Origin of the sequence: Mesorhizobium sp. J8, from assembly GCF_016591715.1 — a bacterium.
Taxonomy (GTDB): Bacteria; Pseudomonadota; Alphaproteobacteria; order Rhizobiales; family Rhizobiaceae; genus Mesorhizobium.
In genome coordinates this window covers 1-54,213 of record NZ_AP024109.1, presented here as the reverse complement: position 1 = coordinate 54,213, position 54,213 = coordinate 1, and the positions used below count along the sequence as shown (strand labels likewise).

Genomic DNA, 54,213 nt, shown 5'->3' with positions numbered 1-54,213 from the left:
TCCTCGCCGCCATGGCCTCGCGGATGACCGTGAAGGCTTCTTCCGAGACCTTGTCGGCCGGCGAGACGTAGTAAGGCGTGTCGAGATATATCTGTTCGATCGAAGATTTCTCGACGAAGCCGTCGAGACTCATCGTGTGCGAAGATTCAATCTGCACCGCCTCGATCTCGTCTTCCTCGATATGGACGAAATCGCCGTCGCTCACCTCATAACCCTTGATCTCGTCACCTTCTTCCAGCGGCTTGCCGGTCCCGGCATCGACATAGATGCGTTTGACGGTGTTGCCGGTCTTACGGTTGAGGATGCGGAACGAGACCTTTTCCGCATGGGTGACGACATTGGTGAGCTCGATGGCGCAGGTGACCAGCGACAGTTTGAGATAGCCCTTCCAGGCCGGGCGAGGTGCCATGGCGAACTCCTGGCCAAATTCCGTGCGGCGCGATCCTACCGCAACGGCCAGGGGTTCGCTTGGGTTCCGGGGAGGGACGGCACGTGGCCTGTTATTCGGCGGCCTGCAGGTTCACCTTGCTTTCGGCGATCTCGGTGAGCTTGCGATCGGTCGCCTCTTCTTCCTTGAGGTTCTTGGCCAGCACGTTGGCGCAGTCGCTGCGGCCGAGCTGCTTGGCCCAGGCGATCAGCGTGCCGTAGCGCGTTATCTCATAATGCTCGACCGCCTGCGCGGAAGCGATCAGCGCCGCGTCCAGGACCTCCTTGTCGTCGACATCCCCGCTCACCTCGTCGGCTTCCGCGAGGATGCCGTCGATGGCCGGGCAGTCGACGGTCTTGGCCTTGACGCCATGCAGTTCGAACACCTGCTCGACCCGCTCGATATGACCCTTGGTCTGGGTGAGATGCTTCTCGAAGCCGGCTTTCAATTGCGGATCGGTCGCCTTGTCGATCATCTTCGGCAGCGATTTCTCGATCTGCTTCTCGGCATAATAGATGTCGCGCAGCGTGTGGATGAAGAGATCGTCCAGTGTCTTGATGTCCTTCGAAAAGAAGCCCATGGCGGTTGCCTTTCCATGTTTCGCATTGTCGGGAAGTTGCGCGGCGGGACAGCCGTCAACACCGGCCGGGTTCGCCCCGGCCTTGCGGGTCAACGTCGGCTTCCGTGACAGGTTCCTGTCCGGCCGGGCGGCGAAAGGAAATTTCCTGTTGCCGGATAAAGGTGAAACAGAAGCGCGGCCAAGCGACATCGGAACGAAACATATGTGATGCAAAAGTCACATAGCGCGGAAACGCGACGAAAGGCACCGAAAGACCGCGAATCAGCCGCAATCCGGCCACGATGCAACGACTTTCGGACCAGAAATTAACATCACGTTCACCGACTATTCACGCCTCGACGCTATGCTCTCGAACAATTCGGACGGGACATCCGAAAGCGGGACAGGGACTAAGTAAGATGAACTTCTGGAACCACATCGCCGGCTACGCCGCCGCCATTCGCGAATTCGTCGCGCCGACCTATCGGCCGGAGCGTTATTACATGCGCGGCCCGGGTCCGGCCTGCGCGCGCCGCGGCAACTCGCTGGGCGTCAGCGCCAACTGATCATGACCCGTCTACGCGCCCACCACAGCCGCATCTGCCGGCCGGCCGCCGACCAGCGCGCCACTACCTATCGCGCCGAGCGCCTGGTGCTCGCCGCCAACTGGCGTGCGACAACGCCGCGACTTTGACGCCGCCGCCGGCTGGCTTAGTGTGTCTCCTAGCTTAGTGTTTGGGGTCACAAGCAGCCGGGCCGCCATGACCGACCTGCCCGAACCGAACCGTCCCGCCTCTCCAAGCCAGGCCTATGACGCAAGCCAGCCGCTGATCGTCTTCGACGGCGTCTGCGTGTTCTGCTCGGGCTTCGTCCAGCTCATCCTCAGGCTGGACCGGGAAAAACGCTTCCGCTTCGCCACCGCGCAATCGCCACTCGGCGAGGCGCTGTTTCGCGAGCATGGCCTGCCGACCGACGATTACGACAGCAACCTCGCCATCATTGACGGCGCGGCCTTCACCAAGCTCGACAGTTTCGTCGCCGTCATGGGCGCGCTCGGCTGGCCATGGCGCGCGACGAGGGCGCTGCTCATCCTGCCAAGGCCGCTACGCGACTGGCTCTACGACCGCGTCGCCAGGAACCGCTACGCGCTGTTCGGCCGCAAGGAAAGTTGCGAGATACCTTCGGCCGAGTTGCGGGCGCGGCTGATCGGCTGACGGTGGTGCCGGCAACACTGGGGGCAGAGCATGAAGCTTCTCATCGTCGGCGGCTACGGCACCTTCGGCGGACGCATCGTCCAATTGCTGGAGAATGAGCCTCGGCTCGAGCTCATTATCGCCGGCCGGTCGCTGGCAAGGGCCGAGGCCTGCCGTAAGGAGCGAGGCACGACCAAGGCCCGGCTCGTGCCGGCGACGTTCGACCGCGACGGCGACCTCGGCGCACAACTCAGTGTCCTGCGGCCCGATATCGTCGTCGACGCCAGCGGGCCGTTCCAAGCCTATGGGGAGGGGCGCTACCGGCTGGTCGAAGCTTGTGTCGCCCAACGCATCCATTATCTCGACCTTGCCGACGGCTCGGACTTCGTCGCCGGGATTTCCGCCTTCGATGCGGCGGCCAGGGCGGCCGGCGTCGTCGTGCTCTCCGGCGTGTCGAGCTTCCCGGTGCTGACGGCGGCGGTGGTTCGGCGCCTCTCGGCCGGCATGGCGCGTGTGGAGAGCATTCGCGGCGGCATCGCGCCATCGCCCTTCGCCGGCGTCGGCGAGAACGTCATCCGCGCCATTGCGAGCTATGCCGGCCGGCCGGTGCGGCTGGTGCGGGACGGCAAGCCTGCCGAGGGTTACCCGCTCACCGAGCAGATGCGCTACACGATCGCGCCGCCGGGGCGCGTGCCGGTGAGGAACACGCTGTTCTCGCTGGTCGACGTGCCGGATCTGCGCGCCCTGCAGGCGCTGTGGCCGGAAGCGAGCACGATCTGGATGGGCGCCGGCCCGGTGCCCGAGCTGCTGCACCGGGCGCTGATCGGCCTGGCCTGGCTGGTCCGCGCCGGCCTCGCGCGGTCGCTGGCGCCGCTGGCGCCGCTGATGCATTGGGCGACCAACCGGCTGTCATGGGGCGAGCATCGCGGCGGCATGTTCGTCGCGGTCGACGGCGCGGATGCGGAGGGCAGGCCGATCAGGCGGTCCTGGCACCTGTTGGCCGAGGGCGACGACGGACCGCTGATCCCATCCATGGCGGTCGAGGCGATCGTCCGCAAGGCGCTCGACGGCCGCATGCCCTCACCCGGCGCGCGGGCGGCGACGCGCGATGTCGAGCTGGAGGACTATGAGGCGCTGTTCGCCGGCAAGACGATCCACACCGGCTTCAGGGACGACACCGGCAAGGCGAAGTCGCTCTATCCGGATCTACTTGGCGACGCCTGGAAGAGCCTTCCGGGCGAAATCAGCGTCATGCATGAGGGAACGACGATGGCGGACGGACGCGCCAGCGTCGAACGCGGCAGCGGCATGATTAGCCGGCTTGCCGCGCGCATGGCCGGCTTCCCGCCCGGCGCGCCCGATATCCCCGTCAAGGTACGTTTCGTTGCCGACGGGCAAGGCGAGAGCTGGATCCGCACATTCGGCGCGCATGGGTTTTCGAGCCGGCAGTTCGCCGGACGCGGCCGATCGGAGCGGCTGCTTTGCGAGCGCTTCGGCCCGCTCACCTTCGCCATGGCGCTGGTCGTCGACGGCAACCGGCTTCGGCTTGTGCTGCGCCGCTGGAGCTTTCTCGGCCTGCCGCTGCCGATGTGGCTTTGCCCGCGCTCGAACGCCTATGAAACCGTCGAGGACGGCCGCTTCCGCTTTCATGTCGAGATATCGCACCCGGCAGCCGGGCTGATCGTTCGCTATCGCGGCTGGCTCGTGCCGGCACGTGCTCCAACGGCGGCGGCGCCCGAGGCGGTTACCGCGGGTTGAGGCGTCCTTGCGCTCGTCGCGGCAAAGGGCGAAAATTTTTCCGAAGCCTGTCGAAATCGGCCGTGCCCGCGCGACATAGGTCGGCACGCGACGATGCGGCCTTCAGAAAACGGGAGAAGACCATGCGATACATGCTTTTGATCTATAATGACGAAGCCGCGATGGCGAACGCTCCGAAAGAGCAGACCCAGCAAGTGCTCGCGGCCTACGGCGCCTATACCGAGGCGCTCAAGAAATCCGGCGCTTATATCGCCGGCGAGCGGCTGCGCCCGACCCAGGCGGCCACATCGGTGCGGCTGGCCAGCGGCAAGACCAATGTGCTCGACGGCCCCTATGCCGACACCAAGGAGCAATTGGCGGGCTTCTACATGATCGAGGCGGCCGACATCGACACGGCCATCGAATGGGGTGCGCGCTGCCCCGCGTCCTCTACAGGCACGGTCGAGGTGCGCCCGATCTGGGAAATGGCCGAGTACGTCGCCGCCGCGGAGTGATCCGCTATGGATGATCGCTCGGGGATCGCGCGGGCGGCGGCGGAAGCGGCCGCCCGGCGCAGCTACGGCAAGCTGGTCGCATGGCTCTCGGCGCGTACGCGCGACGTCGCCGGCGCCGAGGACGCGCTGGCCGACGCCTTCGCGGCCGCGCTCGAACGCTGGCCCAGAACCGGCGTGCCGGAGCAACCGGAAGCCTGGCTGCTGTCGGTGGCGCGCCGGCGCGACGTGGACGCGGTGCGGCGGCGGCTGACCGGCGAGGCGGCGCGCGATCACCTGAGGCTGATCGCCGAAGAGATGGAGGCGCGCATGAACGGCGAGGAGCTGCCGGACGACAGGTTGCGGCTGATGTTCGCCTGCGCCCATCCGGCGATCGAGGCCAGCGTGCGCGCGCCATTGATCCTGCAGACGATCCTCGGCTTCGATGCCGCGACCATCGCCTCGGCCTTCCTGGTCTCACCGGCGACGATGGGCCAGCGGCTGGTGCGGGCCAAGGCGCGCATCCGCGAGACCGGGATTCCGTTCCGCGTACCGGAGCCGGCGGAGCTCGGCGAACGGCTGGGCGCGGTGCTGGAGGCGATCTACGCCACCTTCGCCGAAGGCTGGTCCGACCCGACCGGCACCGACAGCCGGCGGCGCAACCTCGCCGGCGAAGGCATCTGGCTTGGACGGCTCGTCGCCTCGCTTATGCCGGAGGAGCCGGAAGTGCTGGGACTCCTGGCGCTGATGCTGTTCGCCGAGGCGCGACGCTCGGCGCGGCGCGGCCCAAAAGGCGATTTCGTGCCCTTGGCGGAGCAGGATATCGCGCTCTGGGACGGCAGCCTGATCGACGAGGCGGAAACCTTGCTGGTGCGCGCCGCGCAAAGAGGGATCATCGGCCGCTACCAGCTGGAGGCCGCCGTGCAGTCCGCGCATACGGCGCGCCGGCGCGGCGGCGGCACGAATTGGACGGCGATCCGCCAGCTTTACGACGCCCTGCAAGCCGTGGCCGGATCGCCGGTGGTGGCGATCAACCGCGCGGTGGCGATCGCCGAAACCGAGGGCGCACCAGCCGGACTGGCGGCGCTTTATGTGCTGGGCGAAGACAGAAGGCTGCAGGACTACCAGCCCTATTGGGCCGCCCGCGCCGGCCTGCTCGCTAGGCTCGGCAATATCAAGCAGGCGGCGGAGTCCTACGACCGGGCGATCGGCCTCGAGCGCGACCCGGCGCTGCGCCGCTTCCTGCAGGGCGAGAAGGCGAAGATGGTTAGGGGTTAGGGCAGGAAGCCCCCTCCCGAAGAATGCAAACGGCGCAGAATTCTGCACCGTTGCGGCGCGTAACGTCACGGAATGGTCCTCGGGGTCAAGCCTGAGGACGACGAAAGGTTGCCTACGCCCCCAGCCCATCGAACAGGATGGTCGAGAGATAGCGCTCGGCGAAGGAGGGGATGACGACGACGAGGTTCTTGCCCTTGTTCTCCGGCCGCGAGCCGACGACGATTGCCGCCTGGAGCGCCGCGCCCGACGAGATGCCGACCGGCACGCCTTCGAGGCGGGCGACCAGGCGCGCATTGGCGACCGAATCCTCGTTCGACACCCTGACGATCTCGTCATAGATGGACGTGTCGAGAATTTTCGGCGCGAAGCCCGCGCCAATGCCCTGGATCTTGTGCGGGCCGGGCTGGCCGCCCGACAGAACCGGCGATGCCTCCGGCTCGACCGCCACGACCTGCAGCGAAGGCTTGCGCTTCTTCAGCACCTGGCCGACGCCGGTGATGGTGCCGCCGGTGCCGATGCCGGCGACGAAGATGTCGACCTCGCCATTGGTGTCGTTCCAGATTTCCTCGGCCGTGGTGCGGCGGTGGATCTCGGGATTGGCCGGATTCTCGAACTGCTGCGGGATGATGGCGTTGGGCAGCGTGGCGGCAAGCTCGTCGGCCTTGGCGATGGCGCCCTTCATGCCTTTCGGGCCTTCGGTCAGCACCAGCTCGGCGCCGAGCAGCGCCAGCATCTTGCGGCGCTCGACCGACATGGTCTCCGGCATGGTGAGGATCAGCTTGTAGCCCTTGGCGGCAGCGGCGAAGGCGAGCGCGATGCCGGTGTTTCCGGAGGTCGGCTCGATCAGGGTGGTCTTGCCGGGGGCGATCTTGCCCGCCTCCTCCAGCGCCTCGATCATGGCGACGCCGATACGGTCCTTGACCGAGGCGATGGGGTTGAAGAATTCGAGCTTGGCCAGAAGGTTGGCGACGATGCCCTTCTCCCTGGCGAACTTGTCCAGCCTGACCAGCGGCGTGTCGCCAATCGTCTCCGTGATCGAATTGAAGACGCGGCCGCGGCCGGGCACGCGCGCGGAGGTGACGGGCTTGTTCATTGGTTTCGCTCCCAGGGCAGTGGTACGGCTGACAGAATAAGGCTTTCAGCCGCGCAAGATAGGCCGAGGCTGGAAAATATCCGAGTGGGGCGGTTGCTCAAAAGCGCCCGCGACCGGAAATGCATTTCCCGCCGCCGCCGATTTCAGGAATGGTTTGGCTGAAATCGGGACAGTCACGCACCAAGCCGTGTTGATATTGACGTCAGGCCGGCCTCACCTGAATATCAATACACCTCGTTGACACACCTTATTGACGTGCAGCGATGGCGGCCGCCGCTCCCATCATGAAGCCGGCGGCGGTGCGGTTCAGGGCCTTCAGCGCGCGCGGCGATTTAAGGAACCACCGCGCCTTGGCCGCCAGCGCCAGGTAGGGCACCAGCACCACAAACAGAACCACCACGGTGAGCACCGCAAGGATGGCGTAGTCGGCGAACGTGATCGTCTTGAGATCAACGATGGTCGGCGTGATAGCGAGATAGAAGATCATCGTCTTCGGATTGCCGAGCGTCACCGTCAGCCCGGCGATGAAGCTCGACACCAGCCCGCCCTTGGCCTTCCGCGCCTCGACGGTTTCGGGCGTGATGCCGCCGGTCCAGAAGCGCCAGGCAAGGAAGGCAAGATAGGCGACGCCGGCCCATTTGATGGCGAGGAAGACCATGCCGAAGGTCTGGGCGACGAAGGCGAGCCCGAGCACCACGGCGGTGAGATAGGTGAGGTCGCCGAGCATCAGGCCGAACGACATGGCAAGCGAGGAACGGAAGCCGGAGCCGAGCGCGCGGGCGACCAGCGCCGTGACGCCGGGGCCTGGAATGGCGGCGGCGACGCCGAGGGCTGCGCTGTAAGCGAGGAATCCGGTGAGTGTCATGGTTTTGGCCTGGGATCGCGACGCGTCTATTGCACGAAACGGAACGGGAATGAATTCGCTTAGATCCGGATTCGTTTGCGCCAGCTCCCTCATCCGGCCGCTGCGCGGCCACCTTCTTCCCGAGGGGAAAAGAGTTGGCGCCGGCGCTTGTCTGCTCCTCACCCCTTGGGGAGAGGTCGGATTGCCCCGAATTGCTGTTCGTAATTCGGATGGCAATCCGGGTGACGGTGAGCCCGCTGCAGCGACCGGGCGCTACCCGCCATAGGTAATCCGCCAGATCGTGCCGTTGCCGTCCTCAGTGAGGATCAGCGCGCCATCCTTCGCCACGGCCACGCCGACCGGCCGGCCCCAGACCTCGTCGTCCGAGATGACGAAGCCGGTGGCGAAATCCTCATATTCGCCGGTCGGCTTGCCATCCTTGAACCTCAGCCGCACTACCTTGTAGCCGGTGCGGACATTGCGGTTCCACGAGCCGTGCAGCGTGACGAAGGCGTCGCCTTTGTAGTCGGCCGGGAAATTGCCGCCGTCGTAGAAGGCGATGTTGAGCGGCGCCGAATGCGCCTGGATCAGCACGTCCGGAACCGTGACCTTGCCGGTGAGATCGGGGCGCGCGCCCTCGTGACGTGGGTCCTCATTGTCGCCGATATAGTACCAGGGCCAGCCATAGAAGGCGCCTTCCTTCACCGCGGTCGCGTATTCGAAAGGGGTGTTGTCGCCAAGCTCGTCGCGCTCGTTGACGACGCACCAGAGCGCGCCGGTCGCCGGCTGTACGGTCATGCCTGAGCAATTGCGCAAGCCGGTGGCGACCGTCCTGCGGTTGTTGCCGTCGGGATCGAAGGCGAGCACATCGGCGCGGCCCTGTTCCGCACCCCAGGCCTCGCCCAGCGGCTGCGTTTTCGCCCATTCCTCGACACCGCCCTTCGGCTTCGCCCCCATATCCTCGGCGATGTTGGAGCCGGAGCCGACCGACAGGTAGAGCGTCTTGCCGTCGGGTGAGAAGGCGATATCGCGCGTCCAATGGTGGCTGGCGGGCACCTTGGCGACGATGGTTTCCGGCTTGCCCGACGCTTCCAGGTCGCCGTCGCGGTAGGGGAAGCGGACCACGCTGTTGCTGTTGGCGATATAGACCCATTGCGGCTTGTCGCCCGGCGGATAGAAGGCGATGCCGTAGGGCCGGGTCAGGCCCTTGGCGAAGATCGACTTCTGCGCGGGCTTGCCGCTGCCTTCCGCCAGCCGGTAGACGCGGACCTGGTTCGCCCGGCTATCGGCGACGAAGAGATCGCCATTCGGGGCCACGCGCACGACGCGCGGGCTGTCGATGCCGGAAGCGACCAGCTCGGCGGAAAAGCCGGGCGGGAGCTTCGGCTTGGCATCCTCCGGGCGATCGGTGACGCCGCCGCCATTGGAGGCGGACTCCGCCATATCGGGTTTCGGCAAATCCTCCGGCTTCAGCAGCCGGCGCACGCCCGGGCGGTCGGCCTTCCAGTCGCCGAAGGCTTTTTCGCCGCGAAGCAGGGGCTGATCGGCCTGCTGCGCGAAGGCCCCGGTGGCAAAGATCAGCGCGAAGCCCGCAAGCCCGGCGATCCGCATCATGCTGTCCTCCGTCGTCTGCTGACGCGCCTCACTCGATCAGGCGCCAGAGACAGGAAATATTGGGCAAGCGCTCGAAAAGAGAAGCCTGCGCACGCGGTTTTGACGGAGCAGAGGTTCAAGCCTCTTCGGCATCCAGGTCGTCGTCGAGGCGCTTTTCCAGCTCGACGAGGTCCGTCGGCAGAGGCAGGCCCATGGCGCGGAGTTCCCGCAATTTCTCGCGCAGCTGCTCCTGGATCTCGTGCTCGTCCTCGGGCTGGTTGATCATTTCCTGAAGCAGGAGGTCGATCTGGGCCTTGATTGCTTCCAGCGCCATTTTTCCGGCCCCCTTGACGTGTTTTAACGAAGCATGCGCGAAATCAGTTGCGCAGTATAGTCGACCATCGGCACGATGCGGGCGTAATTCAGGCGCGTCGGCCCGATGACGCCAAGCGCGCCGACGACGCGGGCGTCCTTGTCGCGATAGGGGGCGACGACCAGGGACGAGCCGGACAGCGAAAACAGCTTGTTCTCCGAGCCGATGAAGATGCGCACGCCCGGCCCTTCCTCGGCGAGGTCGAGCAGCTGCAGCAACCCGTCCTGCGTCTCGAGGTCCTCGAACAGATGGCGCAGCAATTCGAGGTCGGCCTGGGCGGTGACGTTTTCGAGCAGGTTGGCGCGGCCGCGCACGATGAGGCGCGCCGGCAGGCCGCTTTCGGCGCCGGCCCAGACCGCCAGCCCCTTCTCGACCAGATCCTGCGAGAGCGTATCGAGGGCGGCACGGGTTTCGTCCTTGATGCGGGCGATCTCGGCGCGCGCCTCGGCCAAGGTGCGGCCGCGGATATGGGCGTTGAGGAAGTTGGACGCCTCGTGCAGCTGCGAGACTGTGATGCCGGCCGGCAGGTCGATGACGCGGTTCTCGACGTCGCCGCTCTGCGACACCAGCACGGCAAGCGCCTTGGTCGGCTCCAGCTGGATGAACTCTATGTGCTTCAGCGCCACCTCGTTCTTGGAGGCAAGCACGAGGCCGGCGCCGCGCGACATGCCGGAGAGCATCTGGCTGGCTTCGGTCAGCATATGCTCCAGCGTCGCGCCCGAGCCGGAGGCGCGCACCTGCGCCTCGATGGCGCGGCGCTCGTCGTCGGATAGATCGCCGAGCTCCATGAAGGCGTCGACGAAGAAGCGCAGGCCGGTTTGGGTCGGCAGCCGCCCGGCGGAAACATGCGGCGCGTAGATCAGACCCAGATGCTCGAGATCGCTCATCACGTTGCGGATGGTGGCCGGCGACAGCGAGGACGGCAGGATGCGCGACAGGCTGCGCGAGCCGACCGGCTCGCCGTCGCGCAGGTAGGAATCGACGATCCGCCGGAAAATATCGCGCGAGCGCATGTCGAGTGACTGAAGTACGGGCGACTGAAGCCCGGGACCTTGGGACGTCGGATCGACTGGTTTGTTCATTCCGGCGAGAAACCTCCTGCCGAAAAGATATAGACTTAAGCCACAGCGGCGCAACCCAGGTGCCGCGTTTGCGATCGTCCGGCCGTTTTCCTTTGCGCCATGCCGCGCATGCGTCTACAAGCCGCCGACGAATCCGGGAAAGAACAGAAAGAGCCTCGATGCGCCCCTCCAAACGCCAAGCCGACGAAATGCGCGCCATCTCCTTCGAGCGTGGCGTGTCCAAGCACGCCGAAGGCTCGTGCCTGGTGAAGTTTGGCGACACGCATGTCTTGTGCACGGCGAGCCTTGAGGAAAAAGTGCCGGCCTGGATGCGCAATTCCGGCAAGGGCTGGGTTACGGCCGAGTACGGCATGCTGCCGCGCTCGACCGGCGAGCGCATGCGGCGCGAGGCTTCGGCCGGCAAGCAGGGCGGCCGCACGCTGGAGATCCAGCGGCTGATCGGCCGTTCGCTGCGCGCCGTGGTCGACCTGCAGGCGCTGGGCGAACAGCAGATCACCGTCGACTGCGACGTCATCCAGGCCGATGGCGGCACCCGCACCGCCTCGATCACCGGCGGCTGGGTGGCGCTCTATGATTGCCTGCGCTGGATGGAAGCGCGCCAGATGGTGAGCGTTTCCAAGGTGCTGAAGGACCATGTCGCGGCGATTTCCTGCGGGATCCATGACGGCCAGCCGGTCATCGACCTCGACTATCTGGAGGATTCCTCGGCCGGCACCGACGCCAATTTCGTCATGACCGGCAAGGGCGGCATCGTCGAGATCCAGGGCACGGCCGAAGGCGAGCCTTTCTCCGAGGAGCAGTTTTCCGCGCTGATGGGACTGGCGAAGAAGGGCATCCAGCGGCTGGTGAGCCTCCAGCAGATGGCGGTGGCGTAGGTACTTATGAGACCTTCCGCCATCCTCGAATCGGCTCTTTACGTCACCGATCTGGAAGCGGCGGAGGCATTTTATCGCGACATCATCGGCCTCGAGGCGCTGGGCAAGGTCGAAGGCCGCCACGTCTTCTTCCGCTGCGGCGACGGCGTATTGCTTCTCTTCAACGCCCAGGCGACCAAGATCCCGCCGCCGCCGGACGCTCGCCTGAAGGTGCCGCCGCACGGCACGGCCGGCGAGGGGCATCTCTGCTTTGCGGCAACCGCCGATGAGATCGCCACGTGGCGCGAGCATCTCGCCGCGAACGACATCGCCATCGAAAGCGATTTCGAGTGGCCGCAGGGCGGGCACTCGATCTATATCCGCGACCCGTCGGGCAATTCGATCGAGTTCGCCGAGCCGAGGATCTGGAGTTTCTGATGCATTCTTTGAACGGAAAGAAGATCGTCGTCGCCAGCCACAACGCCGGCAAGCTGCGCGAATTCGCCGACCTGATGGCACCGTTCGGCTTCGAGGCGAAATCGGCCAAGGAGTACGGCCTGCCCGAGCCGGACGAGACCGGCACCACCTTCGAGGAGAACGCCTATATCAAGGCATACGCCGCGGCCAAGGCAACCGGCCTGCCGGCGCTGTCGGACGATTCCGGGCTCTGCGTCGACGCGCTTGGCGGCGCGCCCGGCGTCTACACCGCCAATTGGGCCGAGAAGCCCGACGGCAGCCGGGATTTCGGCATGGCCATGCAAAAGACGGAGACTGCGCTGCAGGACGCCGGCGCGGCGGAGCCTTCGCAGCGCACCGGCCGCTTCGTCGCCGTCATTTGTCTCGCCTTCCCGGACGGCGAGGCCGAATATTACCGCGGCGAGGCCGAGGGCACATTGGTGTGGCCGCCGCGCGGCACACTCGGCTTCGGCTACGACCCGGTGTTTTTGCCCAACGGCTTCGACAAGACCTTCGGCGAAATGAGCGCGGAAGAAAAGCATGGCTGGAAGCCCGGCCAAGCGACGGCACTGTCGCACCGCGCCCGCGCTTTCCAGAAGTTTGCACAGGCCAGGCTGGATCTAGCCCGGCTCGGCTCGGAATGATTGGAACCGGCTATACCATGGCGCTCGACCGCAGCCCCGGCTTCGGCGTCTATATCCACTGGCCGTTCTGCGCGGCCAAGTGCCCTTACTGCGACTTCAACAGCCATGTCCGCCACCAACCGGTCGACCAGGAGCGTTTTGCCCGCGCCTTCGAAACCGAACTGGCAACCATGCGCGACCGCACCGGGCCGCGCGAGGTGACCAGCATCTTCCTCGGCGGCGGCACGCCGTCGCTGATGAAGCCGGAAACCGTCGGCGCCGTGCTGGAAGCGGTGGCGAGGAACTGGACGGCGCCGGCCGGCATCGAGGTGACGCTGGAGGCGAACCCTTCCTCGGTCGAGGCCGAGCGTTTCCGCGGCTATCGCGCCGCCGGGGTGAACCGCGTCTCGCTCGGCGTGCAGGCCCTGAACGACAAGGACCTGCGCTTCCTCGGCCGGCTGCACAATGTCGAGGAGGCGCTGCATGCCATCGGGCTCGCGCGGGACATCTTTCCTCGCCTCTCCTTCGACCTGATCTATGCGCGGCCCGGCCAGACGCCGGAGGCATGGGGCGCGGAGCTGGAGCAGGCGATCGGCTATGCGGTCGACCATCTTTCGCTCTACCAGCTCACCATCGAGGAGGGCACGCCCTTCCACGCGCTCTACGCGGCGAAGAAATTCACGTTGCCCGACAACGACCATGCCGCCGACCTCTATGCGCTGACGCAGGAGGTGACGGCGGCGCATGGACTGCCGGCCTATGAGATTTCCAACCACGCGCGGCCGGGCGCCGAGAGCCGGCACAACCTCACCTATTGGCGCTACGGCGAATATGTCGGCGTCGGCCCGGGCGCGCATGGCCGTTTCGTCGAGAATGGCCGCCGCACGGTGACGATCGCCGAGAAGATGCCGGAGACCTGGGTCAATCTGGTCGAGGCCAAGGGGAATGGCGTCACCGGCGGCGAGATCCTGACCCGCGCGGAAGAGGCGGACGAGTTCCTGCTGATGGGGCTCAGGCTCGCCGAAGGCATCGACCTGCAGCGCTACGAGGCGCTCTCGGGGCGCGGCCTCTCGAGCGCGCGGCTTTCGGTGCTGCAGGAAGAAGGCCTAGTGGCGCCGGTCGGCAATGCAAGGCTGCGCGCCACGACCGCCGGCATGATCGTGCTGGATGCCGTGGTGGCGGATCTGGCGCGGTAACTCGCGCGCTCGTCATTCTCGGGCTTGACCCGAGAATCCATGGCGTGACCTATGCGAAGGATGCGGCGGTCCAGAATTCTGCGCCGTTGATAGCGCTTCGATGTAACGGCATGGATTCCAGGGTCTGCGCGCGTCGCTTCGCTCCTTGCTCCGCCCTGGAATGGCGAAGGGAAGCTGCCTGCGCTCACATGCGACGCTTCACGCGTCGTGCTTCTGGCGGTGCTTGCCGCGGTGCTTCTCGCCATGCGCCTCGTCGTGGCGGACAGGCTTCGCATCGGCCTTGTCGCGGCGTGCGCCGTCCTGGGCGGCGATGGGGTGTGGAGGGATGCCCTCGCGGGCGGTCTTGCTTTCAAGTCGGCCGATGAAAATATCGAAGCGATTGGGCATCGTTCGGTCCTGCCTCCTCCCGGGAATCAGGGGTTAAATTCGCCGTTGCCGGTTTCGTTCCGCACTGTGGCAAAGGCAAGGCGATTTCCTCAGGCCGGCCTCACGTTTTGCAACGAGGCGTCAGCCATGCGAAACAGGGTGACCATGAGGGGCAACCGGTGACCGGCGACAAACGCAGCTATCTGATCGGGCAAAGCGAGATCGCGGCGCGGCCGCTCGCGCCGGCGCTCTATCTGGTGGCGACGCCGATCGGCAATCTGGCCGACATCACGCTGCGCGCGCTGGAGACGCTGGCCGCCGCCGACATCGTCGCCTGCGAGGACACCCGCGTCTCGCGCGTGCTGCTCGAACGCTATGGCATCCGCCGGCGCACAACGGCCTATCACGAGCACAATGCGCAAGAGGCCGGGCCGAAGCTGATCGAGGCGCTTGCGGCCGGACAGAGCGTGGCGCTGATCTCCGACGCCGGCACGCCGCTGGTTTCCGACCCCGGCTACCGGCTGGTCGGCGAGGCGCTGGAGCAAGGCATTCGCGTGGTCCCGATCCCGGGGCCTTCGGCCGCGCTTGCCGCGCTGACCGCGTCCGGCCTGCCCTCCGACGCCTTCCTGTTCGCCGGCTTCCTGCCGGTAAAGGCCGGGCAGCGGCTGGCCAAGCTGGAAACATTCAAGGCGGTGCCGGCGACGCTGATCTTCTTCGAATCGCCCAGACGGCTGGCCGAGACGCTTGGCGCCATGGTCGAGGCGCTGGGCGGCGGCCGGAAAGCTGCGATCGGTCGCGAGCTGACCAAGGCCTTCGAGGAGATGCGCACCGGAACGCTTGCCGAGCTTGCCGACCATTATGCGGCGGCCGACACACCGAAGGGCGAGATCGTCATCTGCGTCGGCCCGCCGGAAGCGGCGGAGGAGCAGCCGGCCGACATCGATCGGCTGCTCTTGTCGCTCGCGGCCGAAATGCCGGCGTCGAAGGCCGCGGCCGAAGCGGCGAAAATGACCGGCGGCCAGAAGCAGGCGCTCTACCGGCGGCTGCTGGAGCTCAAGGACGGACCATGATCCCGAAAAGTGGGCACGGGTTTGGATAAGATCATGGTCAAGCAAAAAGATGGCTGAGCGCACTGTCGGCCACCGGCGAAAAGCCTATCGGCGCGGCCATCGCGGCGAGTGGCTGGCGGCTCTGGCGCTGATGCTGAAAGGCTACCGCATCCTTGCCCGCCGCCATCGCACCAGGCTCGGCGAGATCGACCTGATCGCCCGGCGCGGCGACCTCGTTCTGTTCGTCGAGGTCAAGGCGCGGCGGACATTGATCGAGGCGATGGAAGCGATCGGCCATGAATCGGAGCGCCGCATCGAGGGCGCCGCGGATATCTGGCTGTCGCGCCAACCGGATTATGGCAGGCTTTCAATGCGTTTCGACATGGTGGCGGTGCTGCCCTGGCGCTGGCCGGTGCATGTCGAGAACGCGTTCTATGGGAGGAATTGAGGGGGCTTACCCCGCTGCAAGGGGCAGACAATCGCATATGGCAGCGCTGGCCCCCTCATCCGGCCGCTTCGCGGCCACCTTCTCCCCAGTGGGGAGAAGAGGTTGGCGCCGGCGCCGACGGTCTCCTCTCCCCTCGGGGAGAGGTCAGCCGAGCGAAGCGGAGGCTGGGTGAGGGGGAGTGGCGTTTGTGGTTGCCATTCCCCCGGGGGCGACGCCTCACCCCCAAACCATCAATGCCACCAGCCCAGCGATCCCCACCACCAGCCGCCACCAGCCGAACAGCGCATAGCCTTTGCGCGAGACGTAATCGAGCAGGACGCGCACGACGATCAGCGCGGCGATGAAGGCGGCGATGAAGCCGACGGAAATGATCGGCAGGTCGGCCGCGGTCAGCACGTTTCGGTTCTTGAAAAGGTCGAAGGCGAAGGCGCCGACCATGGTGGGCATGGCGAGGAAGAAGGAGAATTCGGCGGCCGCGCGCTTGTCGACGCCCATCAGCAGCGCGCCGACGATAGTCGAGCCGGAGCGCGAGGTACCGGGGATCAGCGACAGGCACTGGAACAGGCCGATCTTGAGATAGACGCTCAGCGGGAAGCGCTCGACATCGTGATGCACCGGCTTGAAGTTGACGCGGTCGACGATAAGCAGCACCACGCCGCCGATGATCAGCATGATGCAGATGAGCCTCGGCGATTCGAACAGGATGGTCTTGATGAAATCATGCGCCAACGCGCCGATAACCGCCGCCGGCAGGAAGGCGATCAGGATGCCTATGACGAAATGCCTTGTTTGCGGGTCGCTTGGCAGCTTGACCAGCATCCGCCAGAGCTTGCCGAAATAAACACTCAAAATGGCCAGGATCGCGCCGAGCTGGATCAGGATCTCGAAGGCCTTGCCGGTGGAATGAAAGCCGAGGAAATGGCCGGCAAGCAGGATATGACCGGTCGAGGACACCGGGATGAACTCGGTCAGGCCCTCCAAAAGCCCAAGCAGCAGCGCTTCGACGATGGTCTGGCTTTCCATGGCAACCTCTGCTTTTGGATGATGGCTAAGGGAAGGGTTTGCTTGTCACGGGGCGGAAGTGTCCCTATAGGTCGCAACACCATGACAGTCCCTGGAATCGGGCGGCCAAGACTTACCGGCGCCGTTAACGATTCGCCAGTGTGGCAATCCGGAATTCGCCGCACCACGGAGGAGCGCAATGTGCGAATTCCGGATTCTGAGCCACACTGTCAACTTTAAGTTCTAGTGTGGTTTTGGATTTGAAGTTCCTGGACGCTGATGCCATTGAGGGTACAGGAACTTCAAATCCACCACACTAGTGCGCCCTATCATCGCGGAACCATGCTGACGCTTTTCCATCATCCCATGTTCGCCACCTGCCGGTTCGTCCGCCTCGCCTTCGGCGAGTATGGCGAGGAGCTGGCGCTGATCGAGGAAAAGCCATGGACCAGGCGCAAGGAGTTCCTGGCGCTGAATCCGGCCGGAACGCTGCCGATCCTGCTCGCCGAAGGCGACGTGCCGATCGTCGGCGCCATGGTGATTGCCGAATATCTCGACGAGACCCGGGGCGTCTTGAAGCGCGACAAAAGACTGTTCGCCGAGGACCCGATGCAGCGCGCCGAAATCCGCCGGCTGACGGACTGGTATCTTGCGAAGGCCGAGAGCGAAGTGACCCGCCATCTCGTGCGCGAGCGCGTGCTGAAGCCGGTCATGCCGGAGACGGCCGGCGGCGGCTCGCCCGACTCGGCGGCGATCCGCGCCGCGCGCGCCAACATCCGCCAGCACATGAAATACACCAATTGGCTGGCCGGCACGCGCCATTGGCTGGCCGGCAACAAGGTGACCTATGCCGACCTCGCCGCAGCGGCGACGCTTTCGGTGCTCGATTATCTCGGCGAGATCGACTGGCGCGAACATGGCGCCGCGCGCGAATGGTACACGCGGGTGAAATCGCGGCCGTCCTTCCGGCCGCTGCTCTCCGACCGGGTGCGCGGCCTGTCGCCGGTATCGCATTATGCGGACCTCGACTTCTGAAAAACTGCGCGCGCTGATTGACGCGGAGGCGCGCCGCGCCGGTTTCGAGGCGGTCGCCGTGACCCGGCCGGACGCGATCCCGCTGGCACCGGCAAGGCTCGCCGAATTCGTCGCCGACGGTTTCCACGGCTCGATGGCGTGGATCGCCGAGACGCTTCAGCGCCGGGCCGAGCCCTCGACGCTGTGGCCGGAGGTGCGCTCGATCGTGGTGCTCGCCATGAATTACGGCCCGGACCGCGATCCGCGCGATATCCTGGCGAAGTCCGACCGCGGCGCGATCTCGGTCTATGCGCAGAATCGCGACTATCACGACGTGATGAAGGGCCGGCTGAAGGAGATCGCCGGCAAGATCGTGGCGAAGGCCGGCGGCGACGTGAAGGTGTTCGTCGACACCGCGCCGGTGATGGAAAAACCGCTGGCGGAAGCGGCCGGCCTCGGCTGGCAGGGCAAGCACACCAACCTGGTCAGCCGCGCGCATGGCTCGTGGCTGTTCCTCGGCACGATCTTCACCACAGCCGAGCTGGAGCCGGACAAGGCAGAGATCGACCATTGCGGCTCCTGCCGCGCCTGCCTCGACGCCTGCCCGACCGGCGCGTTTCCCGTGCCCTACCGGCTCGATGCGCGGCGCTGCATCTCTTACCTCACCATCGAGAACAAGGGGCCGATCCCGCGCGAATTCCGCGAGGCGATCGGCAACCGCATCTATGGCTGCGACGATTGCCTGGCCGCCTGCCCTTGGAACAAGTTCGCCAGCGCGGCTTCCGAGGCGAAGCTTGCCGCGCGCGAGGATCTGCGCGAGCCGAAGCTGTCCGAGCTGCTCGCCCTCGACGATGCGGCGTTCCGCGCTTTCTTCTCGGGTTCCCCGGTCAAGCGCATCGGCCGCGACCGTTTTGCCCGCAACGTGCTGATCGCCGCCGGCAATTCGGGCGATGCTGCTCTGACGCCCATCGTCCGAGGCCTTTTGGGCGATGCCTCGCCGCTGGTGCGGGGTGCGGCAATCTGGGCTCTGTCGCGACTGCTTCCCGACCGCGAATTTGGCGACCTCGCCGCCACGGCTTCGAAGACCGAGACGGATGCGGCCGTTCAAGAGGAATGGCTGGCGGCCTTGGCACCCGGAGAGGTTCACCTATGAGCGAAAGACGCTTCTTCATCTTCGGCGCCGGCTATTCGGCCAAGGCTTTCGCGCGGGCCAACGCCCAACACGCGCCGGTCTTCGGCACGACCCGGGCCACGGAAAGGTTCGAAGCGCTGCGATCGGCCGGCATCGGGCCGCTGCAATTCGACGGCGCGCTGTCGCCGGAACTCGGCGACGCGCTTCGGCAGACCACCCATCTCATCGTCTCGGTGGCTCCCGACGAAGCCGGCGATCCGGTGCTCAACGCCGCCGGAGCAACGATCCGGGCAAACATGCCGGCGCTGCAATGGATCGGCTATCTCTCCACTGTCGGCGTCTATGGCGACCATGGCGGCGCCTGGGTTGACGAGACAAGCGACTGCCGGCCGGTGTCGAAGCGTTCCGTGATGCGCGTGGCGGCCGAACGGGAATGGCTGGCGCTCGGCCAAGAGATCGGCAAGCCGGCGGCGATCCTGCGTCTGTCCGGCATCTACGGGCCCGGCCGCAACGCGCTGGCCAATCTCGAGGACGGCACGGCGCGGCGGCTGGTCAAGCCGGGGCAGGTGTTCAACCGCATCCATTGCGACGACATCGCCGGCGCGCTGTGGCATCTCGCCGGCAGCAACCGCGGCGGCATCTTCAACGTCACCGATGACGAGCCGGCGCCGCCGCAGGACGTCGTGGCCTATGCCGCCGGACTGATGGGCGTCGAACCGCCGCCGGACATTCCCTTCGAGACCGCCCAACTTTCGCCCATGGCGCGGTCTTTCTATGGCGAGAACAAGCGCGTCGCGAATCAGGCGATCAAGGCGGCCGGCTACCGCTTCCGGTTTCCCAACTACCGGGTGGCGCTGGAGCGGATGTGGACCGAGGGCAACTGGCGGGACGGCGCGCCGCGCAGCCCGATGCGAGGATGATGCCGAAAAGTGTGAAGCGGTTTTCGGACGACATCATCCTTCTTGATCCAGCGCTGAAGATCGATGCGGGACGCGCGCCGTGGTATGATTCGTTCCGGGTTCGCCGACCATGCGGCATAGACTGGAGAGGGACCCAGCCTGATGAATTTGCGATCGCTGCCTGACCGCAAGCCGTTCCTGACCGCCGCGCTGGCGCTGGTGGCGCTCGCCGCGCTGGCGGCTGCCGCCATTTCGGCCGAACCGCGCGCGAAGGAGCTGTTCGGCGCCCAGAAGCTGCCGGCGGTCGCGCCGGCGCAATCCTTCGGCTTCTATTCGAAAGGCTGCTTCACCGGCGGCGTGGCGCTGCCGATGGAAGGTCCGACCTGGGAAGTGATGCGTCCGTCGCGTAACCGCCGCTGGGGCCATCCGGCGATGATCGCGCTGATCGAGAAGCTCGCGCGCGATGCCCACGCCGATGGCTGGCCGGGGCTTCTGGTCGGCGACGTCTCGCAGCCGCGCGGCGGACCGATGATGACCGGCCATGCCTCGCACCAGATCGGGCTCGATGCCGACATCTGGCTGACGCCGATGCCGAAGCAGCCGCTGACCATCGCGCAGCGCGAGACGATGAGCGCCACGCTGATGGTCGACGAGAAGACGCATCTGGTGAAGGACGCGCTGTGGACGCCGGCGCACACAAGGCTGCTCAAGCGCGCGGCGAGCTATCCGGAGGTCGAGCGCATCCTGGTCAATCCCGGCATCAAGAAGAAGCTCTGCGACACCGTCACCGGCGACCGTTCCTGGCTGCGCAAGATCCGGCCGTTCTGGGGCCATGACTATCATTTCCATATGCGCATCGGCTGCCAGCCGGGCTCGCCGTTCTGCAAGGGGCAGGAGACAACGCCGAACGACGACGGCTGCGGCAAGCCGCTGGCCTGGTGGTTCACCGAGGAGCCGTGGCGGCCGAACAAGAACCCGGACGCCCCCAAGGCGCGCGACGTGATGACGATGGCCAATCTGCCCAGGCAGTGCCAGGACGTGCTCGCTGCGCCGGACGCGCCGTCGCTGGAGGCGGTGACCTATCATGGCGGAAGCGCCGCAGCGGTCGCTGTCGCCGAACCCGAGCCCAGCGAGCCGGCGGAAACGATCTCCAGCGGCAACGCCGCCATGCCGGCGGCCGCAAGCGCCTTCGCGCCGACGCCCAAGATCGGCATCCCGCTGCCAAGGCCGAGACCGGGGAACTAGTGCGTTTCACCGTTTCACGGAAACGGCGAAATACCTTATCTTTTTGCTTAGACGCAATTCCGGACGGAAACCGCTCACACTTTTCCTGGGAATTGCTCTAAGGCGCGAGCGGGCTTCCCCTTTGCGGGGTCATGCGCTAGTCAATCGATTGAAATGGGCGATTGAACCGGCGCAGCGGCGCCGCAGCGAGGACGACCAAGAGCATGGCAGGCGAAGACGAGAAGGGACTGCGGTTTCCGGTCCTGATCGGCGACATTGGCGGCACCAATGCGCGTTTCTCGATCGTGCTCGACGCGAATTCGGAAGCGACGGAGCCGCAGATCGTCCAGACCGCCAACTTCAAGACCATCGACGAGGCGATCCAGGCGGCGGTGCTCGACCGCTCGTCCGTCCAGCCGAACTCGGCGGTGCTGGCGGTCGCGGGGCCGGTCGACGGCGACGAGATCCCGCTCACCAACTGCCCCTGGGTCGTGAAGCCTCGGCAGATGCTCGCCAATCTGGGCCTGAGCGAGGCCGTCGTGCTCAACGATTTCGAGGCGCAGGCGCTGGCGGTGGTGGCGCTCGGCGAAGAGCATATGGAAAAGATCGGCGGCGGCGCGCCGGAACCCAATGCGAGCCGCGTCGTGCTCGGCCCCGGCACAGGCCTCGGCGTCGCCGGACTGATCTATGCGCTCAACCACTGGATCCCGGTGCCGGGCGAGGGCGGGCACATGGATATCGGCCCGCGCACGCCGCGCGACTTCGAGGTGTTCCCGCATATCGACAAGCTCGAAGGCCGCATCTCCGGCGAGCAGATCCTGTGCGGACGCGGGCTGGTCAACGTCTACCGCGCCGTGGCGAGGACAGACGGCAAGCCGACGCCCTTAGCGACGCCGGCCGAGATCACCGGCGCCGCGCTCGCCAAAACCGACGCAGTGGCCGAAGAGGCGCTGGAGCTGTTCGTCACCTGCCTCGGCCGCACCGCCGGCGATCTCGCGCTGGTGTTCATGGGCCGCGGCGGCGTGTTCCTCACCGGCGGCATCGCGCAGAAGATCGTGCCGGCGCTGAAGGAAGGCAATTTCCGCGCTGCCTTCGAGGACAAGGCGCCGCACAGCGCGCTGATGCGCAAAATGCCGGTCTATGTCATCACCCATCCGCTGGCGGCGCTGCTCGGGCTCGCCGCCTATGCCAGGACGCCATCGCTGTACGGCGTCAACACGGCGGGGCGGCACTGGCGGACCTGAGCGCGCCAGGGGGTGGCGATCGGCCACCGCGACGAAGTTTCGCCATAGGCAAGCCGTAGCCGGGCTATCCCTTTGTTTTGACGCAATTCCGGACGGAAAACCGCTCACACTTTTCCTGGAATTGCTCTAAGAGGATGCCGAAATACGGCCCATCCGACACGCGGAAACCACGAAGCGCCCCTGATTTGACCGTCCAATCTTCCCTCAAACTGAAAGTCCAGCCCACCGAGGTCAGCGCCGTGCTGCGCCGCATCCTGGCCGAAAACGGCAAGGAATACCGTTGGACTTATGTCGTCGCCGTCGCATGCCTGCTGATCGTTTCCGGCTCCACCGCCTTCACGGCGTGGATCATGGCCCCGATGATCAACCAGATCTTCTACGAACGGCGCAGCGACATGATCGTCTGGATCTGCGCCGGTTTCATGGGCGCCTCCGTACTGCGCGGCTTCGCCGGCTACGGCCAGGCGGTGGCGCTGGCCAAGATAGGCAACAATCTGGTCGCCCGCTACCAGAAGCGCAGCTTCGACCATCTGATGAAGCTCGGCGTCGACTTCTTCAACGAGACCCGTTCCGGCCGGCTGGCGGCGCAGGTCAACGAGAATGTCGGCGGCATCCGCGACCTGCTGTCGCTGACGCTGACCTCCATCAGCCGCGACGCGGTCTCGCTCGTCGCACTCGTCTGCGTGATGATCTACCAGGATCCGGTCTTGTCGCTCAGCTCGCTGCTGATCGGGCCGCCGCTGATCTGGGCCGTCATCTACATCACCCGCCGCCTGCGCAAGATCAACCGCGAATCCGTGCTGATCAACTCGCGGCTGAACGGCTCGGTGCAGGAGGCCACGCAAGGCATCGCCATCGTCAAGGCCTTCACCCTGGAGGACGAGCTGGCGCGCCGCATCGGCATCATGGCCGACACGGCCGAGCAGCGTAACAACAAGATCGCCCGCGTCTCGGAGCGGCTGTCGCCGATCTCCGAAATTCTCGGCGGCCTCGCCATCACCGCCGTGCTTGCCTATTCAGGCTATCGGGCGCTGGTGCTCGGGCAGCCGCCGGGCGCGGTGTTCTCCTTCATCACCGCGCTGATCCTGGCCTATGACCCGGCTAGGCGCTTGGCGCGCACGCAGGTCGGCATGGAGCGCGCCCTGGTCAACGCGCGCATGATCTACGAGCTGCTCGACCTCGAGCCGAAGCAGGGCGACGCGCCCGACGCGGTCGAAGCGAAGGTCACCACCGGCGAGGTGCGCTTCAACAATGTGACCTTCGGCTACAACCCCGACACGCCGGTGCTGAAGGACCTGACCTTCACCGCCGCGGCCGGCAAGGTCACGGCCGTCGTCGGCGCCTCGGGCGCCGGCAAGTCGACGATGGTGGCGCTGCTGCAGCGCTTCTACGACGTCGACAAGGGCACGATCGAGGTCGACGGCCAGGATATCGCCAAGGTAACCAAGCATTCGCTGCGCCAATCGATCGCCTATGTCGCGCAGGCGCCGTATCTCTTCGAAGGCACGATCCGCGACAACATCCGCTTCGGCCGGCTTTCCGCGACCGACGCCGAGATCGAGCAGGCGGCGAAACTGGCGGCGGCCGACGAGTTCATCCGCCAGCAGCCGCAAGGCTACGACACGCCGGTCGGCGAAGGCGGCTCGACGCTGTCCGGCGGCCAGCGCCAGCGCGTGTCGATCGCGCGCGCCATCGTTCGCCAGGCGCCGATCCTTCTGCTCGACGAGGCGACCTCGGCGCTCGACAACGAGGCCGAGGCGCGCGTGCAGGAAGCGTTGACCCATGTGATGGAGGGGCGCACGACGATCGTCATCGCGCACCGGCTGTCGACGGTGGTCAATGCCGACCACATCATCGTGCTGGAAGAGGGACGGCTGGTCGAGGAAGGCACGCATGCCTCGCTGATGGCCGATCCGCACTCCGTCTATGCCCGCTTCCACCGCATCCAGGGCAAGAAGGGGCTGGGGCTTGTCGACGACGTCAAGGCAAGCCAAACTTCAGCCCAGACTCCGGCGCCGCGCAGCCGCGCCAGGAAGACCATCGGGAGAAGCGCATGAGTGAATCGGGCGATATGGGCCTGGTGGTGGTGGGCGCTGCGGGCCGCATGGGCCAGACGCTGATCCGCGCCATCCATACGATGCCCGGCGCGCGTGTCGCCGCCGCGATCGAGCGGCCGGACTCCCCCTATCTCGGCAAGGATGCCGGCGAGCTTGCCGGCATCGGCACCGTCAACGTGCCGATCGTCGACGATCCGCTGCCGGCCTTCGCCAAGGCCGACGGCGTGCTCGATTTCACCGCGCCGGCCGCAAGCGTCGAATTCGCCGGCTATGCCGCGCAGGCGCGCATCGTCCATGTCATCGGCACCACCGGCTGCTCGGCCGACGATGACGCGAAGATCGCCGCCGCCGCGCGGCATGCGACGATCGTCAAATCCGGCAATATGAGCCTCGGCGTCAACCTTCTGGCGGTGCTCGTCGAGCAGGCCGCAAAGGCCCTCGACGCCGACGATTTCGACATTGAGATCCTAGAGATGCATCATCGCCACAAGGTCGATGCGCCGTCCGGCACGGCGCTGCTGCTCGGCGAGGCGGCGGCCAAGGGGCGCGGCATCGATCTTGCCGACAACAGCGTGCGGGTGCGCGACGGCCATACCGGCGTGCGCAAGGCGGGATCCATCGGCTTCGCCACGCTGCGCGGCGGCTCGGTGGTCGGCGACCACAGCGTGATCCTTGCCGGCACCGGCGAGCGCATCACGCTCTCCCACCATGCCGAGGACCGGGCGATCTTCGCCCGCGGCGCGGTGAAAGCCGCACTTTGGGCCCGCGGCAAGAAGCCCGGCCTCTATTCCATGCGGGATGTGCTCGGCCTGAGCTGACACAAGCCTGAAGTATTTCCTTCTTACGCAATTCCGGACGGGAAATCGCTGGAACTGCCAAACCCCAGAGGAGCTGACATGTCGGGAACTCTCGTGCTCGTGCGCCACGGCCAGAGCGAATGGAACCTGAAGAACCTGTTCACCGGCTGGCGCGACGTCGACCTGACCGAGCAGGGCACGGCGGAAGCGCTGGCGGCCGGCGAAAAGCTCAAGGCGCGCGGCCTGAAATTCGACATCGCCTACACCTCCGCCCTGAAGCGGGCGCAGAAGACCTGCCAGCACATCCTCGACGTGGTCGGCCAGAGCGACCTCAAGACGATCCGCGACCAGGCGCTCAACGAGCGCGATTATGGCGACCTCTCCGGCCTCAACAAGGACGACGCGCGCAAGAAATGGGGCGAGGAGCAGGTGCATATCTGGCGCCGCTCCTACGACATCGCGCCGCCCGGCGGCGAAAGCCTGAAGGACACCGGCGCGCGCGTGTGGCCCTATTACCTGCACGAGGTGCAGCCGCATGTGCTGCGCGGCGAAACCGTGCTGGTCGCCGCGCACGGCAATTCGCTGCGCGCGCTGATCATGGCGCTGGACGGCAAGAGCGGAGAGGAGATCGTCAAGCTCGAGCTCGGCACCGGCGTGCCGGTGATCTACAAGCTCAACGCCGATTCCACGGTAGCGAAGAAAGACGTGCTGGAGGGGTAAGCTTCCTTCCCCGTTCACGGGGAGAAGGTGCCGGCAGGCGGATGAGGGGCGGCGCCAGCTTCGGCGATTAACCCGTCCGGACTCAGGCGACAGCTGAACCCCACCTAATCACCGTCGGCGCCGCCACTCACCTGCCTGCCGGCACCCTCTCCCCGTATAGTGGCGGGGAGAGGGAAGCTCCCGCCGCCGGTTTCGCCAATCGTTGCGGGAATGGCGATGAGGGCAGCGCGGCCATCGACAAAAAAGCGCGTTGACACATACCGTTTGCCCGCTTACTAGAGCGCCCACCAGCCCAGATGGCGGAATTGGTAGACGCGCACGGTTCAGGTCCGTGTTCCGCAAGGAGTGGAGGTTCGAGTCCTCTTCTGGGCACCATCTTTTCCCGACTACCAACGGGATCAATAAGATAGGCCTTTTCGATTCATTTGTGCTCGCCGGCCTTTTTGGCGATCGGATTGGCTATGCGCCTTCCCCCTGGTCGTCTTCGCTGATCCGCAAGCTGGCTCCCCGAAGCGGGAGACCGAGGCGGGCGGCGACGCGTTGCGATCCGAAATTGCCTCGGTCCGTGCTGTAGAACAGCGTGCGGGAACGGAGCTCGGGCAATCGGGACCATCCGGCAGTCGCGCTGGCGGCAAGGCCCCGCCCCCTGAAGGCTTTCACCGTTACCAGCCCGAGTTCGGCGCCGGCATCCGCCAATCGAGCCGCAAAGGCGATGGAAGCGACCTCCCCGTCGATCAGAGCCGCGCACCATGGCGCCCAAAAGTCCGATACCTCACGGAAGCCGAGTTCGAACAAGCCTTCCGGTACTCCCTCCGCCTTCCAGGACCGGATCAGAGCCTGGCCACTTTCGGAATCGCTGCCGACAAGCCGCACCCCGCTGGGATACGGGTGCCCGTGCGGCAGGTGGTAGATCAAACCAAAATTGTGCCGCGCATGGTTGCCGCCACCGAGGAGCGCCAGGTAGCGTTCAAGATGTCTTGGCGTTGCGGGATTCGCGAAGGGCGGCTCGGTGGCGAGAAGTCCTTCGAGCTCTCCCGCCAGCTCATCAGGCAGATCGGCGTGCACCCCGAAGACGTTGCCGGATGCGCAGCCTGCCAACCATAGTCGAGGCCCCGGTGAGCAATCAGGATCGTTCTCGCCGGCAATCCGTCCATCGCGGCTCAGTCGAAACAGCGTGTGATAGTCCGTGCGGAGCCAGTCGGCGGTCATCCAGCACAGCTTAACGATTCGACGACGCCGGTCCAGCGTCGGCTTTGACGTGCTGTTGAAGGCGCCTATCAGATGAGGTCGCCGACCAGCCGGCCGGCTATTTCACCGAGCTCGTCACGGTCGGATCGACGGCGTCGGGCACGGACTTGCGCTCATTGCCGGCGAAGATGCCAATGAGGAGAAGGCTGAGCACGACCGGCACAAACAGGATGGCAACGCGCGCCTGCACGTAGAAGATGGCGCGCCATTCGTTTCGCTTTTCGTCGTTCATCTTGCTCGCTCTGTCTGCGCCTCCCCGGGGAGGGGACATAGAGAGGAAGCGTTAAACATCTCCTTCCGATTTCGTTAATTGGGGGTGATCTGCGTTAATCGCACAGGGCAGCGCTGCCCCGCTCCGTCCGCTTCGCCGAGCCGGAGGTGGGTCGACCAGCGCTACATTAAACAATGCATGGCGAAAAGTCCGCCGCGCCGATCAAACAGCCGGCAGCGCGAAAAGCCGGCCGCCGGCCGGCACCACATCGTCGATGCCGGCAAGGCGCAGGCAGTGCCAGGCCATGGCGTGGTTGGAGGAGGTGACGGGAATGCCGATGCGCCGCTCCAGATCGGCGACCGCCTCGGCGACGCGCAGGCTGGTGCAGGAGATGAAGATCGCGTCGACGCCAGGCACTTCAGCCATGCGTTCGGCCGCCGCTTCGATGGAGGTGAGAGAGATGCGGGCCGCCTCGCGGTCGTCACGGCGGTCGAAGGTGGCGACGGCGGCGATATCAAGCCCGCGGCCGGTGAAATAGCGGACCAGGCCCTGGTTGATCTCGGGCGCGTAAGGGGTGAGCAGCCCGATGCCCCTGGCGCCCAATGCCTTGAAGGCGGCGAGGGCGCCGGTGACCGGCGTGGTGCAGGCGACGCCCGGCCGAACCTTCCTGATCTCGGCAAAGACGGCTTCCTCGCCCAGCGTCATGGTGGCCGAGGTGCAGCCGAAGCCGACGACGTCGAGCGGGATCGAGGGCAGGATGAGGTCGACGGTGGGCGCGATGCGCGGACCGATGGCGCGCAAAGTCTCCGGGGTGATGTCGTTGTCGTTGAACAGGCGCGCCTCGTAGAAGGCGACGCCCGGAATGCGGATCAGCGCGCGGAACTCATGCTCCAGCGTCTGATCGGTGGCAAGGATCGCGAGCCCGATCGCCGCACGCGAGGCGAGGCCGCCGTCGATCTCCGAGGGCAGCACGCCCAGATCGACCGGCCTGGGGTCGACCGGCCCTGACGATTGAGTGCGGGCCGCGGCTGCACTGACAGACATGGCATTCCCTTTCCTGGTCGATCCCAAGCCGGGATCATGCGCTCAATTCAAAAGTCCATCCATGGAAATCGCCGGCTTGCGGCCCGCGATCAGATCGGCGGTGATGCGGGCCGAGCCGTGCGACATGGTCCAGCCGATATGGCCGTGCCCGGTGTTGAGGTAGAGATTGCGTAGGCGCCGCCGGCCGAATTCGGGCAGATTGTTGGGCGTCATCGGCCGCAAGCCTGCCCACATCTCGGCGCGGTCGTAATCGGCGCCTTCGGGATAGAGCTCCTCGGTCACGCCTTTCATGAAGGCGAAATCGGCAGGCTTGTGGCTGGTGTCGTAGCCGGCGAACTCGGCGGTGGCGGTGACGCGCAGCCGGTCGCCGAAGCGCGAGACGGCGACCAGATTGTGCTCGTCGATCGCGGCGATGGTCGGAGGGGCGGGCCGGTTGCCGATCGGGATGGTCAGCGAATAGCCCTTGATCGGATAGATCGGCAGGCTGAGCCCGACCGTCCTGGCGATCAGCGGACTGTAGGAGCCGAGCGCCAGCACATAGGCGTCGCCCTTGACCGCCCCCTTGTCTGTCAGCACCTGCGCGACGCCGTCGCCCGATGTCTCGATGCCGGTGATGGTCGTGCCGGTGCGGATCTCGCCGCCGCGCTCGATCACCTTGGCGGCGAGCGCGCGTGTGAACTTCGCCGGGTCGCCGGTCTCGTCGGTCGGGCAATGGATGCCGCCGGCGATCTTCTCCTTCGCGGCGGCCAGCGACGGATCGAGCGTGACGATGGCGTCACGGTCGAGCACCTTGATCAGCTGACCGTCGGATTCCAAGAGCCGCATATGATCGACGCCTTTGTCGAGCGCCTGCTGGCTGCGGTAGAAATAGAGGATGCCGCGATCGTTGCGGTCATAGTCGATGGCCTCATCCGCCACGACTTCTTGCAGCACCGACTGCGAATAGACGGCAAGCCGGTGCTTGAGCAGCGTGTTGCGCCGGGCCTTCTCGGCCGTGCATTCCATCAGGAACAGCCACGACCATGTATAGAGCCGAGGATCGGCCGACAGCTTGAAGCGCAGCGCCTGGTCCTTCAGCACCAGCGATTTGAGCAGGATCATCGGCGCCCTGGGCGAGGACCAGACGAAGGAATGCCCCGGCGCGATCATGCCGGCATTGCCCCAGCTGGTCTCGGCGGCGACCTGAGGCTGGCGCTCGAGGATGACGACCTCGTGCCCGTCCTTTTGCAGCTGGTAAGCCGTGGTGACGCCGACCACGCCGCCACCCAACACGATCACGCGCATCACGCCTCCGGAGATCGCAAGCTGGGGGCAGTTTAGAGGGGAATTGGAAATTGCAAAGGTGGGAGTGTTAGGCCACGAGCGTGGCGGCGAGAGGTCGTCACTTGCAGACGAACTGCCACAAACCTGGAGGGTGTGGGCATGTTAGGTTCAAATCCGATCGTCCTCATGTCTATGTTACTCGACGCATATACTGACCGGCGATAGTTTCGACAGTTGGTTTCAACCTTCTAAGGTCGCCGAGGTGTCTCCGTGCGCGAGGTATTGGGTGCGAGCGCTATTGCCGCATTTCTGTCGGCGACTCCTGCCCATGCTGACGCGGGGCAAGAGGCTTATGACAAGGGTCAATACGGCATTGCGTTGGACTATTGGCGGCCGCTAGCAGAGCAAGGGGTCGCAACAGCCGAATTCGGCCTCGGGTTGATTTACGAAACGGGCCGTGGCGTGAAGCAGGATTTCCCGACCGCGTTGGTCTGGTACCAGAAGGCGGCCGATCAGGGTCTGGCAGACGCTCAATGCGCCGTCGGAGCAATGTACTCCAAAGGCCGCGGTGTTCCGGTAGATCCCGCCAAGGCAGTCGTTCTTTATCGGATGGCCGCCGAGCAAGGGAATGTTCACGGAGAAGTAAATCTCGGGGGGATGTACATCTATGGACGCGGCGTCCCTCAAGACTACGTTATGGCAGCCTATTGGTATGGTAAGGCTGCGGACGCCGGAAACTCGCTTGGACGAGCAGATTTGGCGCTACTTTACCTAACCGGGCGCGGCGTCCAAAAAGATATCTCTGAGGCAGCAACCTTGTACAGAGAGGCAGCCGAGGCTGGAGATCCGGTGGGAGAAAATGGCCTGGGTGTATTGTACCAGAAAGGCTTGGGGGTTCCTCAAGACTACAATCTCGCGCTGTCATGGTACCGCAAATCCGCCGAGCAAGGTGACCCGGAAGCGGCCAGTAATCTCGGAATAATGTATTCCAGAGGTGAGGGTATCCCGAAGGACTTGGACCAAGCCCGTACCTGGCTGCGCAAGGCAGCTCACCGAGGGAATGACAACGCTATTCTGGAGCTTCGACGTCTGGGAGAACAATTACCCTAAGCTAGCGGGGTTCGCTTCTCACTCTCCCAACGCCTGCTCCAGATCCGCAATCAGATCATCGCCGTCCTCGATGCCGCAGGACAATCGCACCAGCGAATCGGAAATCCCGATCGCCCCGCGCTTTTCCGCCGGAATCGAGCCGTGTGTCATCAGCGCCGGATGCTCGATCAGGCTTTCGACGCCGCCGAGGCTTTCGGCGAGCGTGAAGAGCTGGGTGCGTTCGAGGAAGCGTTTCGTCCCCGCGAGATCGCGGTCGAGGTCGACGGAGATCATGCCGCCGAAGGCGTGCATCTGCTGGACCGCGACGGAATGCTGCGGGTGGCTGGCGAGGCCGGGATAGATCACCCGGCGGACATCTTTTCGCGTCTCCAGCCATTGCGCTATTTTAAGACCATTGGCCGAATGGCGCTCCATCCTGAGCGCTAGGGTCTTGATGCCGCGCAGCGCCAGGAAACTGTCGAACGGGCCGGAGATGGCGCCGATGGCGTTCTGCAGGAATTTCAACTGGGCGGCGAGATCCTTGTTGTCGCCGACGACTGCGACGCCGCCGACCATGTCGGAATGGCCGTTGAGATATTTCGTCGTCGAATGGACGACGATGTCGATGCCGAGCTCCAGCGGGCGCTGGATATAGGGGCTGCAGAAGGTGTTGTCGGCGACGGTGAGCAGGCCTTTGCGTCTGGCAAGCGCGGCGACCGCTTCGAGGTCGACGATACGCAGCAGCGGGTTGGTCGGCGTCTCGACCCAGAGCAGTTTGGTCTCCGGGCGGATCGCAGCCTCGACGGCGGCGAGGTCGGTGAAATCGGCGAAGCTAACCTCAAGCCCCGCCGAGCGTTTGCGCACCCGCTCCATCAGCCGGAACGAGCCGCCATAGATGTCGTCGGTGGCGACGATATGGGCGCCGGAATCGAGGAGCTCGAGCACCGTGCCGATCGCCGCCAGGCCGGAAGCGAAGGCGAAGGCGGCCGAGCCGCTTTCGAGGTCGGCGACCGCGCGCTCGAAGGCGAAGCGCGTCGGGTTCTGGCTGCGGGCGTACTCAAAACCCTTGTGCACGCCGGGCGACTGCTGGCCATAGGTTGAGGTGGCGTAGATCGGCACCATCACCGCGCCGGTCAGCGGGTCATGGCTCTGGCCGCCATGGATGGTGCGGGTGGAAAAGGCCAGGCGGTTCTTGCCGTTTGAAGTCATCTTGCGCGGCGCCTCAGATGGTTGATCAGGTCGATACGGGTTATCAGACCGATGAACTCCTCGCCATCGAAGACGATGGCCACCTCGTTGCGGTCGAAGACAGGCAGCAGCGCATCCAGCGTCTGGTTGGCCTGCAGCGTGTGGAGGTTCGACGTCATGGCCGTGCGCACCGGCGCGTTGAAGCGGTCCCAGCGGCCTTCATAGGGGCCGTCGACCTTGGCCAGGATGTCGCTTTCGTCGACGATGCCGACCAGCTTGCCCTCGTCCAGCACGGGCAGTTGCGAGACATCGGAACGGCGCATGCGGCCATAGGCGTTGAGCAGGCTTTCCTCCGGACCGACCGTGACGATGTCGCCGGTGCGCGGCGAGCGCATCACGAGATCGCGCAGATCGCCATGCTGCTCCTGGTCGGCAAGGCCCTGCTCGGCCAGCCAGATATCGTCGAACACCTTCGACAGATATTTGTTGCCGCTGTCGCAGACCAGGGTGACGACGCGCTTGGGCACCGTCTGCTCGCGGCAATAGCGAAGCGCCGCCGACAACAGCGTGCCGGAGGAGGAGCCCGCCAGGATGCCTTCGCGCGACAAGAGATCGCGCACCGCCAGCATGCTCTGCTTGTCGGTGATGGAATAGGCCTTCTTCACCAGCGAGAGGTCGGCATTGGGCGGCACGAAATCCTCGCCGATGCCCTCGACCGTCCAGCTGCCGGCCTCCTCCATCTTGCCGGTCTTGATCAGCGGCGCCAGCACCGAGCCGACCGGATCGGCGAGCACCATCTCGGTCTTGGGCGAATGTTTCGCGAAAAAGCGGCCGAGGCCGGTGAGCGTGCCGCCGGAGCCGACGCCCACCACCACCGCGTCGACGTCGCCCTCGAGCTGCGAGAAGATTTCCGGGCCGGTCGTCGTCTCATGCGCGAGCGGGTTGGCGGGGTTGGCGAACTGGTTGGCATAGAAGGCGCCGGGCAGATCGGAAGCGATCTTCTCGGCCATGTCCTGGTAGTATTCGGGATGGCCCTTGCCGACATCGGAGCGCGTCATGCGCACTTCGGCGCCCAAAGCACGCAGATGCTGGATCTTCTCGCGCGACATCTTGTCGGGCACGACCAGGATGATGCGGTAGCCTTTCGGGATGCCGACCTGGGCAAGGCCTAGGCCGGTGTTGCCGGCGGTCGCCTCGACGATCGTACCGCCGCGCTTCAGCTTGCCGGCCTTCTCGGCGGCGGCGATCATCGACAAAGCGATACGGTCCTTGATCGAGCCGCCGGGATTCTGGCTTTCGAGCTTGATGAACAGCCGGCATTTGCCGGTGTCGAATTTGGTCAGCTCGACGACCGGCGTCTGGCCGATCAGGTCGAGCACCGAGGCGTAAGGCGGGCGAAGTCTCGACAGGTCGGTGTGCGCGCCGCCGGGCGCCGCTTTTGTCTGCTCGCTCATCTTGAGTGCTCCATCGAACCAGTTCGAGGCGGATCCTGGCAATCTCGCGCATCTTTTCCAAAAGCCGGTTCCCACTTTTTGGGATCATCCTCTAGCCGCGGGAAGCCATTCCGGTTTCGCGCGTCGCGCGCCCTGTCTTTTCCAGCCCTTTTCATCCGGAAAGAAGATAGATCGTGCCAATCCGGCGGCGAGTGGAGGAATGGAATTTCGCGGGAGGGCGCTCTATCGCCTGTTGAACTGGCGGGACAGCGTCCCCCTCGGCAGAAACTCACCCCAGCAGCTGCTTGCTCAGCTTCGCGCTTTGCACGCGGATATCCGGAATGGCGTCGATCTCGAAGAAGGTGCCGCGCGTCAGCGGGCCGACGGCGAGCAGCTTCGACGACACCGTGCCGTCTGCCGCGATCAGCTCGCATTTCGCGGTGACGTCGAGGCCGAGGCGCAGCGGATCGGGCCGCGCCACGCCCCGCTCGAGCAGCGCACGCACGACGCCGTTCGACGTCCTCGAAATGTCGCGGGCGATGCCCATGCAATCATAGAGGCGGGCGACCTCCAGAGTCTCGACATCCTGCGTGCCGCGCGGCTGGATTTTCACGACGAAGCCGTCGTTGGGTTCTATGTCCACCACCCGCCCGGCGACAAGGCGGATGCGACCCGACCCGACCGCTTCGGTGACCCGCGCGTAGACTTCCGGCGCCATGCGGTGGCGGTGGATGTCCCACCAGGCCTTGGTGTGCTCGACGAAGCGGCGTTTTGCCGAGGAGGGCCAATTCTGCCAGATCGTCTGGTTGAAGGGCCGCAAGCCGTCGACGACGTCGCGCCAGTCGCCACCGGCCTTCTGGGTCTCGCGGATCAGATTGCGGAACCAGGCGACGAAATAGGAAAGCTCGGTGCCGAGCGGGATATCGGCGATATCGAGCTTGATCGGATTGCCCTTGCGGTGCGGCGACGGCAGCAGGCCGCGCCGCGACACCGCGACGATCGGGCCGCGATGGCCGCGCTGCTCCAGCGAAAGGAAGGCGTCGACCATGCTGAGGCCCGTGCCGAGCAACAGGACCGGAGCTTCGGGATCGAGCGCGGTGTCGGCCTCCGACCCCATGCGGATGGCATGGCCCTGGAAGGCGCCCGGCTGCTCGTCATGGCCGGTGGCCAGAACGGCGAGATGCGCGACGACGCTGGTGCCGTTGGCCAAGGCCACCTCGACGCCCGACGAGGTCGGGGAGATGGAAAGGCTCTCCTCGCGGATCAGCCTGAGGCGGCCGGTCTCGCGCTCGCGTTCCTCGAGCGCCTCGAGCACGTCCTGCAGATAGCGGGCATAGAGGCTGCGCGGCGCATAGAACGGCCCCTGGTCCGGCTTCGCCAGGCCGCGCTCCAGCACCCAGCGGGCGAAATGCGTGGGGTCGTCGGCGTAAGCGCTCATGCCGGAGGCGTTGACATTGAGCACATGCGCCGAAAGCAGCGTCGAATAGGCCATGCCCTGGCCGAAATGCGGCCGCTTCTCGATCAGCGTGACGCGCAGGTCCGGATTGGGCGATTTGAGCAGATGCGCGGCCAGCACGACGCCGCTGGCGCCGCCGCCGACAATGATGATGGAATTGGCGCGTCCAACCATGGTTGCGAGCCGGAACTTCTGTCGAGCGATCAGCGCGCGGCGGTCGCCGCGGGCGGCCTCGGCCGCAGGCCACGAACGATCGCCGGAACGGCTTTTAGAAGGTTGCGCATCGTTCTCTCACTCCCAATGTTGATAAGATTACTATACTAAGAGGGCTGGGCACGAAACCGTGGTTCCAATTCGCCTACCCTTTGAAGCATGGATTTGCCTAGGCGGGCTGACCGGAGAATTTTCGTTCGCTGGATCGACCACCCTTGGCGATTGGCTACGCCATCCTTCGGTCTCATTCCAGGGCGGAAGGGACGGCTTCGCCAATCGCAAAGGGCGGCCAAGGCGCGGCAGCCGGCTGGCCATCAGCGCCCCTACCCACAACCCTCCTTTTGCGCTTCCGCCGCCGGTACCCGGCGACACTTTTCCAACAAAACACTCCTCGTTGGAAGGATTTAACTCTACAAACCTGATAGAATTAGCGGACGATAGAAAGGCAATCTGGTTTTCAGGGGTTTATGGAGCCTTTCAATGTCAATCCTTTCACGACGCGTTCTGCTTTTCTCGTCGGCGGCGGTTATCGCCGCCGCTCTGGTCGGTCCGGCCAGCGCGGACGATCTCAAGATCACCATCGGCTACCAGACGGTGGTCGAGCCTTCGAAAGTGCCGCAGGCCGACGGCGCCTATGAAAAGGCAATCAAGGCCGCGATCGACTGGCGCAAGTTCGATTCCGGGGCCGACGTCATCGCCGCGATCGCCTCCGGATCGGTCGATATCGGCTATGTCGGTTCGAGCCCGCTGGCCGCGGCCGCCAGCCGCGAATTGCCGATCGAAACCATCTTCGTCGTCGGCCTGATCGGCCCGTCGGAAGCGCTGGTCGCCCGCAACGGCGCAGGCATCGAGAAGGTCGCCGACCTAACCGGCAAGAAAGTCGCCGTGCCGTTCGTCTCGACCACGCATTACAGCCTGCTCGCGGCGCTGAAGCATGAAGGCGTGGATCCGAAGTCGGTGCAGATCCTCAATTTGAGGCCGCCGGAGATCGCCGCCGCCTTCGCGCGCGGCGACATCGACGCAGCCTATGTCTGGGACCCGGCGCTCGGCCAGGTGAAGACGTCCGGCAAGGTGGTGCTGGACTCCTCGCAGGTCGCCGCCTGGGGCGCGCCGACCTTCGACGCCTGGATCGTGCGCACCGATTTTGCCGACAAGCACCCCGAAGCCGTGCGCGACTTCGTCAAGGTGACCGGCGAGGCCTATGCGCAGTTCCTCGCCAAGCCCGAGGCCTGGTCGGCGTCGTCGCCGGAAGCCGGCAAGATCGCCAAGCTGACCGGCGCCAAGCTGGAAGAGGTGCCGGAGCTGCTCAAGGGCTATGTCTTCCCCCCGCTCGAGGAGCAGGCTTCGGACAAGTTCCTCGGCGGCGCCACCGTCAAGGCCGTCGCGGCAACGTCCGCCTTCCTCAAGGAGCAGGGCAAGGTCGACGCGGTGCTGCCCGACTATTCGAAATATGTGACGGCGAAATATGCCAGCGAGGCGCTCGCCTCGAACTGAGCCTTTCTCCATGGCAATTCCCGGAAGGATGACCGCCTTTCCGGGGATTGTCCGACAAGCGCGGCCCCTTCTTCCCTGGCCTTGCGCTTGCCTGTCCCGAAGCCGCTTACGAGGCGCGGCTTCGGGGCAGGCCCCAGGATCCAAAAGCCTTGGTCCAGCAGAGGCCCGAATGACGCATCTCATCCTCGACAAGGTCAGCGTCCATTATGACGGGCAGCCGGCGCCGGCGGTCGAGCGCGTTTCGCTGGACATCGGCAAAAGCGATTCGGGCAGGGGCGACTTCGTCGTGCTGGTCGGCCGGTCCGGCTGCGGCAAGACCTCGCTGCTCAACGTCGCCGCCGGCCTGGTCGAGCCCGTGAGTGGCTTGGCCACAATTGGCGGCCGGCCGATCACCGGGCCCGGGCCGAACCGCGCCGTGGTGTTCCAGAACGATGCTTTGTTCCCCTGGCTGACGGCGCGGGAAAATGTCGCGTTCGCGCTCAGGCTGCGGGGCGTATCCGCCGACAAGAGGGCGCGCCGCGCCGACGAGCTTTTGTCGCTGGTCAAGCTCGGCGATGCCGGCGACAAGCGCATCTGGGAGCTTTCCGGCGGCATGCGCCAGCGCGTCGGCCTTGCCCGCGCCTTGGCCGCCGAACCCGAATTCCTTCTGCTCGACGAGCCGCTCGGCGCGCTGGACGCGCTGACGCGCGAGCGCATGCAGACGACGCTGCTCGACCTGTGGGCGGCGGCCCGGGTCGGCGTGCTGATGGTGACGCACGGCATCGAGGAGGCGCTGGTGCTTGCCACCCGCATCGTCGTGCTGGCGCCGGGACCCGGCCATGTGGTGCGAACTTTCGAAACGGATTTCGGCCGCCGCTACGCGGCCGGCGAGCCGATCCGCGCGATCAAGGCGGATCCCGGCTTTGCCGCGGCCCGCGCGGAGCTCACCGATGCGATCTTCGAGGGAGAGGCGGCATGAGCATCGGCGCCTATAGCGAACGTCCCGCCGCGAAAGCCGACGAGACCGACGGGTTTTCCGTGCCATGGTCGCGGCCGCGGCCGAGGCCGAGACGGGCGGTCTCAGCCAGGCTGGTCAGTGCGGTCACCATCCTGGTGCTGCTCGCCGCCTGGACGGCTTCGGCCTCGCTGCAGCTGGTGTCGCCGGTCTTCCTGCCCTCGCCGGCCGCGGTCTGGGCCAAGTTCGTCGTCGTCGCCCGCGACGGGTTCGTCGATGCGACGCTCATTCAGCATACCCTCGCGTCGCTCTGGCGCGTGTTCGCGGCGCTAATCGCAGCCATCCTCGTCGGGGTCCCGGTCGGCCTCGCCATCGGCATCAGCCGGATCGGGCGCGGCGTGTTCGATCCGCTTCTCGAATTCCTGCGGCCGATCCCGCCGCTCGCCTACCTGCCGCTGATCATCATCTGGTTCGGCATCGGCGAACCGTCGAAGATCCTGGTGATCGCCATCGCCATGCTGGCGCCGGTGGCGCTATCGACCGCCGCCGGCGTGCGCGGCGTCTCGCGCGAGCGTGTCGACGCGGCGCGCGCTCTCGGCGCCACGCGCGGCCAAGTCATCCGCCATGTGATCCTGCCCAGCGCCCTGCCGTCGATCCTCACCGGCCTGCGCATCGCGCTCGGCGCCGGCTGGTCGACGCTGGTCGCGGCCGAACTGGTCGCCGCGTCGCGGGGGCTCGGCTTCATGATCCAGTCGGCGGCGCAATTCCTGGTCACCGACGTGGTGGTGATGGGCATCCTGGTGATCGCGATGATCGCCTTTGCGCTGGAATTCATCATCCGCCGGATCGAGCGCGTGCTGGTGCCCTGGGCGGGGCGGGAATGAACGAAAGCGAAGGAGTAGGACTTGTGACCCATTCCACCGCAGTGCTGTTCGCGCATGTCGGCGCTTGGCTGTTGCGCCTGCCGCCGAGCGAGAGGTCCCCGGAGGACGGGCGATCGCAGGACGAACCGAAATCGCCGACGCCGGTGCTTCTCGCCGGCGACCGCGATCGCCTACCACCCCGCGACGAGAGCTTCTATTGGGCCTGGCAGTACTGGTCGCAGTGATAGGGACGCCAGCCTCTCGCGCCTTCAAAGGTAGGCCCAGAAAATAATTCCATCCCATCGGCAGAACTCGCAAGATCGTTCCTCTACTAACTTTATAGATTTACCTAGCCTTGCTCCATTCCCAACGGCCCGGCAGCCCGGGCCATCGAAGGAGAGGGTCATGTTCAATCTGACGAGACGCGCTTTCGGCGTCGGCCTGCTGGCAGCGGCGGCCTTTGCCGCATCCCTTGGGACGACATCCCCTGGCGCCGCCGCGCAGGAGCTCAAGGCGTTCAACATCGGCTACCAGAAGACCGGCCTCCCGGTGATCGCCCGGCAGCAGCAGATCATCGAGAAGGCGCTGGCCGACAAGGGCGTGGCGGTGAAGTGGGTCGAGTTCACCGCCGGCCCGCCGCTGGTGGAGGCCTTGAATGTCGGCGCCATCGATGTCGGCTGGACCGGCGACGCGCCGCCGATCTTCGGCCAGTCGGCGGGGGCCAACATCGTCTATGCGGCGGCGCTGCCCTCCAATGGCGAGGGTGAGGCGATCTTCGTCAAGCCGGGCTCGCCGATCCAGTCGCTGGCCGATCTCAAGGGCAAGCGCATCGGCGTCGGCAAGGGCACCAGCGCGCACAATCTCCTGGTCGCGGCGCTGGAAAAGACCGGCATCCCGTTCGACCAGGTCACGCCAGTCTATCTCAGCCCGGCCGATGCGGCCGCCGCCTTCGCCAGCGACCAGATCGACGCCTGGGCGGTGTGGGATCCGTTCTTCGCCATCGCCGAGACCCGCTACCAGCCGCGCGTGCTTGCCCGCTCCAGCGACGTGCTCAAGGTCAACACCTATTTCCTCGCCAACAAGGATTTCGCCAAGGCGCATCCGGATTTCGTCTCGACGACGATCGCCGCGCTCGGCGACGCGGCCAAATGGGCCGACCAGAACCGCGACAAGGTGGCCGAGGCGCTGCATGAGGTGACCGGCGTGCCGCTCGACGCGCAGACGATCGCCGCCAACCGCACCAGGTTCGGCATCTATCCGATCACCGACGAGATCGTCGCCGGCCAGCAGGCGACGGCAGACCGCTTCTTCAAGCTCGGGCTGATCCCGAAAGCGGTGCGCATATCCGACGCCGTCTGGACCGCGCCGGGCAACTGATTCCTTTCACGGCGCCGGGCATTCGCCGCTCGGCGCCGCCTTGTTTGCGACCGTCTTTACCCCGAGTGCCAGCCATGACCGCATCATCAAGCCCGCTCGATTTCTTCTGGTTCATCCCCACACATGGCGACGGCTCCTATCTCGGCACCGAGAAGCAGCAGCGTCCGCCCGAATTCGGCTACTTCAAGGAGATCGCGCAGGCGGTCGACCGGCTGGGCTTCCCCGGCGTGCTGTTGCCCACCGGGCAGAACTGCGAGGATTCCTGGATCACCGCCACCGGCCTCGCGACGTTGACCGAGAGGCTGAAATTCCTGGTCGCGCTGAGGCCCGGCGTGACGCTGCCGACCTTCGCGGCGCGCCAGACCGCGGCGCTCGACCGGCTGAGCAACGGCCGCCTGCTGCTCAATGTCGTGGTCGGCGGCAACCCGACCGAGCTTGCCGGCGACGGCGTGTTCCTGCCGCATGACGAGCGCTACGCGCAGGCGCAGGAATTCCTCGCCATCTGGCGCGGCCTGGTCTCGGGCGAGCGGGTGAATTTCGAAGGCAGATATTACCACGTCGAGAACGGCCGGCTCGATCTGTTGCCGCTGCAGGAGCGGCCGCCGCTTTATTTCGGCGGCTCCTCCGAGGCCGGCCAGCAGCTCGCGGCCGACCTCGTCGACATGTATCTCACCTGGGGCGAGCCGCCGGCGCAAGTGGCCGGCAAGATCGCCTCGGCGCGCGAGAAGGCGGCGCGGCGGGGCCGCAAGCTGCGGTTCGGCATCCGCCTGCATTTCATCGTGCGCGAGACCGAGGACGAGGCCTGGCGCGCCGCCGAACGGCTGATCAGCCATGTCACCGACGCGCAGATCGAGAATGCGCAGGCGCGCTTCCTCAAGGAGATGGATTCGGTCGGGCAGCGGCGCATGGCCGAGCTGCATGGCGGCCGGCGCGACCGGCTCGTCGTCTCGCCGAATCTTTGGGCCGGCGTCGGCCTGGTGCGCGGCGGTGCCGGCACGGCGCTGGTCGGTATGCCGGAGCAGATCGTCGAGCGCATCCGCGAATACCAGGCTATCGGCATCGACACCATCATCGGCTCGGGCTACCCGCATCTCGAGGAGGCCTACCGGGTCGCCGAGCTCCTGTTCCCCAGCCTCGGTCTCGGCACCAGCCGGCTCAAGGCGCACAAGGACATCGCCAACGAATTCTCGGTCGGCTTCCACGGCGCCGGCCGCCTGCAGGCGGCGTCGTGAGCCTGGCCACGCGCCTTGCCCGCAACGGCGCGGCCGGCTGGTTGCTGCCGGCGGCAATCATCGCAGGCTGGGAGATCGCCAGCCGCGCGGGCCTGATCCCGGCCAATGTGCTGCCGGCGCCGAGTGCCGTGGCCGAGGCCTTCTGGCGGCTGACCCTCTCCGGCGAGCTGATCCGTAACATCGGCGTCTCCACCCTGCGCGCGCTGTCCGGCTTCGCCATAGGCGGCTCGATCGGCTTCGCGCTCGGCCTTGCCAACGGATTGTCGCGGCTCAGCCGCGGGCTGACCGACACGACGCTGCAGATGATCCGCAACATACCGCATCTGGCGCTGATCCCGCTGGTCATCCTGTGGTTCGGCATCGACGAGGAAGCAAAACTCTTCCTGGTGGCGCTCGGCGTGTTCTTTCCGATCTATGTCAACACGCTGCTCGGCATCCAGGGCGTCGATCCGCAGCTGGTCGAGATGGGCCGCGTCTACGGGCTCGACCGGCGCGCCTTGTTCTTCCGCGTGATCCTGCCCGGCGCGCTGCCCTCGATCTTCGTCGGCCTGCGCTATGCGCTGGGCATCATGTGGCTGACCCTGATCGTCGCCGAGACGATCTCGGCCAGCTCAGGCCTCGGCTACATGGCCATGCAGGCGCGCGAGTTCCTGCTGATCGATGTCGTGGTGCTGTCGATCCTGATCTACGCGCTGCTCGGCAAGCTCGCCGACAGCCTGGCCCGTCTGCTCGAGCGGCTGTCGCTCGGCTGGCATCCAGCGTTCCAGAAGGGCTGAGGACAAAGATGCCGGCCGCCACCCTCACCGCAGCGCGCTCCCTCGTCGCCACGCCGGCGACCAGCCGCACGATCGGCTCCGTCGAGGGCCGCCGGGCCTTCGCCTTCAAGGACGTCCGGAAATCTTTCGGCGACAAGATCGTGCTCGACGGCATCAGCCTCGACGTGCGGGCCGGACAATTCCTCGCCGTCATCGGCAAGAGCGGCTGCGGCAAGAGCACGCTGCTTCGGCTGCTGGCCGGGCTCGACCGCCCGAGCAGCGGTTCGCTGACCCTCTCAGACGAGGAAGGCGACAGCCGCACGCGCTTCATGTTCCAGGAACCGCGGCTCCTGCCCTGGATGAGCGTGGTGAAGAATGTCGAGATCGGGCTGACCGGCATCGCCGGCGGCACCGAGGCCAGGCAGCGGGCGCTTGCCATGCTGGACAAGGTCGGGCTCGTCGATCGCGCCGACGAGTGGCCGTCAGTGCTGTCGGGCGGCCAGAAGCAGCGCGTGGCGCTTGCGCGCGCCCTGGTCGGCCAACCGGAGATCCTGGCGCTGGACGAGCCGCTCGGCGCGCTCGACGCCCTGACCCGCATCGAGATGCAGCAGCTTCTGGAACGCATATGGCTCGACCAGAAGTTCGCCGCCGTGCTGGTGACACATGATGTCGGCGAAGCTGTCGCGCTCGCCGACCGCGTTGTCGTGATCGGCGCCGGCAAGATCGCTCTCGACCTTGCCGTGCCGGTGGCCCGGCCGCGACGGCACGGCTCGGCCGAGCTTGCCCAAATCGAAGGCGCCATCCTGGACCATCTGTTCGGCCGGGCTTGAGCGCGCAGCGCTAGATCACAAGATCACGCGCGCAAGGTCAGATGCGCGAGCGGTTCGCCCAGCGCAGCCCGACCACGCCGACCAGCATGGTGACGAGGCCGATATAGAGCCATTGCGTCTGGCCGGTCATGAAGCTGCCCTTGACGAGGCCGAGGCCTTGCAGCGACCACAGCGCGCCGAGAGCCAGCACGATCAGCGCCAGCACAAACCTGATCAATCGCATCGGTTGGACCCTCTCCAAAAGTCGATCCTGCACGGCGACGTGACGCAACAAAAGACACTGAGGAATCGAAACAGTCCGGTTCCCCTGTACTGCAAATCCTGAGGGACCGATCTTGCCCGGAACGTCCCGGATGCCGGTCCGATATTCATGAAGAATACGCCTCTCCGGCTCCAGAAATAGCATGACAAACTGTTTCGCGGTGACTCCAAACGTGTGCCGTCGCCATGGAACCGCCAGAAGGCTGCCGCATTTCCCGCCTCATTCGGCACCTAGGCGGGGCTATTCGATCAACGGAGCCTCCCCCAAAGCATGAAGAAAACCAACCAGACCGCGCTCGTCGCGGTAACGATCGCGGCTGGCCTGATGGCCGGCGCGTCGTCCGCCTCCTCGGCCGCCGCGCAGTGCGGCCGCGCTTCCTGGTATGCGCTGCATTCCAGAACCGCCTCGGGAGAACGCATGAACCCATCGGCGCTGACCGCCGCCCACCGCTCGCTCCCCTTCGGCACCAAGCTCAGGGTCACCAACAAGAACAACGGCCGCAGCGTCGTCGTCCGCATCAACGATCGCGGTCCGTTCGTGAGGGGACGCATGCTGGATCTCTCCCGCGGCGCCGCCAGCCAGCTCGGTTTCATCGGTTCGGGCCACACCGCGGTCTGCATGGCGCGCGTCTGATACGCTGCACGGGAACCAGCCGTCGCACCACGATCCGATGCCAACCTCAAGGGTTCCGGATCGTGGCCGGTGTCCGGCATGAGGGGTCGGACACATATCCTTCACATTGCCGCAGCGCACATTGAGCCGGCTCCGCCGCCCAAGGCTGATTTTCAACAGGTTGGACCAAAGATGCATTCGTCAGACAAAATGACGTATTGCATCGCAACAATATCTTGTTAACCTCGCCGGGAGACATTCAAGGCTCGGCGCTGTCCGTCGTCCTTTTGGTCTTCGGACGGCAGCGGGGTTCGCGATGTTCTACCAGCTCTACGAAATGAACCATGCGGCGCTGCAGCCCGCGCGCCTCTATGCCGACGCGGTGCGGCTCTTCTACTCCAATCCGCTCAATCCGATTTCCCACACGCCCTTCGGCCGCTCGGTCGCCGCAACCGCCGAGCTCTTCGAGCGCACCACGCGTCGCTACGGCAAGCCGCAATTCGGCCTGGACAAGACCGTGGTCGATTGGAAGAGCGTCGCCGTCACGGAAAAGACGATCTGGTCGAAACCCTTCTGCAATCTCATCCGTTTCGAGCGCGCGCTGCCCGCCGGCCGCAAACCCGATCCGAAGCTTCTGATCGTGGCGCCGATGTCGGGCCACTACGCGACGCTGCTGCGCGGCACGGTCGAGGCGATGCTGCCTTATGCCGACGTGCACATCACCGACTGGGTCGACGCCCGCATGGTGCCGGTCTCGCAAGGCACTTTCGATCTCGATGACTATATCGACTACGTCATCGAGATGTTCCACGCGCTTGGCCCCGACACGCATGTGATGGCCGTGTGCCAGCCTTCGGTGCCGGTGCTGGCGGCGGTGGCGGTGATGGAGAAGCGCGGCGATCCCTTCGTGCCCTCGACCATGACGCTGATGGGCGGCCCGGTCGACACCCGGCGCAACCCGACCGCGGTCAATCTTCTGGCCGAGGAGAAGGGCATCGACTGGTTCCGCGACAATGTCATCATGCAGGCGCCGTGGCCGGTGCCGGGATTCGGCCGCGAGGTCTATCCGGGCTTCCTGCAGCTTTCGGGCTTCATGAGCATGAATCTCGACCGCCACATCATCGCCCACAAGGACTTCTTCATGCACCTTGTGAAAAACGACGGCGACAGCGCCGAGAAGCATCGCGACTTCTACGACGAATACCTGGCGGTGATGGACCTGACGGCGGAATTCTATTTGCAGACGGTCGACACCGTGTTCGTGCGCCACGCCCTGCCGAAAGGCGAGATGACGCATCGCGGCGAGCCGGTCGATTGCACTGCGATCCGCAACGTAGCGCTGCTGACCATCGAGGGCGAGAACGACGACATTTCCGGTCTCGGCCAGACCCAGGCCGCGCATGAGCTGTGCGTCAACCTCCCGGCCGACAGACATGCGCACTACATGCAGCCGGCCGTGGGCCATTACGGCGTCTTCAACGGCTCGCGCTTCCGCTCGGAAATCGTGCCGCGCATCGTCGACTTCGTTTCCAGCTATGGGCGCCAGAACCGGGTGGCGGCAAAGCCAAAGCTGGTCCGTTCCGCAAAAGGCTGAAAGGCGCAAGCTCCTTGCTGCCTAACGCGTTTCACGGAAACGGCGAACCGCTCTATCTCCTCGTTTTGCGCAATTCCAGACGGTGGCGCACTTTTCCTGGAATCGCGCTAGCGGCCCTCGGTGTTGCGCCCATGCCTCTGTTGCGAAAGTGCCGCTACGGGATCGTCCAGGTAACCATGCCGTCAAACGGACCGTCGTCTCTAATTGACACGGACTGTAAATCGCCCTTAACGTTTCGTTAATAAAGAACAGGGCGGGGGCAATGACTTCCTCAGCAATGACGCGGATTCTGCGTTTGTGTGCAGCCGCAGGATTGGCGATCTCTGCGCATTGGGCAGTGCCGGCCTGGGCGGCAGGCGCCATGACCACGGGCGGCCTAACGTCGCAGCCGATCGGCCATTATGATTTCTGCAAGTCGAATCCCAGCGAATGCAACATCCATCCGGTCGATCTCGAGCCGGCCAGGATGACGGATAGTTTGTGGCGTCGGCTGATCAACGTGACCGCCAAGGTGAATGCCGCCGTCAAGCCGATGAGCGACCTCGATCACTACGGCAAGGACGAAGTCTGGGCCTATCCGGATGACGGCTATGGCGATTGCGAGGACTATGTGCTGGAAAAGCGGCGTCAGCTCTACCGGCTTGGCATGTCGCTGGCCGACCTTTTGATCACCGTCGTGCGCAAGCCCGATGGCGAGGGCCATTCGGTGCTGACGGTGCGCACCGACAAGGGTGACTACGTGCTCGACAACCTGACCGACAAGGTCAAAGCCTGGGACGCGACCGGCTACCGCTTCCTCAAGCGCCAGGCGATCGACAACACCGGACGCTGGGTCTCGATCCGCGACGGCCAGGCGGTGCTGGTCGGCTCGGTGCAGTAGGCTTCGGACGTCGGCGCTTCCCTCACTCAGCCTTCGCTTCGCTCGGCTGACCTCTCCCCGAGGGGAGAGGAGATGGCCGGCGCTGGCGCGCCATCCTCTTCTCCCCGACGGGAAGAAGGGGGCCGCGGAGCGCCGGATGCGGGAGCAGCGCCGACGTTGCCAATTGCCGTTTACCGACCGTGCCCGCGGAGCGCAGCCCGGACCAACGCCGTGATCTTGCGCAATTCCGCCTCGTCCAGCCTCTCGATGCTTTCGGCGAGCAGATTGGCCAGCTCGGTCGCCGCCGGCGACAGGCCGGACGTGTCGATCCTGACCCTGGGATGCGAGCTTTCGGCGAGGCGGGCAAGGTCCTCGGCATCGTCCCAGATGATGTTGAAATAGCCGATGATCTTCTGGATCAGCGTCCAGGTCGGCGCGCCGCGGCGGCCGTGCTCGAGCGCCGACAGATAGGCGGCGCTGACGCCGATCGCCTCGGCCATCGCCTTCTGGCTGACGCCGCGCTCGGCGCGCAGCGCCCTGAGCTTCTCGCCGAACGGGGTCATGAACGCGTCCGCCGCAGCCGGACATAGAGCGCGCCGGAACCGCCATGGTTGCGGGCGGCGTGATCGTGGCTGGAGACGAGATGCCGGAAGGCGGGCGTCGACAGCCAGGCCGGCACGGCGCGGCGCAGGATGCCGTCACCGCCCGAGGACGAACCCTTGCCGGTGATGATCAGCACATAGCGGATGCCGCCGGCATGCGCGCGGTTGAGGAAGGTGAGCAGCAGCGAATAGGCTTCGTCCTGTGTCATGCCGTGCAGGTCGACGCGGCCTTCGATCGGCAGCCGGCCCTTCTTCAACTTGTGCAGCGTCTGGTCGTCGAGCGAATGCGCCACATGCGGCGTCTTCGGCTTGGTGGCCGCGGCCGGAACGCCATTGGCGGCTGGCCGCGGCGGCTCGGGCCTGGGCTCGACGATATCGGGGATCTCGACGGCGGTCTTGCCTTTCAGCGGCCGGGCGGAACGCGCCACAAGGTTCCACAGGATGCGGTCGTCGTCGCTGAGATGGTCGTCGCGGCGGCTCACCTTGTCGCTCCATCCAGAAGCGCGCGCGGCACCAGCGCATAAAAGTCGGCGGCGTTGCGGACCACGCCGGCGATCTCGCCGGCCACGTCGCCCGAGCCGGCGAAGAGGTCGCCGCGCGCCGGTCCGGTGATGGCCGAGCCGGTGTCCTGCGCGATCATCAGCCGCCGGAACGGTTTTTGATCGAAGGCGGTGAGCGTCGGCGCGTCGATGTAGAAAGGCGAACCGAAAGTGTGCAGCAGGCGATCGACCGCCACCGAACGCCCCGGCGTCAGCGGCACCTTGGCGGCGGCGATCGGCCCAAGCGCCGCGTCGTCGACCGCGGCCTCGCGGAAGAAGATATAGGAGCGGTTTTGCCACAGGATCTCGTCGACGCGGTCCGGATGCGCCTTGAACCAGGCGCGGATGGACTGCATCGTCACCCTTTCCAACGGGATTTCGCCGAACTCGCTCAGGATCTTGCCCGGCCCGGTGAAGCGCTGGCCCGATTTCGCGGCATAGGTGACGCGGATGAGCCTGCCGTCGGTCATCTTCAGGCGCGCCGCGCCCTGCACATGGATGAAGAAGGCATCGACCTTTTCGGCGAGCCAGGCGATTTCGAGGTTCTGGTCGGCGAGCGCGCCGCGCTCGATTTCGCCGCGGTCGAAATATTCGACCGGACCCTCATCCGTCCGGCGGGCAAAGGCCAGATAAGGATCCATGCCGGCCACCCGGTTGTCGTCGTCGATGTCGATCAGGTCGGCGGGGCGGGACAGCAACGGCACGGTGAACCGCTCGGTCCTGACCGGCGAGGCCTCGACCTCGGGTTCGTAAAAGCCGGTCACGAGACCCGCGCCGTTGTCGGCCCTCACCAGCATCGGCACGAAATGCCGTTCGAAGAAGGACCGCGCTTGCGGCCTGTCCGGCGCCGAAACGGCGCGCGCTTCGGCGTAAGCCTCGGCAAAGGCATTGAAATCGATGCCGAGCGATCCGGTGCGGTAAGGCTTTACCGGCGCGTGGCAAGCCGAGCGGCGAAACGCGGCGAAGGCGGCGAGATGATCATCCTCATCCCAGCCCGGAAGGTCGCTGTAGGATTTTGCAGTGAATACGGAAGATAGCGGCACGACCGAGCCTCGCCGCTTAAGCTCAATCTTCTTCTTCGGTGGCGACCAGCTTCCAGTTCGGGTCGCGCGAGCGGGTGTCGCGGGCGAAGGTCCAGACATCCTTGACCTCGGCCACCGTCTCGGGATCGCCGTCGATGACGGCACCAGCCTTGTCGCGGGTCGCCGAGATCAGCTCGGAGACGACGCGCAGCGTGATATGCGCTTCCGAGCCCTTCATCTCCGCGGCGACGATGTCGGCCTTGTCGATGCCGACGAAGGAGGATTGGATCTTCTCCGACTTCGCCTCGCGTTCGCCGATCGCGGCGACGAAGCCGTCATAGACTTCGCGCGATAGAAGATTCTTCAGCGTCTTACGGTCGCCGTCGGCATAGGCCATGACGATCATCTCATAGGCCATCTTGGCGCCGTCGACGAAGGTCTTGGGATCGAAGGACGGATCGTTGTCCTTGATCGCGCGCAGGCCTTTGTTCAGATCGGTGTCCGGCTTGGCGAAGGCGTCGATCGCGGCATAGGTCTCGGCCGAAGGTTCGCCCGGCGCGCGCTTGCGCGGCAGCGACACCACGTTTTCCGGCTTCTGCGCCGCGTCAGCCTCGCGCGTGCGGCTTGCCGAATAGGGGTCGAAGGGCGGGCGCTCGTTTCCGGTGCGACGTCCGAGCACGTTGCGCAGCTGGAAAAAGATCACAACCGCCGCAATCAAAAAGAAAATCGTGCCGAAGTCGAAGAAACCCATATTTTCCGCCAACTCGATCCCTGTCCTTGCCGGACCGGCGTAAACCCCTCGGGGATCGCGGTCGCATAGCGTTCAACACCCAAAGCATATAGAACGGCAGGCGCTATCATTCAAATCAAAGGCAGCCATACCTATCTAAAGGCGCCAAGGCCAGCGGCGATTGTCCGCGGGCGCCGCAAAAGAAGAAAGCGATCGGTCGAGACTTTGCGCATTTCCTTCATTCCGCTGTTCCTGCTCCTGCTGCCGCTGCTGGAGATCGCCGGCTTCGTCGTCGTCGGCCGCGAAATCGGCGCCCTGGCGACGGTCGGGCTGGTCATCCTGTCCAGCGTCGCCGGCAGCCTGCTGCTTCGGCATCAGGGTTTCGGCGTCATGACGCGGGTGCGCAGGGAAATGGATGCCGGACGCGACCCCAGCGGCCAGCTCGCGCATGGCGCGATGATCGTGCTGGCCGCCATCCTTTTGATCATCCCGGGCTTCATCACCGACATCTTCGCCATTCTTCTGCTTCTGCCGCCAGTGCGCGACTTCGCCTGGCGCCTGCTCAAGAACCGCATCGTCATGGCGACCAGCTTCTCGAGCGGCTTTTCGGCGCGCCGGCGCGACACCGTCATCGACCTCGACGACAGCGACTATTCGCGCGACGATTACCCGAACCGACCGGACCACAATTCGCCCTGGCGGCGGCTGAAGAACGATTAGCGGCACTGCACCGGGTTTTTGACCGGCCGGCTATGTTTGCGTTGGCAGGCTGCATACGGTGGAAATTGGCCGGAACGCTCATCGCGATCGTCAGGTTGGGGCGGCTTCGATAAATCCCCAGCGTTTGCGCCGTCCCGTTCCTTCTGCCGGCCAAGGCGGCAAAACTTGTTTTGTCCGGCAGGCCATGGTAGCGAACCCGCGATTTCAATCCGGTCAGCAATGCTGCCCAGGCAAAAGGACTTAAGGCTCATGGCCAGCAACGATGACGCCGCGACCGGCGCCGCCAACGGCAACGGCACCCAGAACCAGCCCTCGCTCAATGTGCTTGCGCAATATGTGAAGGACCTGTCTTTCGAAAGCCCCGGCGCGCCGAACTCGCTGCGTGGCCGCGACAAGGCTCCCGGCATCGCCATCAACGTCAACGTCAACGCCAACCCGCTTTCGGACAAGCAGTTCGACGTCAACCTGACGCTGAACGCCAAGGCGTCCTTCGACCAGGAAGTGCTGTTCAATGTCGAGCTGATCTATGGCGGCGTCTTCGCCATCTCGGGCTTCCCGCAGGAGCACATGCTGCCGCTGCTCTTCATCGAATGCCCGCGCCTGCTGTTCCCCTTCGCGCGCCAGATCATCGCCGATGCCACCCGCAATGGCGGCTTCCCGCCGCTGATGCTCGATCCGATCGATTTCGCGCAGATGTTCCAGCAGAGGATTGCCGAGGACCAGGCTGCGGCCAGCAAGGTCCAGGTGAGCTGAGAAGATTCGCTTTAGCGAATGAAGAGCCCGGCTTCGTGCCGGGCTTTTTTTGTTGGAGATGCTGGCGGGACAGCGCCCCCCTCTGGCCTGCCGGCCATCTCCCCCACAAGGGGGGAGATCGATGTCACGCCGGCTTTCGCCAATCACGAACGTTGCAGAATGAGCGGGGCGCCGAAACTGCTAATCTCCCCCTTGTGGGGGAGATGCCCGGTAGGGCAGAGGGGGGCGCGAAGGATCGCTGCCTACGCGACTAGCCCGCTCACCCCACCGCCACCTTGAGCCATAGCGCCTTTTCACCCAGCGTCGAAACCAGCCCGGCATGCGCCGCGCGGTCCGCTTCGGTGAGCCGCGGCGGCAGGGCGATGGGCCGGGCGCCGATGGAGATGTCGATATCGGCCACCTCGCCGGCGCCGTTCATCTGCACCGCCACGGTTTCCAGAACCAGTGCCGCCTGCTTGCCGCCGATGAGCTCGATATAGACCTCGGCCAGCAATTCGGAGTCGAGCAGCGCGCCGTGCTTGGTGCGGCGGGTGTTGTCGATGCCGTAGCGCCGGCAGAGCGCATCGAGCGAGTTCGGGCCCATCGGATGCTTCCGGCGCGCGAGCGCCAGCGTGTCGATGATGCGGCCGGGGTCGATGGATGGGTGACCGAGACGGCTGTATTCGAGATTGAGAAAGCCGAGGTCGAAGGTGGCGTTGTGCGCGATCAGCTTGGCGCCATCGGTGAAGTCCAGCCATTCCTGGGCGATTTCGGCGAAGGTCGGCTTGCCGACCAGATCGGCGGCGCTGATGCCGTGCACGGCCTGCGCCTCGGCGTGGATGGCGCGACCTTGCGGATTGATGAATTTGTGAAAGGTGCGGCCGGTCGGGAAACGGTTGACCAGCTCGACGCCGCCGAGCTCGATGATGCGGTCTTCGCGCAAATCGAGGCCGGTGGTTTCCGTATCGAAGATGATCTCACGCATGCGAATCAATCCGCTCCAGGGAGCAGAATCACAAACCAGAACAAAATGGCAATGGGGACTGCTGTCAGCCGACGTCAGGAGCCATCGCGGCCAGACTTATCCCCCGTCAATTCGCCGATGACGGCCCCGACCGCCTGACGCGCCGCCTCGAAGCCGTGCCCGGTGTCGATGATGAAATCGGCGTGGCGGCGCTTCTCGGCGTCGGGCACCTGCCTGGCAAGGATCGAGGCAAATTTTTCCTCGCTCATGCCGGGCCTCGCCAGCACGCGCTCGCGCTGGATCTCGGGCGAGGCGGTGACGACCACGACCTTGTCGACGCGGTTGCGGCCGCCGGTTTCGAACAAAAGCGGGATGTCGAGCACGGCGAGCGGCGCGCCGGCGGCGCGGTGCCTCGCCAGAAACGCATCGGCGTCGGCGCGCACCAGCGGATGGATGATCGCCTCGAGCTGTTTCAGCGCGGCCGGATCGCCAAGCACTTGGCCCGCCAGCTTCACGCGGTCGACCACGCCCGCCTCAGTCGTGCCCGGGAATGCGGCCTCGACCAGAGGCGCCGCCATGCCGGAATAAAGGCGATGCACCGTCTCGTCCGAATCATGCACCGGCACGCCGGCCTCAGCGAACATCTTGGCCGTGGCGGACTTGCCCATGCCGATCGATCCGGTGAGGCCGAGCACGATCATCGACGGCCCTCGATGTCGGTGACGATCATACGCCGCAATTCCTGCGTGACGTCCGGTTTCCTGCCGAACCAGCGTTCGAAGCCGGGCACGGCCTGATGCAGCAGCATGCCGAGCCCATCGACCGTCTTCAGGGCGCGTGCCCTGGCGGCGGCGAGCAAAGGCGTCTGCAGCGGCACATAGACGATGTCGGTGACAATGGCGCGGTCCGGCAAGCCGGCCGGATCGGCGGAGAGCGTCGCATCGCCATGCATGCCGAGCGCCGTGGTGTTGACGAGCAGGCCGGCATCGGCAAGCAGTTCGCCGACCGCGCCCGCCCCATGCGCCGAGACACCGGGGCCGAAATGGCGGCTGAGTTCCTCGGCCCTTGCCAGCGTCCGATTGACGACACGGATATCCTTGACGCCACGCTCCTTCAGCGCATGGATGACCGCGCGGGAGGCGCCGCCGGCGCCCAGGACCACGGCCGGCCCGTTGACAGCCCAGCCGGGCGCATGGTCGTCCAGGTTGGCGGCGAAGCCGTAGCCGTCGGTGTTGCCGCCCCAGAGAACGCCGTCCTCGAACCACAATGTGTTGACGGCGCCGATTTCATCGGCCGCATGGTCCCGGCGCGCGACGCCGGCGAAAGCGGCTTCCTTGTGCGGAATGGTGACATTGCCGCCGCGGTAGCCTTGTTCGCCGAGAGATGTCAGGAACGCGGCGAAATCCGCCGGCGCGACGTCGATCGCCCGGTAGCTGCCGTCGATGCCGTATTGCTGGAGCCAATAACCGTGGATCTTCGGCGAGCGCGAATGGGCGATCGGATGTCCGGTGACGAAGGCCTTTTTCTCAGCCATCGATGGCTCCCAATGCGCGCAGCTCCTTCAGCACCGGCAGCAGCGGCAGGCCGACGATGGTGAAATAGTCGCCCTCGATCTTCTCGAACAGCTGAATGCCTTCGCCCTCGATCTGGTAGGCGCCGACGCTGGAGAGCGCCTTGGCGCCGACGCGCGCCAGGTGCCGGCCTATGAAGGCGGGGTCGAGCTTGCGCATGGTGAGGCTGGCGACGCCGACATGGCGCCACAGCACCTCGCCGTCGCGGCAGAGCACGGCGGCGCTGTTCAACTGATGCGTCTTGCCGGAGAGGGCCAGGAGATGCCTCCGCGCGCCTTCCATGTCGGCCGGCTTGTGAAAAATCTCGTCGCCCAGCGACAGGGTCTGGTCGCAGCCGAGCACCAGGGCGCCCGGCTTGCGCTCGCTGACCTCGGTCGCCTTGGCCTCGGCCAGGATCGAGGCGACATCCTCCGGCGAGGCGCCGCTGTCCTTCAGCGGAGCCTCGAGCGCGCGCTCGTCGACATTTGCCGGCATCGCCTCGATGTCGAGCCCGGCATTGACGAGCATGGTTTTTCGGAATGGGCTGCCGGAGGCGAGGATGATCTTTTCGGGCATGATGGTTCATCCAACGGTTGCGATCCGTCCAGCACCCCTCATCCGTCTCGGCGCTATCGCGCCGATCCACCTTCTCCCACAAGGGGAGAAGGAAGAGCGCGGCGCCGGCGTCCCGCAAATACTAGCAGACGGCGATTTGCTGCGGCGGTGGCGCAGGACTTCCCTTCTCCCCTTGTGGGAGAAGGTGGCCGAGCGAAGCTCGGACGGATGAGGGGTGCTGGACGGAGTGCTCACTTCTATCGCTTGCCCTACCGCGTCTTCCCGCGCAGGGCAACGATCGCCGCCGCCGTTTCCTCGATGGAGCGTCGGCTGACGTCGATCATCGGCCAGCCATGCTTCGTGCAGAGCTGGCGGGCATAGGCGAGCTCCTCGTTGATGGCGGCGCGGTCGACGTAGTCGGTCGGCACGAAGGCGGCGCTGTTGCCGAGGATGCGATTCTGCCGCACATGCGAGATGCGTTCGGCCGTGGCGACCAGGCCGACGACCAAGGGGGTCTTGGCGGCGATCAGGCTTTCGGGCAGCGGCACGCCGAGCACGATCGGGATGTTGGCGGTCTTGATGCCGCGATTGGCGAGATAGATCGAGGTCGGCGTCTTCGAGGTGCGCGAGATGCCGATCAGCACGATATCGGCATCCTCCATGTTGGCCGGTAGCTGGCCGTCATCATGCTCCATGGTGAAGTTCAAGGCATCGATGCGGCGGAAATATTCGGCGTCGAGCACATGCTGAGCGCCGACGCGGCGGCCGGCCGGCGTGCCAAGATAGGACTGGAAGACGGTAAGCACCGGCTCCAGCACCGAGACGCAAGGCAGGCCCATGGCCGCGCAGCGCTCGTCGATCGAGCGCGCGAGCTTCTGGTCGACGACCGTATAGAGGATGATGCCGGGCTCCTCCTCGATGTCCTCGAAGACCTTGGCGACCTGCTTCTCGGTGCGGATCAGCGGGTAGATATGCTCGATGGCGCGCGCGTCCTTGTATTGTGCGGACGCGGCGCGGCCGGCCGCCAGCAGCGTTTCGCCGGTGGCGTCGGAGATCAGGTGCAGATGGAAGAAGCTCTGAGGTTTGTTCAC

The 54,213-nt window shown here is 65.6% G+C and carries 60 protein-coding genes and 1 tRNA gene (1 of these 61 only partly in view); 35 read left to right on the top strand and 26 right to left on the bottom strand.

The window, feature by feature from the left end; translation table 11 throughout:
* A protein-coding gene (locus MJ8_RS00300) for a Ku protein (RefSeq protein WP_201412562.1) crosses the window boundary here: on the bottom strand, positions 1 to 409 show its 5' portion. The gene continues 458 nt to the left of window position 1, outside the view; 409 of the gene's 867 nt are visible here — the first part of the coding sequence; its start codon is at positions 407 to 409; its stop codon lies beyond the left edge, outside the window.
* Positions 410 to 500: 91 nt separating this feature from the next.
* Positions 501 to 1,007 (bottom strand): ferritin-like domain-containing protein, encoded by a 507-nt coding sequence (locus tag MJ8_RS00295; RefSeq protein ID WP_140752398.1) that lies wholly within the window; start codon positions 1,005 to 1,007, stop codon positions 501 to 503.
* A 398-nt stretch (positions 1,008 to 1,405) separates the two neighbouring features.
* Between MJ8_RS00295 and MJ8_RS00290 the strand changes: the two genes are divergently transcribed.
* The 6 genes from MJ8_RS00290 to MJ8_RS00270 all read left to right on the top strand — a co-directional run bounded on the left by MJ8_RS00290 (position 1,406) and on the right by MJ8_RS00270 (position 5,685).
* Positions 1,406 to 1,552 carry a hypothetical protein gene (locus MJ8_RS00290; protein ID WP_108702809.1) on the top strand — a complete coding sequence of 49 codons (147 nt, stop codon included), beginning with the start codon at positions 1,406 to 1,408 and terminating at the stop codon, positions 1,550 to 1,552.
* 2 nt (positions 1,553 to 1,554) lie between these two features.
* Positions 1,555 to 1,680, top strand: coding sequence for a hypothetical protein (locus tag MJ8_RS32515; RefSeq protein WP_263649576.1), 126 nt, complete (start codon positions 1,555 to 1,557; stop codon positions 1,678 to 1,680).
* Positions 1,681 to 1,747: 67 nt separating this feature from the next.
* The gene (locus tag MJ8_RS00285) at positions 1,748 to 2,200 is read left to right on the top strand and encodes a thiol-disulfide oxidoreductase DCC family protein (protein WP_201412561.1); all 453 of its coding nucleotides are present in this window, start codon (positions 1,748 to 1,750) and stop codon (positions 2,198 to 2,200) included.
* Between the two features lie 30 nt (positions 2,201 to 2,230).
* Positions 2,231 to 3,937 carry an SDR family oxidoreductase gene (locus MJ8_RS00280; protein WP_201412560.1) on the top strand — a complete coding sequence of 569 codons (1,707 nt, stop codon included), beginning with the start codon at positions 2,231 to 2,233 and terminating at the stop codon, positions 3,935 to 3,937.
* A 122-nt stretch (positions 3,938 to 4,059) separates the two neighbouring features.
* Complete coding sequence (locus MJ8_RS00275; RefSeq protein ID WP_201412559.1) at positions 4,060 to 4,431, top strand: YciI family protein; 372 nt, start codon at positions 4,060 to 4,062, stop codon at positions 4,429 to 4,431.
* Between the two features lie 6 nt (positions 4,432 to 4,437).
* A complete protein-coding gene (locus tag MJ8_RS00270) occupies positions 4,438 to 5,685 on the top strand; it encodes an RNA polymerase sigma factor (protein ID WP_201412558.1) in 1,248 nt (415 codons plus the stop codon).
* Positions 5,686 to 5,797: 112 nt separating this feature from the next.
* Here MJ8_RS00270 and cysK read toward each other — a convergent pair whose 3' ends face one another.
* The 5 genes from cysK to hrcA form a co-directional block, all read right to left on the bottom strand.
* Complete coding sequence (gene cysK, locus MJ8_RS00265; RefSeq protein WP_201412557.1) at positions 5,798 to 6,778, bottom strand: cysteine synthase A; 981 nt, start codon at positions 6,776 to 6,778, stop codon at positions 5,798 to 5,800.
* Positions 6,779 to 7,025: 247 nt separating this feature from the next.
* Positions 7,026 to 7,643, bottom strand: a complete 618-nt coding sequence (locus MJ8_RS00260; RefSeq protein WP_201412556.1) for a LysE family translocator — start codon at positions 7,641 to 7,643, stop codon at positions 7,026 to 7,028.
* Positions 7,644 to 7,895: 252 nt separating this feature from the next.
* On the bottom strand, positions 7,896 to 9,236 hold the full coding sequence (locus MJ8_RS00255; protein ID WP_201412555.1) for a PQQ-dependent sugar dehydrogenase: 1,341 nt from the start codon (positions 9,234 to 9,236) through the stop codon (positions 7,896 to 7,898).
* 115 nt (positions 9,237 to 9,351) lie between these two features.
* Complete coding sequence (locus tag MJ8_RS00250) at positions 9,352 to 9,549, bottom strand: hypothetical protein (protein WP_201412554.1); 198 nt, start codon at positions 9,547 to 9,549, stop codon at positions 9,352 to 9,354.
* A 23-nt stretch (positions 9,550 to 9,572) separates the two neighbouring features.
* The gene (hrcA, locus tag MJ8_RS00245) at positions 9,573 to 10,670 is read right to left on the bottom strand and encodes a heat-inducible transcriptional repressor HrcA (protein WP_201412553.1); all 1,098 of its coding nucleotides are present in this window, start codon (positions 10,668 to 10,670) and stop codon (positions 9,573 to 9,575) included.
* A gap of 158 nt (positions 10,671 to 10,828) precedes the next feature.
* Between hrcA and rph the strand changes: the two genes are divergently transcribed.
* From rph to hemW, 4 genes are read left to right on the top strand one after another with little or no spacing between them, the layout of a single operon-like run.
* On the top strand, positions 10,829 to 11,545 hold the full coding sequence (rph, locus tag MJ8_RS00240) for a ribonuclease PH (protein ID WP_201412552.1): 717 nt from the start codon (positions 10,829 to 10,831) through the stop codon (positions 11,543 to 11,545).
* Positions 11,546 to 11,551: 6 nt separating this feature from the next.
* Positions 11,552 to 11,962: a VOC family protein gene (locus MJ8_RS00235; RefSeq protein ID WP_201412551.1), complete on the top strand. Its 411-nt coding sequence runs from the start codon at positions 11,552 to 11,554 to the stop codon at positions 11,960 to 11,962.
* Positions 11,962 to 12,624, top strand: a complete 663-nt coding sequence (rdgB, locus tag MJ8_RS00230; protein WP_201412550.1) for an RdgB/HAM1 family non-canonical purine NTP pyrophosphatase — start codon at positions 11,962 to 11,964, stop codon at positions 12,622 to 12,624. The genes MJ8_RS00235 and rdgB overlap by 1 nt, the downstream gene beginning before the upstream one ends.
* Entirely contained in the window at positions 12,621 to 13,799 is a 1,179-nt protein-coding gene (hemW, locus tag MJ8_RS00225; protein WP_201412549.1) for a radical SAM family heme chaperone HemW, read from the top strand. Before rdgB ends, hemW begins: the two co-directional genes overlap by 4 nt.
* 198 nt (positions 13,800 to 13,997) lie before the next feature.
* Here hemW and MJ8_RS00220 read toward each other — a convergent pair whose 3' ends face one another.
* Positions 13,998 to 14,186 (bottom strand): hypothetical protein, encoded by a 189-nt coding sequence (locus MJ8_RS00220; RefSeq protein WP_201412548.1) that lies wholly within the window; start codon positions 14,184 to 14,186, stop codon positions 13,998 to 14,000.
* A gap of 158 nt (positions 14,187 to 14,344) precedes the next feature.
* Here MJ8_RS00220 and rsmI point away from each other — a divergent pair, with 158 nt between their 5' ends.
* Entirely contained in the window at positions 14,345 to 15,235 is an 891-nt protein-coding gene (gene rsmI / locus MJ8_RS00215) for a 16S rRNA (cytidine(1402)-2'-O)-methyltransferase (RefSeq protein WP_201412547.1), read from the top strand.
* 49 nt (positions 15,236 to 15,284) lie between these two features.
* Complete coding sequence (locus MJ8_RS00210; protein WP_201412546.1) at positions 15,285 to 15,662, top strand: YraN family protein; 378 nt, start codon at positions 15,285 to 15,287, stop codon at positions 15,660 to 15,662.
* A gap of 216 nt (positions 15,663 to 15,878) precedes the next feature.
* Here the strand turns inward: MJ8_RS00210 and MJ8_RS00205 are convergent, their stop codons facing one another.
* On the bottom strand, positions 15,879 to 16,685 hold the full coding sequence (locus tag MJ8_RS00205) for an undecaprenyl-diphosphate phosphatase (RefSeq protein ID WP_201412545.1): 807 nt from the start codon (positions 16,683 to 16,685) through the stop codon (positions 15,879 to 15,881).
* Positions 16,686 to 17,006: 321 nt separating this feature from the next.
* Between MJ8_RS00205 and MJ8_RS00200 the strand changes: the two genes are divergently transcribed.
* From MJ8_RS00200 to MJ8_RS00160, 9 genes are all read left to right on the top strand, one after another.
* Positions 17,007 to 17,699: a glutathione S-transferase family protein gene (locus tag MJ8_RS00200; protein WP_040986376.1), complete on the top strand. Its 693-nt coding sequence runs from the start codon at positions 17,007 to 17,009 to the stop codon at positions 17,697 to 17,699.
* Positions 17,680 to 18,831, top strand: coding sequence for a tRNA epoxyqueuosine(34) reductase QueG (queG, locus tag MJ8_RS00195; RefSeq protein WP_201412544.1), 1,152 nt, complete (start codon positions 17,680 to 17,682; stop codon positions 18,829 to 18,831). The genes MJ8_RS00200 and queG overlap by 20 nt, the downstream gene beginning before the upstream one ends.
* Positions 18,828 to 19,730, top strand: coding sequence for an SDR family oxidoreductase (locus MJ8_RS00190; protein ID WP_201412543.1), 903 nt, complete (start codon positions 18,828 to 18,830; stop codon positions 19,728 to 19,730). Before queG ends, MJ8_RS00190 begins: the two co-directional genes overlap by 4 nt.
* Positions 19,731 to 19,871: 141 nt before the next feature.
* Positions 19,872 to 20,954: a penicillin-insensitive murein endopeptidase gene (gene mepA, locus MJ8_RS00185; protein ID WP_201412542.1), complete on the top strand. Its 1,083-nt coding sequence runs from the start codon at positions 19,872 to 19,874 to the stop codon at positions 20,952 to 20,954.
* A 203-nt stretch (positions 20,955 to 21,157) separates the two neighbouring features.
* Positions 21,158 to 22,177, top strand: coding sequence for a glucokinase (locus MJ8_RS00180; protein ID WP_201412541.1), 1,020 nt, complete (start codon positions 21,158 to 21,160; stop codon positions 22,175 to 22,177).
* A gap of 134 nt (positions 22,178 to 22,311) precedes the next feature.
* Positions 22,312 to 24,234, top strand: a complete 1,923-nt coding sequence (locus MJ8_RS00175; protein WP_225248092.1) for an ABC transporter ATP-binding protein — start codon at positions 22,312 to 22,314, stop codon at positions 24,232 to 24,234.
* Positions 24,231 to 25,052, top strand: a complete 822-nt coding sequence (gene dapB / locus MJ8_RS00170; RefSeq protein WP_201412539.1) for a 4-hydroxy-tetrahydrodipicolinate reductase — start codon at positions 24,231 to 24,233, stop codon at positions 25,050 to 25,052. The genes MJ8_RS00175 and dapB overlap by 4 nt, the downstream gene beginning before the upstream one ends.
* Before the next feature lie 78 nt (positions 25,053 to 25,130).
* On the top strand, positions 25,131 to 25,751 hold the full coding sequence (locus tag MJ8_RS00165) for a 2,3-bisphosphoglycerate-dependent phosphoglycerate mutase (RefSeq protein ID WP_201412538.1): 621 nt from the start codon (positions 25,131 to 25,133) through the stop codon (positions 25,749 to 25,751).
* Positions 25,752 to 26,041: 290 nt separating this feature from the next.
* Positions 26,042 to 26,126, top strand: a tRNA-Leu gene (locus MJ8_RS00160).
* 84 nt (positions 26,127 to 26,210) lie between these two features.
* On the opposite strand, the gene MJ8_RS00155 is transcribed toward MJ8_RS00160, so the two are convergent.
* The 4 genes from MJ8_RS00155 to MJ8_RS00140 all read right to left on the bottom strand — a co-directional run bounded on the left by MJ8_RS00155 (position 26,211) and on the right by MJ8_RS00140 (position 29,538).
* Entirely contained in the window at positions 26,211 to 26,960 is a 750-nt protein-coding gene (locus MJ8_RS00155) for a GNAT family N-acetyltransferase (protein WP_201412537.1), read from the bottom strand.
* A 97-nt stretch (positions 26,961 to 27,057) separates the two neighbouring features.
* Entirely contained in the window at positions 27,058 to 27,231 is a 174-nt protein-coding gene (locus tag MJ8_RS00150) for a hypothetical protein (protein WP_201412536.1), read from the bottom strand.
* A 201-nt stretch (positions 27,232 to 27,432) separates the two neighbouring features.
* The gene (locus tag MJ8_RS00145; protein WP_201412535.1) at positions 27,433 to 28,254 is read right to left on the bottom strand and encodes an aspartate/glutamate racemase family protein; all 822 of its coding nucleotides are present in this window, start codon (positions 28,252 to 28,254) and stop codon (positions 27,433 to 27,435) included.
* Between the two features lie 42 nt (positions 28,255 to 28,296).
* Positions 28,297 to 29,538, bottom strand: coding sequence for a D-amino acid dehydrogenase (locus tag MJ8_RS00140; RefSeq protein WP_201412534.1), 1,242 nt, complete (start codon positions 29,536 to 29,538; stop codon positions 28,297 to 28,299).
* 249 nt (positions 29,539 to 29,787) lie between these two features.
* Here MJ8_RS00140 and MJ8_RS00135 point away from each other — a divergent pair, with 249 nt between their 5' ends.
* Positions 29,788 to 30,627: a tetratricopeptide repeat protein gene (locus tag MJ8_RS00135; RefSeq protein WP_201412533.1), complete on the top strand. Its 840-nt coding sequence runs from the start codon at positions 29,788 to 29,790 to the stop codon at positions 30,625 to 30,627.
* Positions 30,628 to 30,645: 18 nt separating this feature from the next.
* Here MJ8_RS00135 and MJ8_RS00130 read toward each other — a convergent pair whose 3' ends face one another.
* The 3 genes from MJ8_RS00130 to MJ8_RS00120 form a co-directional block, all read right to left on the bottom strand.
* Entirely contained in the window at positions 30,646 to 31,815 is a 1,170-nt protein-coding gene (locus tag MJ8_RS00130; RefSeq protein WP_201412532.1) for a trans-sulfuration enzyme family protein, read from the bottom strand.
* A complete protein-coding gene (locus MJ8_RS00125; protein WP_201412531.1) occupies positions 31,812 to 33,248 on the bottom strand; it encodes a pyridoxal-phosphate dependent enzyme in 1,437 nt (478 codons plus the stop codon). The genes MJ8_RS00130 and MJ8_RS00125 overlap by 4 nt, the downstream gene beginning before the upstream one ends.
* Positions 33,249 to 33,516: 268 nt before the next feature.
* Positions 33,517 to 34,857, bottom strand: coding sequence for an FAD/NAD(P)-binding protein (locus tag MJ8_RS00120; RefSeq protein ID WP_201412530.1), 1,341 nt, complete (start codon positions 34,855 to 34,857; stop codon positions 33,517 to 33,519).
* A gap of 519 nt (positions 34,858 to 35,376) precedes the next feature.
* Here MJ8_RS00120 and tauA point away from each other — a divergent pair.
* The 8 genes from tauA (at position 35,377) to MJ8_RS00080 (ending at position 42,381) form a co-directional block, all read left to right on the top strand.
* Positions 35,377 to 36,390 carry a taurine ABC transporter substrate-binding protein gene (gene tauA / locus MJ8_RS00115; protein WP_201412529.1) on the top strand — a complete coding sequence of 338 codons (1,014 nt, stop codon included), beginning with the start codon at positions 35,377 to 35,379 and terminating at the stop codon, positions 36,388 to 36,390.
* A gap of 169 nt (positions 36,391 to 36,559) precedes the next feature.
* On the top strand, positions 36,560 to 37,348 hold the full coding sequence (locus tag MJ8_RS00110) for a taurine ABC transporter ATP-binding protein (RefSeq protein WP_201412528.1): 789 nt from the start codon (positions 36,560 to 36,562) through the stop codon (positions 37,346 to 37,348).
* Positions 37,345 to 38,208, top strand: a complete 864-nt coding sequence (locus MJ8_RS00105) for an ABC transporter permease subunit (RefSeq protein WP_201412527.1) — start codon at positions 37,345 to 37,347, stop codon at positions 38,206 to 38,208. Before MJ8_RS00110 ends, MJ8_RS00105 begins: the two co-directional genes overlap by 4 nt.
* 23 nt (positions 38,209 to 38,231) lie before the next feature.
* Positions 38,232 to 38,432 carry a hypothetical protein gene (locus tag MJ8_RS00100; protein WP_201412526.1) on the top strand — a complete coding sequence of 67 codons (201 nt, stop codon included), beginning with the start codon at positions 38,232 to 38,234 and terminating at the stop codon, positions 38,430 to 38,432.
* 160 nt (positions 38,433 to 38,592) lie between these two features.
* Positions 38,593 to 39,564: a sulfonate ABC transporter substrate-binding protein gene (locus MJ8_RS00095; RefSeq protein ID WP_201412525.1), complete on the top strand. Its 972-nt coding sequence runs from the start codon at positions 38,593 to 38,595 to the stop codon at positions 39,562 to 39,564.
* Positions 39,565 to 39,638: 74 nt separating this feature from the next.
* A complete protein-coding gene (ssuD, locus tag MJ8_RS00090) occupies positions 39,639 to 40,796 on the top strand; it encodes an FMNH2-dependent alkanesulfonate monooxygenase (RefSeq protein WP_201412524.1) in 1,158 nt (385 codons plus the stop codon).
* Positions 40,793 to 41,572, top strand: coding sequence for an ABC transporter permease subunit (locus MJ8_RS00085; protein WP_201412523.1), 780 nt, complete (start codon positions 40,793 to 40,795; stop codon positions 41,570 to 41,572). The genes ssuD and MJ8_RS00085 overlap by 4 nt, the downstream gene beginning before the upstream one ends.
* A gap of 8 nt (positions 41,573 to 41,580) precedes the next feature.
* A complete protein-coding gene (locus MJ8_RS00080) occupies positions 41,581 to 42,381 on the top strand; it encodes an ABC transporter ATP-binding protein (RefSeq protein WP_201412522.1) in 801 nt (266 codons plus the stop codon).
* A 37-nt stretch (positions 42,382 to 42,418) separates the two neighbouring features.
* On the opposite strand, the gene MJ8_RS00075 is transcribed toward MJ8_RS00080, so the two are convergent.
* Complete coding sequence (locus tag MJ8_RS00075; protein WP_201412521.1) at positions 42,419 to 42,604, bottom strand: hypothetical protein; 186 nt, start codon at positions 42,602 to 42,604, stop codon at positions 42,419 to 42,421.
* A 309-nt stretch (positions 42,605 to 42,913) separates the two neighbouring features.
* Here MJ8_RS00075 and MJ8_RS00070 point away from each other — a divergent pair, with 309 nt between their 5' ends.
* The 3 genes from MJ8_RS00070 (at position 42,914) to MJ8_RS00060 (ending at position 45,729) form a co-directional block, all read left to right on the top strand.
* Positions 42,914 to 43,276: a septal ring lytic transglycosylase RlpA family protein gene (locus MJ8_RS00070; protein ID WP_201412520.1), complete on the top strand. Its 363-nt coding sequence runs from the start codon at positions 42,914 to 42,916 to the stop codon at positions 43,274 to 43,276.
* Positions 43,277 to 43,571: 295 nt separating this feature from the next.
* The gene (locus tag MJ8_RS00065; protein ID WP_201412519.1) at positions 43,572 to 44,849 is read left to right on the top strand and encodes a polyhydroxyalkanoate depolymerase; all 1,278 of its coding nucleotides are present in this window, start codon (positions 43,572 to 43,574) and stop codon (positions 44,847 to 44,849) included.
* A gap of 262 nt (positions 44,850 to 45,111) precedes the next feature.
* Entirely contained in the window at positions 45,112 to 45,729 is a 618-nt protein-coding gene (locus tag MJ8_RS00060; protein WP_201412518.1) for a transglutaminase-like cysteine peptidase, read from the top strand.
* A 170-nt stretch (positions 45,730 to 45,899) separates the two neighbouring features.
* Here the strand turns inward: MJ8_RS00060 and MJ8_RS00055 are convergent, their stop codons facing one another.
* Genes MJ8_RS00055 through MJ8_RS00040 form a run of 4 tightly spaced genes read right to left on the bottom strand, consistent with a single transcriptional unit; the run spans position 45,900 to position 48,622 of the window.
* Positions 45,900 to 46,271 (bottom strand): helix-turn-helix domain-containing protein, encoded by a 372-nt coding sequence (locus MJ8_RS00055; RefSeq protein WP_201412517.1) that lies wholly within the window; start codon positions 46,269 to 46,271, stop codon positions 45,900 to 45,902.
* Complete coding sequence (locus tag MJ8_RS00050; protein WP_201412516.1) at positions 46,268 to 46,792, bottom strand: Smr/MutS family protein; 525 nt, start codon at positions 46,790 to 46,792, stop codon at positions 46,268 to 46,270. The genes MJ8_RS00055 and MJ8_RS00050 overlap by 4 nt, the downstream gene beginning before the upstream one ends.
* Positions 46,789 to 47,892 (bottom strand): murein transglycosylase A, encoded by a 1,104-nt coding sequence (locus MJ8_RS00045; protein ID WP_201412515.1) that lies wholly within the window; start codon positions 47,890 to 47,892, stop codon positions 46,789 to 46,791. Before MJ8_RS00045 ends, MJ8_RS00050 begins: the two co-directional genes overlap by 4 nt.
* Positions 47,893 to 47,914: 22 nt before the next feature.
* Positions 47,915 to 48,622, bottom strand: a complete 708-nt coding sequence (locus MJ8_RS00040; RefSeq protein ID WP_201412514.1) for a Tim44/TimA family putative adaptor protein — start codon at positions 48,620 to 48,622, stop codon at positions 47,915 to 47,917.
* A gap of 204 nt (positions 48,623 to 48,826) precedes the next feature.
* Here MJ8_RS00040 and MJ8_RS00035 point away from each other — a divergent pair, with 204 nt between their 5' ends.
* On the top strand, positions 48,827 to 49,321 hold the full coding sequence (locus tag MJ8_RS00035) for an FxsA family protein (RefSeq protein WP_201412513.1): 495 nt from the start codon (positions 48,827 to 48,829) through the stop codon (positions 49,319 to 49,321).
* 249 nt (positions 49,322 to 49,570) lie between these two features.
* Positions 49,571 to 50,074, top strand: coding sequence for a protein-export chaperone SecB (gene secB / locus MJ8_RS00030; protein WP_201412512.1), 504 nt, complete (start codon positions 49,571 to 49,573; stop codon positions 50,072 to 50,074).
* Positions 50,075 to 50,333: 259 nt separating this feature from the next.
* Here secB and dnaQ read toward each other — a convergent pair whose 3' ends face one another.
* The 5 genes from dnaQ to MJ8_RS00005 form a co-directional block, all read right to left on the bottom strand.
* Positions 50,334 to 51,038: a DNA polymerase III subunit epsilon gene (gene dnaQ, locus MJ8_RS00025; RefSeq protein ID WP_201412511.1), complete on the bottom strand. Its 705-nt coding sequence runs from the start codon at positions 51,036 to 51,038 to the stop codon at positions 50,334 to 50,336.
* Between the two features lie 74 nt (positions 51,039 to 51,112).
* Positions 51,113 to 51,718, bottom strand: a complete 606-nt coding sequence (gene coaE, locus MJ8_RS00020) for a dephospho-CoA kinase (protein ID WP_201412510.1) — start codon at positions 51,716 to 51,718, stop codon at positions 51,113 to 51,115.
* The gene (locus MJ8_RS00015; RefSeq protein ID WP_201412509.1) at positions 51,715 to 52,551 is read right to left on the bottom strand and encodes a shikimate dehydrogenase; all 837 of its coding nucleotides are present in this window, start codon (positions 52,549 to 52,551) and stop codon (positions 51,715 to 51,717) included. Before MJ8_RS00015 ends, coaE begins: the two co-directional genes overlap by 4 nt.
* Positions 52,544 to 53,143, bottom strand: coding sequence for a Maf-like protein (locus MJ8_RS00010; protein ID WP_201412508.1), 600 nt, complete (start codon positions 53,141 to 53,143; stop codon positions 52,544 to 52,546). The genes MJ8_RS00015 and MJ8_RS00010 overlap by 8 nt, the downstream gene beginning before the upstream one ends.
* 248 nt (positions 53,144 to 53,391) lie before the next feature.
* Positions 53,392 to 54,213, bottom strand: a complete 822-nt coding sequence (locus MJ8_RS00005; RefSeq protein ID WP_201412507.1) for a pyruvate, water dikinase regulatory protein — start codon at positions 54,211 to 54,213, stop codon at positions 53,392 to 53,394.

Coding starts and splice junctions, on each gene's coding strand:
- MJ8_RS00295 (WP_140752398.1), bottom strand. CDS start 1,007: ATGGGCTTCTTTTCGAAGGACATCAAGACACTGGACGATCTCTTCATC.
- MJ8_RS00290 (WP_108702809.1), top strand. CDS start 1,406: ATGAACTTCTGGAACCACATCGCCGGCTACGCCGCCGCCATTCGCGAA.
- MJ8_RS32515 (WP_263649576.1), top strand. CDS start 1,555: ATGACCCGTCTACGCGCCCACCACAGCCGCATCTGCCGGCCGGCCGCC.
- MJ8_RS00285 (WP_201412561.1), top strand. CDS start 1,748: ATGACCGACCTGCCCGAACCGAACCGTCCCGCCTCTCCAAGCCAGGCC.
- MJ8_RS00280 (WP_201412560.1), top strand. CDS start 2,231: ATGAAGCTTCTCATCGTCGGCGGCTACGGCACCTTCGGCGGACGCATC.
- MJ8_RS00275 (WP_201412559.1), top strand. CDS start 4,060: ATGCGATACATGCTTTTGATCTATAATGACGAAGCCGCGATGGCGAAC.
- MJ8_RS00270 (WP_201412558.1), top strand. CDS start 4,438: ATGGATGATCGCTCGGGGATCGCGCGGGCGGCGGCGGAAGCGGCCGCC.
- cysK (WP_201412557.1), bottom strand. CDS start 6,778: ATGAACAAGCCCGTCACCTCCGCGCGCGTGCCCGGCCGCGGCCGCGTC.
- MJ8_RS00260 (WP_201412556.1), bottom strand. CDS start 7,643: ATGACACTCACCGGATTCCTCGCTTACAGCGCAGCCCTCGGCGTCGCC.
- MJ8_RS00255 (WP_201412555.1), bottom strand. CDS start 9,236: ATGATGCGGATCGCCGGGCTTGCGGGCTTCGCGCTGATCTTTGCCACC.
- MJ8_RS00250 (WP_201412554.1), bottom strand. CDS start 9,549: ATGGCGCTGGAAGCAATCAAGGCCCAGATCGACCTCCTGCTTCAGGAA.
- hrcA (WP_201412553.1), bottom strand. CDS start 10,670: ATGAACAAACCAGTCGATCCGACGTCCCAAGGTCCCGGGCTTCAGTCG.
- rph (WP_201412552.1), top strand. CDS start 10,829: ATGCGCCCCTCCAAACGCCAAGCCGACGAAATGCGCGCCATCTCCTTC.
- MJ8_RS00235 (WP_201412551.1), top strand. CDS start 11,552: ATGAGACCTTCCGCCATCCTCGAATCGGCTCTTTACGTCACCGATCTG.
- rdgB (WP_201412550.1), top strand. CDS start 11,962: ATGCATTCTTTGAACGGAAAGAAGATCGTCGTCGCCAGCCACAACGCC.
- hemW (WP_201412549.1), top strand. CDS start 12,621: ATGATTGGAACCGGCTATACCATGGCGCTCGACCGCAGCCCCGGCTTC.
- MJ8_RS00220 (WP_201412548.1), bottom strand. CDS start 14,186: ATGCCCAATCGCTTCGATATTTTCATCGGCCGACTTGAAAGCAAGACC.
- MJ8_RS00210 (WP_201412546.1), top strand. CDS start 15,285: ATGGCTGAGCGCACTGTCGGCCACCGGCGAAAAGCCTATCGGCGCGGC.
- MJ8_RS00205 (WP_201412545.1), bottom strand. CDS start 16,685: ATGGAAAGCCAGACCATCGTCGAAGCGCTGCTGCTTGGGCTTTTGGAG.
- MJ8_RS00200 (WP_040986376.1), top strand. CDS start 17,007: ATGCTGACGCTTTTCCATCATCCCATGTTCGCCACCTGCCGGTTCGTC.
- queG (WP_201412544.1), top strand. CDS start 17,680: ATGCGGACCTCGACTTCTGAAAAACTGCGCGCGCTGATTGACGCGGAG.
- MJ8_RS00190 (WP_201412543.1), top strand. CDS start 18,828: ATGAGCGAAAGACGCTTCTTCATCTTCGGCGCCGGCTATTCGGCCAAG.
- mepA (WP_201412542.1), top strand. CDS start 19,872: ATGAATTTGCGATCGCTGCCTGACCGCAAGCCGTTCCTGACCGCCGCG.
- MJ8_RS00180 (WP_201412541.1), top strand. CDS start 21,158: ATGGCAGGCGAAGACGAGAAGGGACTGCGGTTTCCGGTCCTGATCGGC.
- MJ8_RS00175 (WP_225248092.1), top strand. CDS start 22,312: ATGCCGAAATACGGCCCATCCGACACGCGGAAACCACGAAGCGCCCCT.
- dapB (WP_201412539.1), top strand. CDS start 24,231: ATGAGTGAATCGGGCGATATGGGCCTGGTGGTGGTGGGCGCTGCGGGC.
- MJ8_RS00165 (WP_201412538.1), top strand. CDS start 25,131: ATGTCGGGAACTCTCGTGCTCGTGCGCCACGGCCAGAGCGAATGGAAC.
- MJ8_RS00155 (WP_201412537.1), bottom strand. CDS start 26,960: ATGACCGCCGACTGGCTCCGCACGGACTATCACACGCTGTTTCGACTG.
- MJ8_RS00150 (WP_201412536.1), bottom strand. CDS start 27,231: ATGAACGACGAAAAGCGAAACGAATGGCGCGCCATCTTCTACGTGCAG.
- MJ8_RS00145 (WP_201412535.1), bottom strand. CDS start 28,254: ATGTCTGTCAGTGCAGCCGCGGCCCGCACTCAATCGTCAGGGCCGGTC.
- MJ8_RS00140 (WP_201412534.1), bottom strand. CDS start 29,538: ATGCGCGTGATCGTGTTGGGTGGCGGCGTGGTCGGCGTCACCACGGCT.
- MJ8_RS00130 (WP_201412532.1), bottom strand. CDS start 31,815: ATGACTTCAAACGGCAAGAACCGCCTGGCCTTTTCCACCCGCACCATC.
- MJ8_RS00125 (WP_201412531.1), bottom strand. CDS start 33,248: ATGAGCGAGCAGACAAAAGCGGCGCCCGGCGGCGCGCACACCGACCTG.
- MJ8_RS00120 (WP_201412530.1), bottom strand. CDS start 34,857: ATGGTTGGACGCGCCAATTCCATCATCATTGTCGGCGGCGGCGCCAGC.
- tauA (WP_201412529.1), top strand. CDS start 35,377: ATGTCAATCCTTTCACGACGCGTTCTGCTTTTCTCGTCGGCGGCGGTT.
- MJ8_RS00110 (WP_201412528.1), top strand. CDS start 36,560: ATGACGCATCTCATCCTCGACAAGGTCAGCGTCCATTATGACGGGCAG.
- MJ8_RS00105 (WP_201412527.1), top strand. CDS start 37,345: ATGAGCATCGGCGCCTATAGCGAACGTCCCGCCGCGAAAGCCGACGAG.
- MJ8_RS00095 (WP_201412525.1), top strand. CDS start 38,593: ATGTTCAATCTGACGAGACGCGCTTTCGGCGTCGGCCTGCTGGCAGCG.
- ssuD (WP_201412524.1), top strand. CDS start 39,639: ATGACCGCATCATCAAGCCCGCTCGATTTCTTCTGGTTCATCCCCACA.
- MJ8_RS00080 (WP_201412522.1), top strand. CDS start 41,581: ATGCCGGCCGCCACCCTCACCGCAGCGCGCTCCCTCGTCGCCACGCCG.
- MJ8_RS00075 (WP_201412521.1), bottom strand. CDS start 42,604: ATGCGATTGATCAGGTTTGTGCTGGCGCTGATCGTGCTGGCTCTCGGC.
- MJ8_RS00070 (WP_201412520.1), top strand. CDS start 42,914: ATGAAGAAAACCAACCAGACCGCGCTCGTCGCGGTAACGATCGCGGCT.
- MJ8_RS00065 (WP_201412519.1), top strand. CDS start 43,572: ATGTTCTACCAGCTCTACGAAATGAACCATGCGGCGCTGCAGCCCGCG.
- MJ8_RS00060 (WP_201412518.1), top strand. CDS start 45,112: ATGACTTCCTCAGCAATGACGCGGATTCTGCGTTTGTGTGCAGCCGCA.
- MJ8_RS00055 (WP_201412517.1), bottom strand. CDS start 46,271: ATGACCCCGTTCGGCGAGAAGCTCAGGGCGCTGCGCGCCGAGCGCGGC.
- MJ8_RS00040 (WP_201412514.1), bottom strand. CDS start 48,622: ATGGGTTTCTTCGACTTCGGCACGATTTTCTTTTTGATTGCGGCGGTT.
- secB (WP_201412512.1), top strand. CDS start 49,571: ATGGCCAGCAACGATGACGCCGCGACCGGCGCCGCCAACGGCAACGGC.
- dnaQ (WP_201412511.1), bottom strand. CDS start 51,038: ATGCGTGAGATCATCTTCGATACGGAAACCACCGGCCTCGATTTGCGC.
- coaE (WP_201412510.1), bottom strand. CDS start 51,718: ATGATCGTGCTCGGCCTCACCGGATCGATCGGCATGGGCAAGTCCGCC.
- MJ8_RS00015 (WP_201412509.1), bottom strand. CDS start 52,551: ATGGCTGAGAAAAAGGCCTTCGTCACCGGACATCCGATCGCCCATTCG.
- MJ8_RS00010 (WP_201412508.1), bottom strand. CDS start 53,143: ATGCCCGAAAAGATCATCCTCGCCTCCGGCAGCCCATTCCGAAAAACC.